Origin of the sequence: Oceanobacillus sp. FSL W8-0428, from assembly GCF_038004405.1 — a bacterium.
GTDB lineage: Bacteria > Bacillota > Bacilli > Bacillales > Amphibacillaceae > Oceanobacillus > Oceanobacillus sojae.
The window spans coordinates 3,400,989-3,458,659 of sequence record NZ_JBBORB010000001.1; the positions used below are offsets into that span (position 1 = coordinate 3,400,989).

A 57,671-nucleotide genomic window follows, 5' to 3' on the forward strand; every position below is an offset into this window, starting at 1 on the left:
TTCTGAATATATTAAGGAATTGATTAGAGATAGATATGTAGAATCATTTAGATAAAGCCTTTAGGTTTATGCCTAAGGGTTTTATTTTTTTATAAAGATTATTATACTATAAAAGTAGAGCCACTTCTACGAGGTGGTTATATATGAAAAAAAGAGTAAGAACATTGTATAGGGTGTCGAGAAAATCACAACTTAAAGAAGATGATATTCCTATGCAAAGGAGTGCTTGTAGAGCATTTCTTAAAACAAAAACTGATTGGTGGTATGATGAAGAAAATTCTTATTTGGAAAAAGGCATATCTGGCTTTTTGAAATCGTCATCTGATAGGGATGTTATTCAAACAATTTTAGAGGATGCAAAAAATAAGGAATTTGATGTATTATTGGTTTTTTTATTTGACCGTATAGGAAGAAAAGAATATGACACACCTTTGATAGTAAAAACATTAAGTCAATTGGGTATTGAAATTTGGTCAGTAAAAGAAGGCGAACAGCAGTTTAAAGACCATAGTGATGATTTGATTAATTATATTAGATTTTGGCAAGCAAGTGGGGAATCTAAAAAAACATCCATACGTGTTAAAGAAGGACAAAGGAGACAGGCTTTAAAAGGCGAATATCATGGTGGTGAACCTTCTTATGGCTTTAAAGTAGTATCAAGTAATATTTTGAATAAAGATGGGAAACCAAAAGGTATGCTTGTCATTAATCATAGTGAGGCAGAGGTTATTGAAGTAATGTTCTCTTTAGCAATTAAAAGACAATATGGATCAAGTAGAATTGCTAAACATATAAACAAACTTGGTTATAGAAATAGAAAAGGCAAAGAATGGACTATGGAAGCTGTGCATAAAGTGTTAATCAATCCTCTTGTTAAAGGTGTTGTTGTATCTGGTAAGACTACTACTGATGAAGAAGGTAAAAAAGTAAAACAACCAGAAAGTGAGTGGATTATTAATACAGACCATAAGGATAGATTGCAAATAATTAGTGATGAAGATTATGATTATGTTCAAGAATTAATGCAATCTCGTAAAACGAAAAGAAGAACAAAAGATGAAGATGTTAATTATACGATTCTTACTAAAGGAGAATTTTTATTTAGCGGAATAGCTAGATGCGGTTATTGTGGTAATAAATTATATACTGATAAAAGGTTTAAAACCGTTAAGAATAAAACAATGAAAGACCGTCGTTATATGACTTCATATTATCGTTGTAGACATAAAGATTATAATAAAGATAGCAAGTGTAAACGTACCTATGCAAAAACCAAAATGGAAAAATTGATATTGGAAGATGTGCATAGATATATTAAAGGTTTTGAAGATGAAAATTTAATTAACAGAGTGAAAAAATCTATATATGATTTAGATAATAGTTATAAAAAATCTTATGAAGAAAATAATATAAATTTAAAAAAACTGGAAAATGAATTAAAATCTTTGAAGGATGAAGTTGTGAAGTCATTGATGGGGGATAGCAAGTTTTCTTCTGATTTATTAGGAAATTTGATTGCTGAAAAAGAAGAAGAAGTTACGAAATTAAAATATAAATTATTGGAAGATGAAAAACAGTATAAGAAAGAGAAAAAAGAATTTGATGATTTATATTCTACAAGTAAGTTTATTCCCAATTGGAATGAGGAATTTGAAAAATTGGATGATGAAGAAAAAAAGGTTGCCTTATCAAAAATTGTTAAAGAAGTTGTTTTTTATAGAGACAAAATAGAAGTAGAATTTAAATTAGGATTGAAAGAATTTATTGAACATGTTTTCAAGGAAGTTATTAATTAATTTAGGTTGTGTTACTATGTAGCCAGCAGGCGCCGGAATTATGATGCCGCTGATGCAAACCATTTTAATTTTGATTTATCCAAAAGAAAAACGGGGCAGCGCAATGGGGATGTTTGGTTTAGTTATTTCCTTCGCACCGGCCATTGGACCGACGCTGTCTGGTTATATAGTAGAGCATTTCCCTTGGAGGACTTTATTCTTCATGGTACTGCCAATTGCTATTTTAAACATAATTATCGCTTACTTTTTACTTAAAAATGTGACGAAACGAACCTTCCCTGAATTGGATAAGTTATCTATTCTATTATCTACACTAGGTTTCGGTGGTATTCTCTATGGGTTTAGTACTGCTGGAAATGCAGGCTGGATAAGTTATCAGGTCATTGGTTCCTTAGTCATTGGCGGAGTTATGCTGGCTTGGTTTATTATCAGACAGATGCATTTAAAATCGCCAATACTTGAATTCCGTGTATTTAAGTATCAAATATTTACAGTTACTACAGTATTAGGTATGGTTACATTTATGACGATGATCGGAGCTGCTGTTATCCTGCCGCTTTATATGCAGCAGATGCTGGGATTCAATGCTTTCCATTCCGGACTGGCATTGCTGGGAGGAGCCATCATCCAAGGGATAATGAACCCGATTACCGGAAGGCTTTTTGACCGTTATGGAGCAAGATATTTAGCAATGATTGGTTTGGTACTGATTGTCGGGACCACATTTATGCTGAGTACATTGACGCCAGAAACAAGTTTTGCCTTTATTGCAACAATCCATGCATTAAGAATGCTTGGGGTGGCCATGGCGATGATGCCTGTAACAACAGCAGGATTAAATGCATTGCCAGAAAAATATATTTCTCATGGTACAGCAGTAAATAATACTTTGAGACAGGTTGCAGGAGCAATTGGAACGGCATTGCCTATCACAATTATGTCTACGGCATCTATTCCTGAACAGGGTATTGAAGGTATGGTGCATGGTGTCAATGTTTCCTTCCTTGTCACAGGAATTATTTCTATTATTGCGCTGATATTGACATTCTTTATCCATGACCGGGATAGATAATAAAAAAGACCTTAGAACGCTTGTTCTAAGGTCTTTTTTATTATACGCTGAATACTTCTACTTTCTTACTGTCCGTTTTGTTGTAAGCACCGTGCATAACAGGTCCAACATATTCATTTAATTTCCAGCCGTTTGCAATAGCTGCAGCAACAAAGGTTTTAGCTGCTTTAACAGCATCATGAACATCTACTCCATGGGCTAAATTTGCCGTGATTGCCGCAGCAAATGTACAGCCTGCTCCATGATTATAAGTAGTGTCAATTTTTTCACTTTCCAATAGGTCAAAGTTTGCTCCATCATAGAATAAATCGACAGCTTTATCATGCTCCAGCTGTTTTCCGCCTTTAACGACAACATTTTTTGCACCTAATGCATGAATTTTTTTAGCCGCTTCTTTCATTTGGTTAATGGTTTTTATTGGAGCCATCTGCGCTAATTGTGCTGCTTCAAACAGATTAGGAGTAACCACTAAAGAACGGGGAAGTAATTCTTCTCGCATTGCATCTGTATTTTCCGGCTGAAGCACCTCATCTTCACCTTTACATACCATGACAGGATCCAGAACATATTTCTCAATGTTGTATTCATCAATTTTTCTTGCTCCTAAATTAATGATATCTACAGAACCGAGCATTCCGGATTTCATTGCATCTACGCCGACAGAAAGAATGGTATTAAGCTGTTTTTCTACTACGTCTACGTCGATTGGTGTGACATGGTGGCTCCAGCCTTGCGGATCCATTGTCACGATGGACGTTAAAGCTGTCATACCATACACATTATGCTCCTGAAAGGTTTTTAAATCGGCTGCAATTCCTGCTCCACCGCTAGAATCAGAACCAGCAAGGGTTAATGTTTTTTTCATTATCATCTGTTTGTCCTCCTCATAGATAGCCAGTTGGTGTCAAAAACCATAGGTTGCTGGCTGCTTGTATTAACTTTTCCTTTGTAGATAGAATAATCCTTTCTAACTCAATTGTAAAGCCATTGAAATGATTGCAGCAAATGGCTCCTACGTGTTAATAAATGTATCTGTAGCATTGATAAGCCCTTTTATCTTTGTTGCATGTAATTTATTACCCTGCAGCCATTTTTTAAAGGAGAAAATAAATGGCTGACGATTGCCTCCCAATGCAATCCATGCAGAAAGTGCTTTCGGTAAATAAAGAGCTGTATGCAATGTTCCTGCCCATGCTCCGTATTTTTCAGAAAAGATTCCGTGTTCGATATCATTTAACATGCGAAACGCTTCATAAGGTGTATGAGCATCCTTCTGTTTTGTTATTATTCTCTCCAGTCTTTCCATTGATTCATCTGAACGGTACCGGTTTTCTTCTGTTAATGCATTGAAATGGTTGGTACAGCTATTGTCTTCCCGGACAAAGAAAGAGCGGGGAGATACTTCGACGACAAGTGATTTTCCGGATGTATCTAATAACACATAGTTGAAGGTATTACGGTGAGGTACATCACGTAATAATTGAACGGCTTCTTCCACTGTGGCACAGTTTTCTAAAATCAGCCTGCCAATCATATTACAGACAAAGCCGTCACCAGATTTTTTACGGTTGACGAAATTATAGCCCATGGTCAGTCCTTTTTCATTTATCCCATCAGTGCGTCCGGTAATTTGCATGGAAGGGCCTGCACTGGCATATCCCGTATCAGATGGTGCGTATAATACATAACGCCCTTCATAGGAATTAGGGGCGTTATCATAATTCCGTACCAGAAAATCCTGCTTTGTATTGATAGAACAGCCACTGCGGCCGTATTCATAATAGTAGCCGCCAAATTCCCGAACAGCGTCATTCCAGGGAATACCTAATCCGTCGCTTAATCCTTGCAGCTCTTCCCAAATAGCTGGAGAAAATGTTTTGAATACAGCTTCCACTTCTTCTTCATCGACAAGAAAGTTTCTCCATCGTTTACTAAGCAATATTTTCCTGGATTCAAGTATAGGAGAGTTTTTTAGTTTATCCGCTTGAAAAAGTCCGAATTGATAATGGCTTCCCCGGAATTGTATAATATCAGTGTGAACAGATTTCATAGTTGTTCTCCATTTCTTTCGTAAATGTATTGTAATTGTATCTCGCTCAGGCTGATTAGAAAAGAAATCAGCTTTACAAGACTATCACATTATAGATATAGAGGAGTTTTAGATGATTGAAAAAATAAGTTATACGGAATTGTATCGTAAATTATTTCATTACTATGGTCCCCAAGGGTGGTGGCCGGCCGCTTCGGATTTTCAAATGCTGATTAGTGCTATTTTAGTTCAACGGACTAATTGGAAAAATGTCGAGTTAGCTTTAGGGAATCTAGGGGGAAATATAACTGCCGGAAAAATAATGCAGATGAAGGAAGCAGAGCTTGCCGAAAAAATACGTCCAAGCGGCTTCTACCGAATGAAGGCAAAGAAGGTTAAAGCTTGGCTGCAATGGTTTCAAAAATATGATTTTCAGATAGAAGAAGTCCAAAAGGTTGATCCGGCTGTTCTCCGTAAAGAATTATTAGCTGTTCATGGTATTGGAGAAGAAACAGCAGATGCAATGATGCTCTATGCTTTTAAGAAACCCGGGTTTATTGCGGACAACTATGCGGTCAGATTATTTCAGCGACTCGGCTATCCTCTTCCTAAAACATACCATGCTTTTAAAATAGAAGTAGAAAAATTATTCCCTCATGACTTAGAAATGCATCAGGAATTTCACGCATTAATTGTGGAGCATGGAAAACAATATTGTAAGAAGACGCCTTTATGTGAAAACTGTCTGCTGCTTTCGAATTGCAGGATGGGAAGAGAAAAAAAGATGGAATAAAAAAATAAGCAAAACTATATTAAATAGGCAGATCAAGGACAGAGTTTGGCGATTCACTGCCCTTGATTCTCCAGCCGATCTATTTTTTGCTGCAGCAGCGCAATCTGTTGCTGCATTTCAACAAGTTGCCGGTTCGTAACAGGTGCGTTTTCTTCGAACGCAGTTTCTTCTATATCTTCGTTGTATAAAATTGTTGAGCCGACGAGGGACATAATACTTCCCAATGTAGTAACTACTCCGCCATAATAAAGTAATTTGTCTCCAAGGCCTTTTTCGTTCGTATTGAAATTTGCGGGTGTGTTAAGGAAGAAATTAGACATGGTATGACACTCCTGTAAATCATTTTCTTGTCTCAATAAACATGGGACAGTTGTATATAGGTTAATATATGTGTTTTATGAAAAAACTCTACAATTCTGATGTTCATAGAATGTTCATTTGCTTTGAGTCAGCTGGCTGTGTGATGAGCTATAGGAAGCCTGCTGTTGTATAATGGGATATAAGATGTATTCATATTTATGATGTCAGCTTTGAAGGTGGTGGTCAGTTGTTAAAGGAATTTATGAAAGACTTTCGGAACAGGACGATGTGGATGGGAGCTGCATCAATTTGTATGGCGTTAGCTATTGTAGGGCAGAGCTATCTGGTTGTTACGGTTATTCAGAAGCTGTTTCTGGATAATGCTGCTTTTCCATCTATTCTTCCGGCAGTTTTTATATTGATTGGCATGCTTTTATTACGGACTATTTTTCAGTATATGATAAAAGGATCCGGCATTAAAATGGCGCAGATTGCGAAGGTCTCTATACGGAAAAAGCTGCTCCAACATTTTAACGGTCAGCAAATGACAGATGCGGATAAAGGTCAATCCGGACAGAAGACAAGCTTGTTTATGGATACAGTAGATGAAATAGATGGATACTTTAGTCAATATCTTCCGCAGCTTATTCAATCTGCTGGCATTGTTCTGATTGTATGGATTGTTATTTTTATTCAAAATTGGACAAGCGGATTGATTATCCTTATTTCAGCGCCATTTATCCCAATATTTATGATGATTATTGGTGTGAAAACAAAAGATAAATCAAAGGAACAGCTATCACAATTAGCCGCCTTTTCAGGAACTTTTCTCGATACGTTGCAGGGGCTTCCGACGGTTAAGTTATTTGGTCAATCCGATGGACAGAGAAATAAAATTAATCAGGACAGCACAAGTTTTCGGGATGCAACCATGGGTGTTTTAAAGGTTGCATTTACGAATTCCTTATCACTGGAATTTATTTCCATGCTAAGTATCGGCTTAATTGCACTGGAAATCGCTATTCGGATGATTATCTTCCAAAATCTCAGCTTTTTTAGCGGTTTTTTTGTATTACTTCTTGCACCAGAGCTGTTCAGCCAATTGAAGCAGCTGGGCTCTGCGTTTCATTCCGGGCGTGCAAGTATGGGGGCAGTATCGCGAGTTGAGGATGTACTCAAAGAAGAGACCAAGCCAGTTTCTTGGGGCACTGTACCATTAAAATCAGATAAAGCTCCAGAAATAATACTTGAACAAGCTTCATTCCATTATGAGCAGGGGAGATTTCGGTTAGAACCAGCTTCTATGACGATTTCACCTTATGAGCAGGTTGCAATTATCGGGAAAACAGGTGCAGGAAAGTCCACACTACTCGGTTTGCTCGCCGGTTTCCTGCCTGCTGAAGATGGAAAATTTCTGATTGACGGTATTCCACAGGAGAAGGTACAAAAAGCAGATTGGTTTCAAAGAATCAGCTACCTTACACAGCAGCCATATGTTTTTTCTGGAACTGTACGGGAAAATATATTGCTCGGCTCTCTGGAAAAGCAAAGTGATCAGGAGATTCGGGAGGTTGCAGACCGTGCCGGGATATGGGATTGGATATCGGACTTGCCGTTTGGATTAGATACAATTATTGGAGAAGGAGGCAGAGGTTTATCAGGAGGGGAGAAGCAGCGGATTGCGATTGCGAGAACACTTTTGAAAAAGCCACAGATTCTTTTCTTTGATGAACCGACAACAGGCTTAGATATTCAAACAGAGCATATTTTACAAAGATCATTGGATTCTTTAAAAAATCAAGCCACAATGGTTACGGTTGCCCATCGTCTTCATACTGTCCGGAATGCTGATAAAATTTTTCTCCTGGATCATGGGAAAATAGCTGGTGAAGGAACACATAACGAACTTTATAAAAATAATAAAATGTATCAGCAAATGATAAATACACAGCAAGGGGGGAGAGAAGCATGAAGGATATCAGTCTGGTATTGAAAATGATGCTGAAAGAAAAAAAGGATATTCTTTTCTCAGTCTTCTTTGGATTTCTAGCAGGTATTACTGCGGTCTCCCTGTTTGCAGCAAGCGGATATTTAATCTCACAAGCCGCTTTTGCACCGCCAATTTATACTTTGATGATTCTTGTAGCAAGTGTAAAGCTCTTGGGGATTACATCGGCAATAAGCAGGTATGGGGAGCGTTATTTTTCCCATCGTGGAACGTTTACCATTTTAAAAAATATCCGCTTAAAGGTTTATGATCAAATAGAGCCGTTGGCAAGCAGACTTTTACAAAAATACCGAAGTGGAGACATTTTAGCCAGGATTGTAGGGGATGTCGAGTCCTTGCAGCATTTCTTTTTGCGTGTATTCTATCCACCTATTGTATTAGCAGCTGTTTTTATAGCTACTATTTTCTTTACGATGTATATATCTGCTGGAGTGGCACTTACAATGTCAGCCGGTATGATTGTGGTGCTAATTGTTTTTCCGGCAATATTTTATATGATTCAGAAAAAGGCAGCATTGTCTATGCGGGAAAAAAGAGGTGTACTGTCTTCGGAATTTACAGACTATCTATATGGTTTTCGGGAATTAACGATCTTTCAACAAGCTGAAAGAAAAGAGCAGCAGTTGTTTGATGAGATGAATCAATATGAAGAAATGAAGGCAAGCGAGAATCGTCAGCTTGCTATTCGGGAAGCAATTGTTATTTTCTTTTCTTTTTTTATCGCGATAATTATTTTAGTACAGGCCGGATTTTATGTAGCAGAAGGAAATCTTGCCGGAACGCTGTTAGCCATGCTGTTTATGATTGCTATTACTGTATTTGAAGATACACCATCCATGGCTGTACTCCCAGCTCATTTAGAGGAAAGTAAATCCTCCTCTAAACGGCTTATTGAAGTTTGGGAAAATGAGGAACCTTCCAAAGTGGCAGTACAAGAATTGGAACCAGATCTCCCGCTTCATTTTGACTTTAAGGATGTTTTTATTCAATATCCAAATGAAAAGAAACCTGCAGTACAGCATGCCTCCTTGCAAATAAAACCAGGAAAGAATATTGCTATTGTTGGACCCAGCGGTTCTGGGAAATCAACATTGATGCAAGCACTGCTTACCTTTGCACCAGTTAAATCCGGGCATATCTTAGTGAACGGTGAGGATATAAATACCATTGCCCCCGACAGCTTATGGGAGCAAATGAATGTATCGCTTCAGCATAATCACTTTTTCTATGGGAGTATTTATGAAAATTTACGATTTGCTAATAGAAATGCCAGTGCAGAAATATGCCGGGACGCTTTAGAAAAGGTTCAATTGACTCATTTTTCTTTAGAAGATCAGGTGCTGGAAAAGGGAACAAATCTGTCAGGCGGGGAAAAACAGCGTCTTGCCCTTGCCCGTTTGTTTTTAAGGGAAGCTTCTATTTGGCTGCTGGACGAGCCGACGTCATCTCTTGATTCGATTACGGAGCAGCAAATTATGAATGAAATCGAAAAGGTAACAAAATATCAGACTGTTGTGACCATCAGGCATCGTTTAACTGGCCTGGAAAGTATGGACCGGATTATTGTCATGAATCAGGGAGAAATTGTTGAACAAGGCACGTACACGGAGCTGATGGGAAAAGAAAATGGTTATTTTAAGGCGATGAAGGAACTTGAAAGTCAGCAGTTAGCATTTTAAATAGAAACTCCGCGATTCATTCTAAATCAGAATAGATCGCGGAGTTTTCAATTATCTATCCTTTGCCGCAGCGACAAATGCAAAAGCAATTGCTGCAATCAGGACAATGAAAGGGGCGATGAAAATCAGAAATTGATTTAACATTTGATCACTTCTTTCCTTTAATATAGTTTTTATCAAACAGGAACAGCTTTAACAATAGATAAAGTGATGGAATCAAGAGTGCCATACCTAAGATAAAGACAACGATAAGCGAGATTGCCATTGCCGGATTTGTAAACCCTTCATGGATACTGATATGAGGGTACAAAAGATATGGATAATGAGCAATTCCGTAACCGAAGAATGCAAAAGCAAATTGCCCGGTAAGAAGCCAGAAAGCAGTTCCGTAGTTTCGGCGCTTCCAAATTAGAACAACGGTTAATATCCACAGAACAAAGGAAACAGCGAACATCCACCAGAGACTCAAAAGATTTTCAAAATGAGTTTCATTATGAAAATAAAGTTCCACAATGATTCCGGAAGCGGCAATAATCAAAGGAACAGACCAGCTTAGTGCGTACTTTCTCATTAAATTCGTTGCATCTTTATCACCGGTTTCATTTGCGTACCAGGTTAAGAAGACTGCAGATATATAAAGAACAGCTGCAATGCTCAAAACAACAATTGACCAGGTTAATGGGCTATAGAACAAAGCACCGTAATCTAAAACTGGATTTCCGTCTTCCATAAATACAAAGCCGCCCTCAGAGATGGTCAAAACAATCGACAGAGAAGCAGGAATAAGTAAACCGGATAAACCGTACATAATGGCATAGCCCTTATGCCCCTGCTTTCCATAGGATTCAAATGCATAGTAAGAGCCGCGGATTGCTAATAAAATCAATGCTAAGCTTCCCGGAATCAGTAAAATGGTTCCGAAGTAGTAAGCAGATTGCGGGAAGAAGCCGACAATCCCGACAAAAAAGAAGACAAAGAATACATTGGTTACCTCCCATACTGGTGACAGATAACGCTGAATGATTTTAGAGAGAATATGCTGTCTCCCTGTAACAATACTATAGGCATTAAAAAAACCTGCACCGTAATCGATTGATCCAACAATGATATAACCGAATAAGAATAACCAGAGGACGGAAATACCGACAATTTCTAATATCATGACGACTCACCACCTTGCATGCGCTCCAAATCCTTTTCTACAGGATTTTTTCGGAACATGTAACTTAATACAACAACTGTGCCGACCCCGAGAATAAAGTAAAGAACTGCAAATAACACAAACATCCAGCCGACATAGTCACTTGTTGTAGCGGCTTCTTCAATCGTCATCAGCCCCCTCAGAATCCAAGGCTGACGGCCGACTTCAGCCATCCACCAGCCTGCTTCAATAGCTAAGAAGGAAAGCGGGCCGCCTGCAACAATCAGCCAGCGATACCATGTTTTTTCAACGAAAGCCCATTTTCTCCGCATTCCAAACCAATAAAGCAAGGATAAGGCAATCATAAACATTCCGATTGTTACCATCGTATCAAAGAAATAATGGATAACAAGTGGAGGCCGTTCATCAGCCGGAAACTCCTCCAGTCCAATTACTTCTGAATTAGGCAGCCCATGTGCAAGAATACTTAATGCATAAGGAACATGCAGAGCATATTTGGCTTCATTATCTTCTCCAAGCACTCCCCACATCACCAGTGGCGCTTCAGTTGTTGTTTCAAAATGCCATTCAGCAGCAGCCAGCTTCTCAGGCTGATATGCGGCTAAGTATTTACCGGATAAATCACCAATTAAAGCTGTTGCAACCGCAAAGATTAAACCAATCTTCATGGCCATATGCAAGGATTTTTTGTGATATTCCTGGTTTTTCTTCTGAAGCAGCCGGAATGCCGCGATAGCAGCAAACATAAAGGCAATGGTCATATAGGCTGTAGACAGCACGTGAGCAACCTTGGTCGGCATGGATACAGTAAACATGGCAAGCAGCGGATTTGCATTGACAAGCTCTCCGCCAATGATATCAAATCCAGCAGGACTGTTCATAAATGAGTTCACCACAGTAATAAAGTAAGCTGACATTCCGCCGCCGACAGCTACCGGAATTAACAAAAGCAAATGCTTTTTCGGATTATCAAAGCGATCCCAGGTATATAAATAAATTCCTAAGAAAATGGCTTCAAAGAAAAAGGCGAATACTTCCATAAATAATGGCATGGCAATAATATTTCCTGCTAGTTCCATAAAGCTTGGCCAAAGCAGGGATAACTGAAGGCCAATGATGGTCCCTGTCACTACCCCGACAGCAACGGTAACAACAAATCCTTTCGCCCAGCGTCTTGCCATCAACAGATAATGATTATCGTTGTTTTTAATTCCGATCCACTGAGCAATCATAATCATCAGGGGAACACCGACACCGATTGTGGCATAAATAATATGAAATGATAATGTCAACAGTGTCAGCATTCTGCTGGCATATGCCGGATCTTCAAATAAGGTCATGGATAAACCTCCTTTATGTAATTTTTTATTTAACCTATATTTTTTAACATTCCCTGTGTACGAAGATTTAATCAGGTTGAATCAAAAATTCATACTGCTGAAATATATCCTCCTTATCATACGTTTTTTCAATAAAAGTTACATGTTTGTGGTGATCAATCAGTAAAATAGTAGATGCTCTGGTACCATAGCCAGGTGTTTCGATAAAGATAGAGGATAATGCTTTTTCTAAATCTTTTCGAATCCCTGTCTGGGGCAGAAATATATCCTCAGCCTGTGTGTTGTTTTTCAAACTGTGCAATAAATCTTCTGTTTGTACTACTGTATGGGACTGTATATAATCCGACAGCTCACTTTTTGAACGTTCGACTTTCGGCCAGGGTGTATTAAGTGTATCGTTACTTAACCCATAAACACCTGCTTTTATTTCAGAGCCCTGATTATACACATTATTATAGTGATACAATTTGTCCTTGTCACCGAAAAGAATGTTATATCCAGCATAGTTATGACGATTTTTTGAAAGCTGGTCTAAAAACATTTTCCCGTCAATATTCTGTAACAAAAAATCCACCGGAAGTTCACCGCGGGAAAATGTCTTAGCTTCTGGAAGTTCAGGGTCCCTGTAGTTTGTGACTGCTGCGAATTTTCCCTGCTTTGAAACCGCCAGCCAAGTCCCAAGCTGCAGCAAATCTCTTCCACCAAGAATGTCAGGCTTGTCCTTCCAAAACCTTGCGGGAAGTGTTGGCCTATTATAAAATTCATCCCGGTTACTGAGCAAAATTAATTTGTATTTTGGATGGGCGTGATAAGCAAAGGTAATTAAGCACATGGGGTATAAACCCCTCCCTCTATAATAAATTTAAATGACATTATTGTATTTAGTATACTTTTCTGATATTTTAGAATCAATGTTATCGTATTCAAAGAAATAAGTTGTATTTTTCTATTGACAAGAAGCAAAATTCTGCTAATAATTAATATCAATACATTGAACGTTATGGAAGGATCAGTAAGTAAGCCATCACAATGTCAGAGATGGAGTCGGAGGATAAGTTATTTGTTTTTATCCGATGCTGCGAGATTCCTCATTGCTGATTTACCGAACCTGCCTTCATCAGTCTTATGCAAACATAAGCGTTCCCCAGACGTTATCATGGGATAAGTGGAATACAATTCTTAGTAAGGATGTTCAAAAGTCACCAGTTTTATTGAACACGCATTTATAGTATTGTATTTAAGTTGTGGTGGTACCGCGGAAGTAAACTCTTTCGTCCCTTCGTTTTTACTGGGGATGGGGGAGTTTTTTCATTTCCTGTGGAATGTTTTTAGACAGTGAAAGGTGGAATAACAATGGCAGCAAAACGTATTGTCGTTAAAATAGGCAGCAGTTCATTAACTAATGTAAATGGAGAAATTGATATGCAGCAGCTGGAGGATCATGTCCATGCGCTGGCACTGCTTCATAAGAGTAATATGGAAGTGATATTAGTATCCTCTGGAGCAATAGCTGCCGGTTTTAAACAATTAGGCTATTCTTCAAGACCGGTTACACAAAAAGGGAAACAGGCAGCAGCGGCCGTTGGTCAAGGGCTGCTTATTCAAACATACATGGAAAAATTAAAAGAATATGGTATTACCGCTGCTCAAATACTCCTAACAAGAAGTGACTTTTCAGATCAGGGGCGATACAGGAATGCTTATGCAACGATGGAAGAATTGCTGGAGCGCCGGGTAATGCCGATTATTAATGAAAATGATACGATTGCCGTTGATGAACTGACGTTTGGAGACAATGATATGCTTTCTGCTTTAGTGAGCGGTTTAATTCATGCAGATCATTTAATTATTTTAACGGACATCAATGGAATATATGACAAAAATCCAAATAAACATCCAGATGCAACACGATATGACCATTTAATGAAGCTTAGTACCGAACTAATTAAGCAGACGGATGCAACAGGATCCAAAGTTGGTACAGGCGGTATGAAATCGAAGCTGATGGCAGCTAAAATGGCTTCTTCCGTAGGAATTCCAGTATTTATTGGACGCGGGCACGGGAAAGAGAAGCTGGCAGAGATGTTAAAAGGGGAGGGGGACGGCACCTATATTGATAGTGAAAGAAAAGCACATTTACCGGCAAATAAACAATGGATTTCACTGCATTCGCATCTTGATGGCAGGTTAGTAGTAGATGAAGGAGCAGAAAAAGCCTTAATGCATCATGGCAGCAGTCTGCTTTCTCCTGGCATTACAGCAGTAGAAGGCTATTTTGCAAAAGGGGATGTTGTCGAGGTTTATGGGACGTCTGCCTTATTAGGAAGAGGGCAGGTAAAATGCTCCTCAGAAGAATTAGAAGCTGTTATGAAATTGCGCGAATCAACCTATATTCACGCGGTACCGACCATTGAAGTTATCCACCGTGACAAATGGGTATCATTTGAGACAATGAAAGGAGAATTGACATGAGTGAAGTTATTGAAAAAGGAAGGCTTGCAAAAAAAGCCAGTTATCAAATTGGAATATGTACAACAGAGGAAAAGAATAATGCATTATTAAAAATTGCTGATGGATTGAGAACTAATGAGAAAGCGATTCTTGCTGCAAATCATCTGGATATTCAAGCCGGGAAAGAGAAAGGCTTATCCGAATCACTCCTTGACCGTGTCGAGTTAAGTAAAGAGCGAATTAACGATATTGCAGATGCTATCCTGCAAATTATCGATTTGACGGATCCTATTGGTGAAGTGCTTGAAACGATTGAGAAGGATAACGGCTTAAAAATAGTCAATACACGAGTTCCTATTGGTGTTGTGGGTATGATATATGAAGCGAGACCTAATGTTACTGTTGATGCCGCAACGCTTGCAATAAAGACAGGAAATGCCATCATTTTACGGGGCAGCTCCTCTGCTATTCATTCCAATTTAGCAATTGTTAAAGTAATTCATGAAGCGCTGGCAGACAGTGCGGTTATTCCCGACGCAGTTCAATTAATTGAAGATACAAGCAGAGAAACAGCGAGTGAGCTTTTCCGTTTAAATGATTATCTTGATGTACTTATTCCGCGCGGAGGAAAAAATCTAATTGACACAGTTGTTAGAGAATCCCGTGTGCCAGTTATTGAAACTGGAGCTGGAAATTGCCATATCTTTATTGATGACACTGCAAACCTTAAGATGGCAAAAGAAATCACTTTAAATGCTAAGCTGCAGCGCCCTTCTGTTTGTAACTCTATTGAGTCCTTGCTTATTCAGTCGGATTGGTTTGACAGTAATGGAAATGATTTGATTTCATCTCTGATTGAGAACGGCATCACTGTACATGGAGATGAACGGGTTGTAGAAGAAATTCCTTTTGTTCAGCCGGCAACAGAAGCGGATTGGGAAACAGAATATCTTGGTCTGGAGATTAGTGTGAAAACGGTGAAGGATGTTTATGAGGCTATCGACCATATTAATACCTATGGTACAAAACATTCTGAAGCCATTATTACAGAGAACGAAAACCATGCGGAAGCTTTTAAACAAAAAGTAGATGCCACAACGGTATATCATAATGCTTCTACACGTTTTACGGATGGTTTTGAATTTGGTTTTGGGGCAGAGATTGGCATCAGTACGCAAAAACTGCATGCCAGAGGTCCGATGGGGTTAAAAGCTTTAACATCTAATAAATTTATTGTTTCCGGAAACGGACAGATTCGTGAATAAGATAATAGGAAGGGAGTGACAGGTTTCACTTCCTTCTTTTTTGATTAATAATAGCGAGATATATGAAAGTTGATTTTACTAGATAGAAAGGTTGGATGCCCAATCATTATCAGCATTCAGCCTCTTTCATTTTGCAAAATCAGTAAATCACGGTAGAATAACTATATAAAAAGGTTGTGAAAAGAGAGGTTGACATGCTGGAGCAAATAACAGATGACATTTACCGTCTTGTTGTCCGCTTTAAAGGGGCAATGGGAGAAGTGAATAGTTATTTAATTAAAGGCGATTATGGCTATACCGTGATTGATACAGGAATTTATGCATCAGAAACAAAAGAATTATGGGAACGCGTTTTCAAAAACTATAAAATAGAGAAGCTTGTACTGACGCATACACATGAGGACCATATCGGCTTAGCTCGGTGGTTTCAGGAAATATATAAAATTCCTGTGTATGTTTCTAAGCGCGGCTATGAAGAAATGTGTAAGGGCAGAGATACAAAAGCCCGTAAAAGCCGGATAAAAGAGTTAATCAAAAAGCATGGAGCACCGCCGATTCCATTAAAAATAAAGGACGAATCTTCTATTTATAAATTTGAGCCGGATGGATTTTTTTGCGATAATGATGAGATAACACTTGGCAATCGTTCTTACCAGGCAATATGGACACCAGGCCATGCTCCTGATCATTATTGCTTCTATCAGCCGGACACAGAGATAATGATCATCGGTGATCATGTATTAAATCATCTGTCTCCTGTAATTGGGCTTTGGATGGGAGAAGAACTGAACCCAATGGAGGATTATTTCTATGCATTGGATGTATTGAAGAAATATCCTGTACGCCTGGCGTTACCTGGTCATGGTGATATGATTAAGCATCTGGATGAGCGAGTAACAGATATTTCAAATCGCCATGAAAAAAGAATGGAACAACTAATAGAGATTATGGAACATGAGGAAATGACAGCTTTTAAATTAACGTCAAAAGCATATGGACCGATGAAAAGTCTTGCCTTTGCCAGTCAATTTATGGCAACCCTGACCCGGCTAATCTATTTAGAAAAACAATCAAAAATTAAAGTGAAAACAAAAAAAGGGAAGAGTTACTATGGCCTTCCTGCAAAAGCATTTATAAGTGATTAGGAGCTGATAACCGATGAAGTTTGCAGCAATAGATTTTGAAACAGCAAATGAAAAAAGAAACAGCGCCTGTTCCATAGGAGTTGTCCGTTTTGATGAGAATGAAATCTTCGATGAATATTATTCGCTGATAAATCCGTTAAGTGATTTTCGCAGTATGAATATTCGTATTCATGGAATTAAGAAAGATGATGTGGAGGATTCTCCAAGCTTTAAAGAACTATGGCCGACCTTGCATGAAAAGCTGGATGGACATATTATTGTCGCACATAATGCCAGCTTTGATATGAGCGTATTGCGTCAATCTTTATTAAAATATGATTTGGCACATCCGGCTTACGCTTCATTATGTACTGTGAAAATTTCGCAGCGTGTGTGGCCACATCTGGAAAATCACCGTTTGCATACCGTCGCTGCATATCATGATATTCCATTGATTCACCACCATGCATTGGAAGATGCGAAGGCTTCTGCATCCATTTTGATGAAGGCATTGGAAGCCCAGCAGGATGGAGATGCCGAACACTTTTTGGAAAGATGGCTCTCGTCAAAAGCAAATGCACGCCGCGGTTATCCGAAGACAGGCGCTAAAAGAAAGTCAGGCCGTGAATCAACAAAGCTGTTTTTATCCTGATAAGGGGCTCCAGGGCAATCTATATAAGAAAATATCACGTCAATATTATTTCCGGTTAATTTATCTGGAAATGAGAGAATGGGAATAGTGCTTCTTAATTTTTTAACAAGAAAAAATTAGGCTATCCTTATCATTGCGTATTTCAGAAAAAAGGCGTATTATATTAACTACAAGCTACATTGTTCGTATCAATAAAAGTTTTAACCTCTAATGTTGGAATAGGGAGTTTTACATCGAAATTGAAATGTCGAGCCGTCATAAAGGAATGGAAGACAGGAAGGTTTCTGCGGACACCCACTTTGCGAAGTGGTGGTTTAAAACTTTTTATTGCATGGTACGGCAAATGTGGCCTGTATACATAATTTAATCTCAATCCCGATAGCGTTAACCGCTATCGGGATTTTAATGTTTGAAGCATGTTAATGAGTATTCTTTTTCTAAGTTGGGAAGAATACTGCATAATGAATTTTAGCTGAAGAACAGAAGGGAAGTAATGGAAATGGCAAACCGATTTGATGAAAAAATAGTGATTGTAACTGGAGCTGCAAGCGGTATTGGAGAGGCGACTGCTGTAAAATTTGCTGAACAGGGGGCCAGGGTAGTTCTCTCTGATATGTCAGAGAATGGGGAAAATCTGTCAGAAAAACTAAATCAAAAAGGATTTGAAACTACCTTTATCAGAACTGATGTGACAAACGAAGAGGACGTCAAAAAATTAGTGCATGAAACAGTCTCTAAATATGGGCGGTTAGATGTAGTATTTGCAAATGCCGGAATCGGAAATAGTACAATTCTGCATGAATTATCCCTGGAAGCCTGGCAAAAAGTGATTGATGTGAATTTAACAGGTGTATTTTTAACGAACAAATATGCAATTGAACAAATGCTAAAACAGAAAAGTGGCGGAGCAATTGTAAATAATGACTCCATTCACGGTTTTGTCGGCAAAGCAGGTGTAAGTGCCTATGCAGCTGCAAAGGGCGGTGTAAAGCTGTTAACGCAAACAGCGACAGCGGAATATGCAGCTAAAGGAATACGTGTTAATAATGTAAACCCGGGCTATATTGATACACCGTTACTAAAGAATGCTCCGGATGAAGCAAAACAGGAGCTGATAAATCTCCACCCGATTGGCCGGCTTGGAAAACCAGAGGAAGTGGCAAATGCTGTTTTATTCTTAGCAAGTGATGAGGCTTCCTTTATTACAGGCTCAAGCTTGCTGGTTGATGGCGGCTATACCAGTATATAATGCAGTGAAAAGTCTCCTGATACCGGGAGACTTTTATTTATAAGAAACTCAACTTTCGCACCTAAAAATAACTTGCTTATCATAGTGATAGGTGCTGATTGTTCCTTCATCTATCTCTTGACAAAACATAAACTCTATCTAGAAAGAAGGTAACGTATAAGGCACCGCTGCGGCGGACCGTTTTGCTTTCCTAGGGGCATGCTCTTCAGCTAACTTTTGCCAAGAAGAGCACTTGGCAAAAGTGGATCTTCAGATGATACTATTCCCTCAGGAGTCAAAACGGTCCGTCTTCGCTAGAAGGGGGTTCTATACTGTTTAATACAACGGAGCCAATAGAAATTAGATCAGTAAAGAACATATTTTTCGTGGTGCATATAAAAATGTCCCGTCACGATTACTTTCTGTTCATAAAAGCTATTCCCGATATTTACTATTCATGCTGTATCATCATTTAAATTGCCAAATCAACCATTTGAAACACTAAAATGGTCTTTTCATCAAACAAAAAGCGATTATTTCATCCAATCCCATCTGGATATGATTCCTTTCATTCGCTGTAGAAGCCTAACTGAGCGCAGACCAACCACGTAGACTCCTATGGGAACAGGGCGAGCTGAAGCCGTCCCCATGGAAAGCGTAGTGGTTGGTTGCAGGAGCTATGCACAATTTCCATTTTCATAGAAGGATGATTTAACAAAATACAAGCGGAATAATGATCATGGAATAGTTAAGGTATAGATGTTTATTCTCAGGTGCGAAAGTTGAGTTAATCATAATAAAAATGATTAAATTTTAATTTAATTTATATAGGTCTCTTTTTAGTTGCTGTTTCAGTTATAACTAAAACAAATTGAAACAGATAATAAAATACGATTTTTCCTTCTTCCTGATCCCTGCTATGCTTATTATATGAATACTGTTTCAGGGAGGAGAAGTAATATGACATTTCAATTAGAAAGAATAGACCATGTTCAGCTATCTGCACCAAAAGATTCTGAAGAGACAGCAATCAGGTTTTACAGAGATATCTTAGGCTTTAAGGAAGAAGAAAAACCGGAGACGTTAAAACCGAATGGGGGTGTCTGGTTCAGGAATGGTGAAATAGCCCTCCATATAGGAATTGAGGAGCCGTTTACTCCTTTGAAAAAAGCACACCCGGCATTTGAGGTATCAGGAATCAATGCATTGCAAACATATTTAGAAGGTGCAGGTATTTCGACAAAATGGGATAATAAACTTCCCAATGCTAAAAGATTCTATATAAATGATCCATTTGGTAACAGGATTGAATTTCTGGAATGGAAAAATAAAATAAAGAACTAAAAAATTTTATCGAAATTATTTGAAAGATTTTAATTTTTTCCTAATCCTTGTTTTTGTGAATGTACGTGCTATACTAAAAGCATTCTTTAATTTTTAATTCAACCCAAAACGAATATTTTTCATATAATCGCGGGGATAAGGCCTGCAAGTTTCTACCGGTTTACCGTAAATAGACCGACTATGGAAAAGTATAAAAAAGCTTGTGTTTTGTCACTAGACAATACTTGCTTTCTTGATCATTCGACAAGACGCTCGAAAATCTACTTTTCCCATTAGTAGATTTTTGGGCTTTTTTACATTTTAGGAGGAATCATTCATGGAATTACTGAAGGAAAAAATTATAGCAGAAGGAAAAGTCTTATCAGATGCGGTATTAAAAGTGGATGCTTTTTTAAACCATCAGATAGACCCTGTATTAATGCAAGAAATTGGGAAGGAATTCGCGAATCGATTCCGGGATAAAAAAATAACAAAAATTCTTACGTTAGAATCATCAGGAATTGCTCCTGCGACAATGGCAGGCCTGGAGCTGGGGGTTCCTGTGATTTTTGCAAGAAAACGGCAATCATTGACTTTAACAGATAATCTTCTGACCGCAGAGGTTTATTCCTTTACAAAGCAGACAACGAGCAAGGTTTCTGTTTCTCATGACTTTATTAAAGAAGGCGATAACCTGCTGGTTATTGATGATTTCTTAGCCAATGGACAGGCAGCTCTTGGATTATTGGATATTGCTGAGCAGGCAAAAGCAACTGTTGCCGGTATCGGAATTGTTATAGAAAAAGGATTTCAGGAAGGCGGACAAGCTCTTCGCGAAAAAGGAATTACTGTAGAGTCATTGGCTATTATCGAGTCATTGGAAAATAAGCAAGTGGCTTTTAAAGAGGAGGCTCATCAGTAATGAAAATGGCAGCATTGGGTTTACAGCACCTATTAGCGATGTATGCCGGAGCGATTTTAGTACCGCTTATTGTCGGAGCTGAGTTAGGGCTGACTACCGAGCAATTAACGTATCTGGTAGCTATTGATATTTTAATGTGCGGAATAGCCACGCTTCTTCAGGTTATGAACAGCAAGTATATTGGTATTGGATTGCCGGTTGTATTAGGATGTACCTTTACCGCTGTTGCACCAATGATTGCTATCGGAGGACAGTACGGTATCTCCGCTATCTATGGCGCAATTATTGTATCTGGATTATTTGTATTCTTAATAAGCGGATTCTTTGGTAAGCTTGTCCGCTTCTTCCCGCCGGTAGTGACGGGATCTGTTGTAACGATTATTGGAATTACTCTGATTCCTGTAGCAATTAATAATTTAGGCGGCGGAGAAGGAGCAGCGGATTTTGGTTCATTTGCTAATATCGCACTTGGATTTGGAACATTATTATTTATCATTTTAATGTATCGATTTACAACTGGATTTGTGAAATCTATCTCTATATTAATTGGTTTAGGTGCTGGAACGATTGCTGCCGGGTTTATGGGAAGAGTTGATTTTTCAGCCGTTGCAGAAGCTTCTTATTTCCATATGGTGCACCCTTTCTACTTTGGAACACCGACATTTGAATGGTCAGCGATTATTACAATGATTTTAGTAGCAATGGTATCTCTCGTAGAATCAACAGGTGTTTATTTTGCCTTGGGTGATATTACGAAGAAAAAATTAACAGAAAAAGATTTATCCAAAGGATATCGTGCAGAGGGCTTAGCAATTTTACTCGGAGGAATATTCAATGCATTTCAATATACTGCTTTTTCTCAAAACGTTGGTCTTATGCAGATGACCGGTGTAAAAAAACGCAGTGTTATTGTTATCACTGGTTCTATGCTGGTTGTATTAGGATTCATCCCTAAAATTGCTGCTGTTACAACAATTATTCCGACTTCGGTATTAGGCGGAGCGATGCTGGCAATGTTTGGGATGGTCGTAGCACAGGGGATTAAAATGCTTGGTGCAGTCATTTCAGAGTCGACGGAAAATTCGATGATTATTGCATGTTCAGTTGGCATGGGACTCGGTGTTACAGTTGTACCGGAATTGTTTGATATACTGCCATCTTCGTTACAAATTTTAACGAGTAACGGTATTGTAGCGGGAAGTGTTACAGCAATTGTTTTAAATATTATATTTAACAGGACTCCACGACGTAAAACGGAAACTGGAGAACTGGCAAAAGAAGTATAATAAAAAAGTACAAACGATAAGAAAAACTACTGATTTCTTCAATGAATCAGTAGTTTTTTAATTTACTGGCGTAATCCTTCCGATACACGTTTACCCAGCTCAGGGGAAGCAAGAGATAGATATTCAATCACCTTCGTTTGTAAGTCTCTGCGTACTCCTGTCAGTGCGGCGACAAGGTTCGAGACAAGATGAGATTTTCCTGTTGGCGATAACGATTGATAGAACTCTCCAGCTTGAGAAAAATCATCCTGTTTTGCTTTTGGTATATCTGAACGCACGAGTCTCCCTTCTACAAATTCTCCTTCTCCACTTGTCTGCAAATCATCTGGCTGCCAATGCTTCTGATCATTTATTGGCACTTTACGGAATTGCGGTCCAATCCGATAACGTTGGGAATCCCAATATATATTCGACCGCCCTTGTAATATCTTATCAAATGACAACTCCGCTCCATCTAATAAATTTGAAGGTGAAAAGGCAATCTTTTCTACTTGTTCCATGTAATTGTCAGGATTGCGGTTGAGTACCATCTTGCCGACAGGGTGGAAAGGTAATAATTCCTCATCCCACACTTTTGTATCATCAAGCGGATCAAATGGCAGTTTTTCTGCATCCTCGGGGTCTAAAATTTGAACGTACAAACCGTATTCTACGGATTCTCCTCCGGCAATTGTCTGGAAGAGATCTTCAGCGGCATAGTCCGGATTCATCGCTGCAAGCTTCTCTGCCTCTTCATTTGTAATATATTCCACACCATCAAATGGAACCCAGAGGTATTTAATGTAGTGGCGCTTTCCCTGTGCATTTCGCCATACGTACGTACTGACACTGTGGCCAGGAATCCGCCGCAGACTTTTGATTGTACCATGATCAGAATAAAGCTGGACGAAAAAATTAATGGACTCTGGAGTGGTGGCGACAAATTCCCAAACCCGGTTCGGATCCATTAAATTGTTCTTTGGTGAGGGCGACATTACTTCCACGCTTTCTGCAAAACGTCTAGGATCGCGTAACGAAAAGATAGGGATATGGTTGCAAATAAGGTCAAAGATTCCATCGTCTGTATAGAATTTCGTTGAAAATCCACGAACGTTTCGTAACGTGTCTGGGGTGCCTTTATTGCTCGCTCCGAGCGAAAAACGGACTGCGACAGGAACGGTTGTACCAGCCTGCTGCAGAAAGGGAAGCTTGGTATATTCGCTCATACTATTCAATGTTTCGAAATAACCGAAAGCCCCTGTCCCTTTCACATGTAAAGGCCGCTCCACAATCTTCGAGTGAACAAGTGTTTCCAGCGATTCATGCAAAATACTATCTTGCTCAAGTACCGGGCCTTCCTTACCAACCGTCTGTGAATATAATAATTCAGGATTATCCGGCTGCTTAGGTTGACGAACAGGCTGCTTGTTTCCTGTTGATACTGCTGTTTTTCGCACAGGTATGCGTCTTTTTTGTTGAGGATTTTGATTATTATCGGTCATTATTTCCTCCTTGTAAAAAATGATCTACTTTATATTGTTATGAATGGGACTTGTATCAATATGCATTATTAACGGGAAATAATCGGATTGATTAGAAAAGTAAATGGTGAGAAATAGATACGGAAGGTTGAAAAGGAGCACCTAATAAACTGCAGCTTTAAAATTTTTAAGGAGGATAAGCAGGTAGTTCATTTGATTGCTAGCATTTGAGAGCAACCTGAGCTAAAATCAAAGTATATCTTTTTTATGTAAACTAATGAAGGAGGAAGTGCAGGAATGACTGATTTGTCAAATGGTACACTATTTATCTATGGACTTATAATATTAACAGCATTGCTGATTGGTATCATTCAATGGGTGAGAAGGCGTTATGAAGTGTTAGCGGTTTTAGCTATTATTTTATCTCTTTTATTGCCGCTTGTGAGCTTTTTATATAGTATTAATCGACCAGAAGGTATGAATGAAATAGCTTATATATGGCAGCAGGCCAGAGGAAGAAGCGGTATTGGTGTTTTTCTTTTATTAGGATATCTGTATATCCTTTTTTGGATATTCTTTGGTCCTGAATTAAAAAAACTATATACATTTATTTCCGATAAAATAAAAAGGATAATTCGCTGGTGGAAAAATCGCGAGCAGAGACAAAATAAGAATAAGATGAAAGAGGAGATATAATGTCAATAGAAAAAGAGAAAATGAAAGCAGGAGAATTATATGATCCGGCAGACAGCGAACTTGTAAAAGATCGGCTTCATGTCCGGAAAATGATGCGTTATTATAATGCGCTCACAGAGGATGACACTGTCAGACGCACAAGCTGTCTGAAAGAAATATTTGGATCAACAGGAGAATCCCTTTTTATTGAGCCTGATTTTCACTGTGATTATGGCTATAATATTCATGTTGGAGAGAATTTTTACGCAAATTTTAATTGTGTCATGTTAGATATCTGTCCGATTCGTATTGGTGATAATTGTATGCTTGCACCAGGGGTACATATTTATACAGCCACTCATCCAATTCACCCTGAGGAACGCAATTCTGGAATAGAATTTGGAAAAGCAGTGACTATAGGCAATAATGTGTGGGTCGGCGGCGGAGCAATAATTAATCCCGGTGTAACAATTGGAGATAACACAATAATTGCCTCTGGTTCAGTCGTGACAAAGGATGTACCTGCAAATGTTATTTATGGTGGAAACCCGGCTAAGTTTATTAAAAGTGTAGAGCTGTAGAAGCAGTTCTGCAAAATTCCAGGTTTATTCTTTTGTAGTCAAAGATTAGTGAGGAGGGTCATTATGGCTAAGCTTCAATCGTTTGCGCCTGTTATCGGCAATAAGCCGAGAGTTCTTATTGTCGGTTCCATGCCAAGCATAAAATCGCTGGAGGAGCAGGAGTACTACGGAAATCCCAGAAACCATTTCTGGCCAATAATGTATCGTATTTTAGAGGATAAGCCAGCTGAAACTTATGCTGAAAAAATACACTTGATTAAGAAAAATCACATAGCATTATGGGATACAATTGGGTATTGTTACCGGCAGGGAAGCCTGGATATACATATTGAAGAAGAAGAGCCTAATGATATTGCGGGTCTTTTAGAAGAATATCCAACCATACAGCTTATTGCCTGCAATGGAACGAAGGCCTATCAAATGTATAAGAAGTTTATCTCTCCACTATTGCAGCAGGAAATCGATGTTATCAAGCTCCCTTCCACAAGTCCTGTTCCAGGGAAGTATAATAAAACGTTCGAAGAAAAAATAGAATCCTGGAGTGTCATTACAAATTACTTAGATGTTATAAAGTCTTACGAAGAGGAGATATAATGAAACTATTCTGGCTGCAATTTGTGCTTTTTTCAATATTATGGATTGGTTTACTCCTATTCAGCAGTAAGTTCATCCCTTATCATTTCTTTTTATTTGCGCTGAGCCTGGCTTCGTTTTTCCTGCTGTCATTCCGTACAAAACGGCTGTATCTATTACTCGGAAATATTATTATTATATTATGTGCTGGATTCTTTTTCTCTGAAAATGTTTTATTTTCTACTGGTTTAGTATGGTTACTTTTGTTATTAGCCGCCAGACAGCTACATACAAATGCATACTATATCCTTTTATCGGGGGCCGTTATTACCTGTCTGTTATTTTCATTTATTCCATCCATCTCCTATGCACTGTTTCTGGGAAGTGTTTTTGTTTTTGCGTTAAGCTTTCTCCTGCATAAACAATGGAGCAAAGATCAATATTATAAAAATTTATATGATAAGTTAAGTGATTCCTATCGGCAATTGAAGCGGCTTCATCTTACAGCTGAAGAAAATGCTAAGATAGAAGAAAGAACACGTATTGCCAGAGATATGCATGATTCTGTCGGACATCATTTAACCGCATTAATCATGCAAATAGAGATGCTGTCTATTAAGTACCCAGATTTAGAATTAGGACAAATGAAGGGGTTAGCGAATAGAAGCTTACAGGAAACAAGAGACGCTGTAAAAGCATTAAAAGAGGAAGAAACGGAAGGAATAGCAACCGTAGTCTATCTAATTCGAAAATTAGAAAGTGAAAGTCATTTGAATGTACATTTCACAATGAAAAATGGTGTATTATCTGTGCCAATATCGAATGTCAAAAGTGTACTTCTTTACAGAGTTATTCAAGAGGGGATTACCAATGCCATGCGTCACGCAAACAGTCGTGAAGTCCATGTGACATTAAGCAAATCTGCAGATGGAGCAATTCAATTTGAAATAACGAATGCAATTTATGAGGTGAAGGCTTTTGAACCGGGATTTGGTCTGACAAATATGCGGAGCCGTATTGAAGAACAAGATGGTAAATTAGAGATCATTCAATTGCCGGATAAATTTGTTTTATCAGGCAGGATTCCCGGATAACATACAGTAATAGGAGATGATAATGGATGTTTCACGTTATGCTTGTAGAAGATCAGGAGATTGTACGGCAAGGATTGCGAATGATTCTCGAACAGGATAACGAAATCCGTGTGAGCTGTGAAGCAAGTAATGGATTAGAGGCTATAGAGAAGATGGCAGCTCATCGAGTTGACGTTATTTTTATGGATATCCGTATGCCGGATATGAATGGAATTGAAGCAACGAGAAAAATAAAAGATCAGTGGCCAGAAACAGCTATTTTAATCTTAACCACCTTTAACGATGATGAATATGCACTGGAAGCGCTTAACGAAGGAGCGAGCGGTTTCTTATTGAAAACCTCTGACGGAAAAAAGCTTATTGAAGCTGTTTACAGTGTGATGAAGGGCGGCGTAGTGCTGCATGACGAAGTAACAGCAAAAGTAATGCCGAGATTATTGAAGCAATCTAAAAAAGCAGCTGCCGCCCCGCATGTTGATCTTACGGAAAGAGAGCGGGCGATTACGAAACGGATTGGACAGGGAAAAACGAATAAAGAAATCGCTGCGGAACTGTATCTATCCATAGGAACTGTTAAAAATCATATTTCTGTTATTCTTCAAAAGACAGGTCAGAGAGATCGGACACAGCTTGCTATTTATGCAGTAACGCATGACATTTCCTGAAAGAGAATGTCAAGAAATTGTACGTTTTTCTACGGATGTCAGGTGTTGCATATTTTATAATGAAACAAGGAACATCAGTGTTGAGGGTACAGCGGGTTTCGCCTCATCCATCTGTATTAGCGAACAAGATGGCCGGGTGTTTTGCCAATGATTGTTTTGCGGCGGTTCGTCCCGGTCTTAAGCTCTGATGAGAATGAAGTTGACTTATATTGTCATCGGAAATTTGAAACACTTTGAGATTTTAATAACGAGTAGTTCAAGGTTGAAGTAATCTTAATTGAAGTTTGGTGAAGGATTTATGATTGAAATATTTTTAGATGAATTTCATTTTTCTACACTGTGGAACGGCGGAATCTTCTTATTTTGTGCATTTATTATTATTTGTTACTTTTTTATGATTCCTTCCAAGGGGAAAGTCAAGGCGATACATACAATCTCTTTCCTATTGGGTATGACTGTTCTATTTTTAGCTGCAGGAAGTCCGCTGAATATTATTGGCAGACTGACACTGCAGGCGCATATGTATCAAATTGTCGGCTTGCTGTTTGTGGCAGCACCGCTGCTGGTTATTGGCTGGAGACCGAAATCGTGGATCAGCCAAAAAATAAGCTGGATGCAGAGAATGCTTGATTATCTCAGAAAACCGGCAGCAGCTATTATAATACTGACTGTCTTTTTTTACAGCTATCATATGCCATTTATGTTTGACATTGCCCGTATGGAGTTATATTGGAATCATTTCTTTATGCTGGGTTTATTTATAGCAGCTTTAAATTTCTGGTCTGCATTTTTCTATTATTGGCTGGATAATCGTGTCAGATGGTATGCAATGGCGATACAAATTTCTGCTTTTCTGCCATATTGTTTTTATGGATTATTAGCAAGTACAGGTATTTATCAAACTTACAATGATCCTGCTGTATTTCTGGAATCATTAAAAGTCTGTATTCCAGTTGACCTGCAGATGCCCGATGAATTTTATATAGGCTTTTTACCGTTCGACCCGGTTTATGAGCAGCAAATGGGGATTTTAATTTTTCTATTCAGTATTGCACTGGTATCTGTTATTACTTTGGTTTGGTCACAGCGGCAATTTAAGAATGAAAAAGCATTATAAACTTTAAAACAGCAGAACTGATTTTTCAGCTCTGCTGTTTTTCTATTCTATTATCTCAAAAAAATGACTGGAGTCACTTTTTTTCAGAGTGATTAGTGACGAGAGGTAGTGTTTCTTTGTTTCAAAAGACTATAAAATATAAGTAGATTCTCGTGAGGAGGGAATATCGTGCTGGAATTAGTTGATATTTCAAAGCGTTTTAAAAAAATAGAAGCAGTAAAGTCATTAAATATGTTTATCGAACAAGGGGAGATTGTTGGGTTGCTCGGGCCGAATGGAGCTGGAAAGTCAACGGCGATCTCTATACTTTCTACGTTAATTGAACCAACACAGGGAGACGTGCGTTTTTTAAAAGAGTCTGTTATCCAAAAGCCTGCTCCGTTACGGAAAGCCATCGGGGTTGTTCCCCAGGAAATTGCGCTATACCCGCAGCTGTCAGCGGAGGAAAATCTGCTTTTCTTTGGAAGAATCTATCGATTGAAAGGATCAAAATTAAAACAGCGTGTCAATGAAATTTTAGAGCTGATTGGTTTAACAGAGAAAAGAAAAGCACTTGTGGGTTCTTTTTCAGGTGGAATGAAAAGACGCTTGAACATTGGAGTTGCGATGCTTCATAATCCCCAAATCCTGATTATGGATGAACCGACTGTGGGAATTGATCCGCAATCAAGAAGCTATATTTTAGAGACGGTAAAGCGTTTGAACAAGGAGCACCAAATGACGGTCGTCTATACAAGTCATTACATGGAAGAAGTCGATTATCTGTGTGATCGTATTTACATTATGGACCAGGGGAATTTAATTGCTTCTGGTACCAAAGAGGAAATTAAGCAGATTCTTTCCTCAGAAAATACAATTTCCATTCAGGCTGATCGTTGGAACAGTATGTTTATTGCACAGTTAAAGGGACATGAATCCATTACGAAGGTTCATGTTGAGGAAGATGAGATTACATTAATTACACCAAAGGAAGTCAATCTGTTTTCCGAAATTATTTCCATGACGGAAGAATACGGGATTGCTTTACGCTCACTGCATGTAAAGTCCCCGACATTAGAAGATGTGTTCCTGCACTTAACTGGAAGAGCATTACGCGATTAAAGGAGGGGTTTCTATGTTATTTCAATTAATTAAAAAACAATTGCTCCTGCTATGGCGTAATCCAGTCCAAATTTTTTTACTTTTGGGATTACCGATTATACTCATTCTTATTTTAAGTATTGCATTGGCTGGCTTTATGGAAAGTGGCAGTCCAAAACTTGAATTAAAAGTAGCCTGGCTGGAGCATGAGGATGAATCGAAACAGATAGAGCGATTTATTAATGAAATGGATGCGCTTGGTGTACCGGCAGAGACTTTTGGTAACAGTGAAGATATGCAAATGATTACGATGCTTAGAGAGGATATTTTTCAAGGGGAAGATTTGCAGGAAATGATCGAATTAAATGTTATTCATAAAGATGAAAAAGCAGATGTGCTTGCAGATGATTCCTATTCAGGTCTAATCGAGGTTCCGGAAAACTTCACCTATGATATGTTGCAGAGTATCTCTGAACAAGGCGGTGAAAGACCTGAAATAACGTTGCATGTCAATCAGGAGGATGGCATTTATTCATCTGTCTTATCGCAAATTTTAGAACAATTTGATGAGAATCTGACAACACAGACCTTCCTTCAGCAGAATGGTCTTGATGTAGACATGGAAGAAATGCAGGCGGCAGCAAGTGTCGGGGAGCAAACACAAATTGATCAAATGGAGCCGATTTCTTCGCGCGATTATTATACCATAGCAATGGCTGTCTTTACCGGATTATATGTTGCTTCCACAATTGGATTCTTTGCAACCAGAGAAAGACAGGATCAGGTATTTGATCGTATTATTGTCGGCGATATGTCAAGGTGGCTGTATTTCCTTAGTATTTTAATTTCGGGTACGATTATTGCCTTTATTCAATTATTATTTCTCTTTTGTTTTTCGTATTTTGTATTCCAGGTTAGTTTCAATGACATTCTGACATTTTTGATTACTACCATCTCTTATGCTATTGCTGTAGGGGGAATTACTGTTTTATTGACGGCTATCAGCTACCGTTTTAAATCAGATGCGATCATCGGATTTTTTTCAGGAGTAGTAACCTCTATCTTAGCATTTATCGGAGGAAGCTTTTTCCCAATTGGAGAATTATCGGAAACCATAGCGCGCTTAGGTAATTTGACGCCGAACGGATCTGGATTGAGTGCTTATATCCAAATACTCCGTGGGAGCGGCTTGGAGGATGTTGCCAATTATCTTATCTATATGATCAGCTTTGGTGTTGTAACGATTATTGTGGCTGCAATGAGCTTTCCAAAAAGGGGGTCAACACGATGAAAGGGATACTCTTAGCGCGGGTACGTGAATTTATTCGTAATCCATTTACTTTCCTCCTTTTTACAGGAATGTCTATTGTATTTGCCTGGGTGATTTCATCTATGAACGTTGGTGGCGGGGGAGGAGGTCTTCCGGTACCGGTATATGTAGAAGAAGGAGCTGACGGCTATCAGAGTTTTCTTGAACAACAGGAGGCTTTTCAATTTTATCCAGTAGATAAAGAAACGTTAGAAGAAGAGCTCAGGGAAGGCGAAGCAGATACGGGTGTCATTTTATCTAAAAATCGGTTTGATATTTTAGTAGGTGTAGAATCACCGAATGCTGGTCTGATTCAACAAACGGTTCAGGAGGTATATACAACAGATATTCAGGAAACGTTAATCGGAGATACAGCTGATGCAGCGGGGATGGAGGCAGATCAAGCTGTTTCAGCCTACAAAGAAACATTATCTGATGGAACATTCGATTTGGCTGTAAACAGCTTTTCAGGGGAAGAGTCGTGGAAATACGATGATAATGTTCATCGTATCGGCGGCTTTGCATTATTTTTCGCAATTTATACCATTGCATATGGAGTAGTGAAAATTTTGACAGAGAAGCGGATGGGTGTCTGGGACCGAATAATTTTATCGCCGGTAAAAAAATCAGAAATGTATATTGCTAATCTGCTATACAGCTTTATCGAGGGATATCTGCAAATTTTAATTATTTTCAGTGTCTTCTATTTCTGGCGAGGGATTACCTTCAATGATCAGATGATTGAAATCTTACTGATGTTAATTCCATATGCTTTAGCAATTGTTGCTATGTCAATTTTAATTACAGCGCTTGTTAAAAATGTGGAGCAATTTAATGCAGCAATCAGCATTATTACAGTAAGTTTAGCGATGATTGGCGGGGCATTTTGGCCGCTGGAAATTGTCAGTAATCCTGTTTTACTGTTTTTAGCCAAGCTGAATCCAATTAAATATGGATTGGATATTATCCAAGGAGCGGCAGTATATGGATACTCTTTTACGGAGCTTCTGCAGCCGATCAGTATATTGACATTGATGGCTGTTTTATTTACCGGAATCGGCATTCATTTAATGGAAAAACGTCATATTTAATTAAGTAAGTCGATAAAACGTAGAAGAATTTGTATTCATACAGGTTCTTCTACGTTTTTATGTATCTAAGGGTATGAAAAATCAGGAGAATTTAAGAGATGAATGACTTAAGAAATGCCTATCTATTCTATAAAAATGTCATAATATCTCCCATAACTTGGATTATATACATAAGTGAATTTCTTGTATAATGAAATAGAAAGATAGACAGATAGAAAAGAGGGTCATGGTGTGAAGAAAAAGAAAAAATGGATTTGGATTATTTCAGGGATAGTTGTCATATTCCTTATTATAAATTTTGCAGCTGCCGTTTTCTTTTATAATCTCGCCGTTGAGCGTAATGTAAAGGATTTTTTGAACGGAAATACTGATTTAGAGGTTGAGGCAGAGACTTTGGATATATTACTGGAGGGAGATTGGCGTGACTGGTCGGATGAACAGCCATTTGAAACATGGCATCAGACTTCCTTTGACGGACTTGACTTGCAGGGATACTACCTGGAGGCAAAACAGCCGACGAAGAAAGTAGTTATTTTCGCTCATGGCTACTTAGGGCGCGGAAAGGATATGTCTTTATTTGGTCAGCATTATTATGAGGACCTGGGATATAATGTTTTTACTGCAGACATGCGCGGGCATGGAGAAAGTGAAGGAGATTATATTGGTTTTGGCTGGCATGACCGTCTGGACTTAATCAACTGGATTGATCAGGTTATTGAAAGGGTTGGTGATGACGCGGAAATTGTACTTCACGGCGTTTCTATGGGGGGATCCACTGTTTTAATGGCGAGTGGAGAAGAGCTTCCTGCTAATGTGAAAGCAATTGTAGCAGATGCATCTTATACAGATGCCAATGATCTATTCGCTTATCATCTTGACCGGATGTTCCATCTGCCAGCGTTCCCGTTTATTCCGTCTACCAGTCTGGTAACACAGATTCGGGCCGGCTATGATTTGAAGGAAGCCTCTGCACTGGATCAGGTCGAAAAGGCAAAAGTCCCGATTTTATTTATTCATGGAAAAAAGGATGTCTTTGTGCCGACAGAAATGACAGAGGAGCTTTATGAAAACACAAAAACTGAGAAAGAACTTTTACTTGTGGATGGTGCAAGCCATGGAGAATCCTTTGTGAAGGACGAAACACTATATAAGAAAACTTTGGATGAATTTTTAGAGCGTTTTGTAAAGGAAGACTAGCAAAGACGCGGCAGATGGTTACCTATAAATCTGTCAAAGGTGAGCACGGAAGAACAGGATTTCATCGGGAAGTCTTGCTAAGATGTCATTAAGGGGTGAATCACTTGATGTGGGTGAAATCAATACAAACAGCTTTGAATTATATGGAAGAAAAAATGTTGGAGGAGCTATCCATTGAAGAAATTGCAAAGCAGGCGAATTTTTCCGTGTTTCATTTTCAAAGAACATTTAATATAATGACAGGAATCACAATTGCAGAGTATATTCGACGGCGTCGCCTGACCTTAGCAGCCAATGAGTTAAGAAAATCAGATGAAAGGATTATAGATATTGCCCACAAATATGGGTATGAAACCCCGGAAGCTTTCTCGAAAGCATTTCGTAAACAGCATGGAATTACACCAAGAGAGGCGCGGAAGTATTCAGGAAACTTCACATCATATAACCGCCTGGTTATTCAGGTGAATTTAAAAGGGGAGAATCCTATGAACTACAAGATTGTTGACCATGAGGCATTTAAGGTGATTGGAGTAAGAAAAGAATTTTCATTAATTAACGAGCAAAATCTGACTGGAATTTCTGAGATGTGGCAGCTGGCGCATACAGATGGTACAGATGAATTATTAAGCAGTCTGAATAATGGACCAGTACAAGGTGTTATAGGTGTATGTGATGATAAAAATGATAAATCCATTGACTATTGGATTGGAACAGCTTATCAGAATGAAACACCAGAAAGGTTTGAAGCCACGGAGATTCCGGCATCTAAGTGGGCGATATTTGAAGTTCATGGAGCAATGCCTAATGCTATTCAAAAAGTGTGGAAGCAAATATTTTCAGAATGGTTTCCGTCCAGTAATTATGAGCATGCAGGTACACCAGAATTAGAAGTGTATTCAGATGGTGATGCTTCTGAAGAGAACTATTATTCAGAAATTTGGATTCCGGTTAAATAGGCAGGCATTATATTAGAATGAAATAAAAAAAGACATTGATCAGCTGGTCGATGTCTTTTTTTTTTTTTATATACATTTTTTATACGTGTTAACTTGTTATTTAAAGAAAATTTATTAATATTTATAAATTCTCTTGCATAAACATACATAAAAATTTATAATGATTAATAATTAATTTTTCAGATAAGGGAGAGAAGGTTATTGAAAAAAGCAGCAATTATTGGAGGAACTGGTTACGGGGCAATTGAGCTTATAAGACTCCTCCAATCGCATAAAGAAATCCAGCTTACTAAAATTATCTCGCAATCACAAGCAGGGGAGGATTTATCATCTACTTATCCTCATTTATCGGTAATTATTACTAAAAAGATGGAATCACTAGATTTAGAGGAACTGAAAAAAGAGATTGATATTTTATTCTTAGCAACTCCAGCGGGTGTCGCTAAGAATATTATCCCTTCTTTCCAGGACACTTCCGTTCAATGTATTGATTTATCAGGGGATTTCCGGCTGACAGGGGAGGAATACAGTGAATGGTACGGAAAAGAGCCTGCCTCGGCGGAGGTCTTGGAAAAAGCGGTGTTTGGTCTTAGTGATATTTTTACAGAGGATATAAAAACAGCTTCTATTATTTCTAATCCAGGCTGTTTCCCAACTGCTGCTTTGTCAGCGTTAATCCCTCTTATCGATGGGGATAAGATTCAGACGAAAGGGATTCGCATTGATGCAAAAACAGGAATATCCGGAGCGGGAAAAGGGCTGAGTGAAAAAACACATTTCTCTACAACAAATGAAAATGTTATTCCATATAAAATTGGGCAGCATCAGCATATTCCGGAAATTGAACGTTATGCTTCAAAGTTTGCTGGAAAAGACTTAAAAGTATCTTTTACAACGCATTTAGTTCCAATGACAAGAGGCCTGATGTGTACGATATATGCGGATATAAAACAGCGGGAAACAACGGCTTCTATTTTAAATTATCTTGAGGAATATTATCAGGAAAAATCCTTTGTCCGGATTTTACCGGAGGGAATATTCCCGACAACGAAAGGGGTAGCGGGCAGCAACTTCTGTGATATTGGGGCATATGTGGATGAGAGGACAAATAGCCTTGTGGTTGTATCAGCGATTGATAATTTGGTAAAGGGAGCTGCCGGCCAGGCAATCCAAAATGCCAATATTATGAACGGATGGGAAGAGACTATGGGACTGGAATTTATACCGGTATTTCCGTAAATAGGAGGATATTCAAAAAGTTCAATAAAGATGACACGGCGATAAGAGGATCTTCTACTAAGAACGCCCGCGTCGTGTGGGCAACGTAGAAGCCACCGCAACACGTGAGAAGTGCGTTGACGAGCTTTTTCCGATGGGACTGGGACTGCGATTACTCGTCCCACCAAGAGCGTTACTCACGCATTTAAAAGCATAGAGGAACTTCTGTTAAGACAGTCCGCTTCCTGTGGATAACACAGAAGTCATCACATGCTGTGAAAGTCCGTTCGTAAAAAGCTCGTCGCCTTGAACTTATTGGTTCTATTTATCGGACTTTTTGAACACGCACTCGATAGGAGGAGAATAAATGGAACAGACTTTATTAAAGCCATTTAAGATTATAGAAAATGCACATATCGATCAGCCCAAGGGGTTTACAGCAGGAGGTGTTCATGCCGGATTGCGCAGATCAAAGCTTGATTTTGGGTGGATTAATTCGAAAGTTCCAGCAACTGCTGCAGGTGTTTATACACAGAATACTTTTCAAGCTGCTCCGCTTCAGATTACACAGGAAGCATTAAAGCAATCTGATCAGCTGCAGACAATTATTGTGAATTCAGCGAATGCCAATTCCTATACAGGTGAGCAGGGCTATCAGGATGCTGTTCAAATGCAGCAGCTGGCTGCAAAAAAAACAGGTGTTGATCCCTCTCTGGTAGCTGTAGCTTCAACAGGTGTTATTGGTGAGATGCTGCCGATGAATTTGATAAAAGAAGCAATAGCACGAATTGATGAAAATAAAGATGCAGATGCTTTTGAGCATGCTATTTTAACAACGGATACGAAAACCAAGCATATAGCGGTAGAGGTTGAAATAGATGGAAAGCCGATAACGATTGCAGGTGCTGCCAAAGGCTCCGGCATGATTCACCCGAATATGGCGACAATGCTTTCCTTTATTACGACTGACGCCAAGGTGGAAGCAGAGAGCCTCCAGCACGGATTAAAGCAATCTACTAATCAGACGTTTAATCGTATTACCGTGGATGGTGACTGCAGTACAAACGATATGGTGCTGATATTAGCTAATGGAATGCAGAATAACGAAACACTTCATCAGAAGCATCCAGAATGGAACAGATTTATGGAGGCATGGCAATTTGTCAGCCGGGAGCTTGCCAAAATGATTGCCAAGGATGGAGAAGGGGCAACGAAGCTTGTGGAGGTCACAGTTGAAGGCACTGAGACAGAGGAGCAGGCTGCGCAGATGGCTAAGGCTGTGATTGCATCAAGTCTTGTTAAAACAGCAATTTACGGAGAGGACGCCAATTGGGGAAGAATTGTCAGTGCGCTTGGGGCAAGCGGTGTGCCTTTTAATAAGAACAGTCTATCCATTGCCATCGGCTCTGAACGTATTATTGAGGATGGTCAATTATTGTCCTTCCATGAACCAAACTGTGTGGAAGAGCTGGTTAAGGATACGGTTCAGCTTTTTATTGGCTTAAAGGATGGTTCGGAAAAAGCTACAGCGTGGGGCTGTGATTTAACCTATGATTACGTAAAAATCAATGCATCCTATCGGACATGAGGTGTTTTAATGACAAAAGCAGTATTTAAAATAGGCGGAAGTATATTACAGGAGCTGCCGAAATCCTTTTATCAGCTGCTGATTGATTTGAAGGAAAAAGGGATTTGTGATCCTGTGATTGTTCACGGCGGCGGGCCGGAAATCAATCAGGCGCTAAAACAAATGAATATTGAAAGTACTTTTGTTGACGGGCTTCGTGTTACTACAGAAGAAGTATTGGAAGTAGCACAGATGGTTATGAGCGGAACAATCAATAAACGGATTGTCGGTTTATTTCAGGGACAGAATGGAAAAGCAATCGGATTAAGCGGCGTAGACGGCAGGCTGCTGCAGGCTAAACCTATTCATAATGGAAAGCTGGGATTAGTGGGAGAAATCACAAAAGTGGAAACAGCCTGGATTGACATGATACTGAAAGAGGGGGGCATCCCCGTTATTTCTCCGATTGCAGCAGGTGAAGGGGAAAGCCGTTTAAATATTAATGGTGACACAGCAGCCGGAGCTGTAGCAGAGGCATTAGGCTGCAAGCTTGTTCTAATCAGCAATATCCCCGGAGTAATGGAAACAATCAACCAGAAAGAAATTATTTATCATCATTTAACAAAGAATGATGTGGAAGCAATGATAGCTTCGGGAGTAATTTATGGCGGCATGATACCCAAAGTGCGCTCTGCACTGGCAAGTTTAAAGGGGGGCGTAGAAGAATCTGTGATTTTAAACGGCCTGGAGCCTGATAATATTTTAAAATATTTAGATGGTGAAAAGGTAGGAACTATTTTAAGAGAAAAGGAGATTGCAGAACATGTCTAGTACAATGACAACATCAGCATTAATGAAAAACTATCAGCGCCTGCCAATTACTATTTTAAAAGGTAAGGGAAGCTATGTATGGGATGATCAGGGTGTGAAATATCTTGATTATACATCAGGGATTGCTACATGCAGTCTGGGACATGTACCAGATTATGTGCAGGAAAAAATATCAGAGCAATTAGAGAATTTATGGCATGTTTCTAATTTATACCGGATTCCTCAGCAGGAAGCATTGGCTGAGAAATTAGCTTCTTTAAGCTGCTTCGACCAGGCATTCTTTTGTAACAGTGGCGCAGAAGCGAATGAAGCGGCTATCAAATTAGCTAAAAAGTATGCAAAAGACCATCAGAAGCCGGAAAGAACAGAAATCGTTACCTTTTTAAATTCCTTTCATGGAAGAACTGGTTCGACAATGGCGGCAACTGCACAGACGAAAATTCATAACGGCTTTACGCCATTAACGCCCGGGTTTACTTATTTACCGTTTAATCAGCAGGAGGCAATTGAGCAAATAGATGCCGATAAAACAGCAGGTGTTTTATTGGAGCTTGTGCAGGGAGAAGGCGGGGTTCATCCGGCAGATGTGCAGTGGGTAAAAACTCTATATGCGTATTGCAAGGAAGCGGATATTTTGTTTATGGTTGATGAAATCCAGACAGGAATCGGCAGAACGGGATCTCTTTTTGCATACGAGCAATATGAAATAGAACCGGATGCGATTACTTTGGCTAAAGGCTTAGGCTCTGGTTTTCCTATTGGAGCATTATTAGCAAAAAACAAAGCGGCAGAGAGTTTTTCTCCCGGAACGCATGGCAGTACCTTTGGCGGAAATCCTTTGGCAGCAACAGCAGGGCTGGCTACATTGGAGCAAATTACAGATACTAATTTTTTAGAAGGGTTACAGGAGAAAAGCCTGCTGTTAACAGAAGCGTTAACGAAGCTGGCAGAAACTAATTCACTCATTAAAGCGGTTAGAGGAAAAGGATTTTTAATCGGATTGGAAGTTGAAAATAAAGCTGGTGTCTGGGTCGAAAAATTAAGAGAAAAACAAATTCTTGTTTTAACAGCAGGGGAGAATGTTGTGCGTATTTTACCTCCATTAACAACAGAGAAAGAAGAGTTATTCACTTTTATCGGAGTGATAACGGCTATTGCAGCAGATTTAGAGGAGAAGGGAGAATAATATATGCCTATACATCCAGGGATTAAGAAAGTGCTTGTTTTAGGTTCGGGACCAATTGTTATCGGGCAGGCAGCAGAGTTTGATTATGCAGGAACACAGGCTTGTCTTGCTTTAAAAGAAGAGGGGCTGGAAGTAGTTCTTATCAATAACAATCCCGCGACTATTATGACAGATGAAGCTATCACAGACCAGGTCTACTTAGAACCATTAGAGGTAGAGGTGGTCGAAAAAATCATTGAAAAAGAAAAACCGGATGGTTTAATTGGAACCTTGGGTGGGCAAACAGGATTGAATTTATCCATGGAGCTTCATGATAAAGGAATTTTGGAAAAATATAATGTAGAATTACTGGGAACATCTATTGCTTCTATTCAAAAAGGAGAAGACAGAGAAAAGTTCAGAGATTTAATGATTGCCATCCAGGAACCTATTTCTGAATCACAAATTGTGACGAATATAGAGGATGGTCTGTCTTTCGCTGAGCAGATTGGTTACCCGGTTATTCTCCGTCCAGCCTATACATTAGGCGGGGAAGGCGGGGGATTTGCGAATAACAAGGAAGAATTCTGTGACTTATTAGCAAAAGGCCTCCATTTAAGTCCTATACACCAGGTGCTTGTAGAACGCAGTATCAAAGGCTGGAAAGAGATTGAATATGAAGTAATGCGTGATGAAAGTGATGCCTGTCAAATTATTTGTGATATGGAAAATGTTGATCCGGTCGGGGTTCATACCGGTGATTCAATCGTTGTTGCTCCGGCTCAGACATTAACACCAGAACAAAGCAGAATCTTGCGTGACGCATCTATAAAAATTATTCGGGCATTGGAAGTAGTCGGCGGCTGTAATATTCAATTTGCCCTGCATCCGGAAATGAATGAATACTGTATTATCGAGGTAAATCCCCGTGTCAGCCGTTCTTCAGCATTAGCATCTAAAGCAACAGGCTATCCTATTGCAAGAGTAGCAGCAAAATGTGCAGTCGGCTATCATCTGGATGAATTAGTGGATCCAGTCAGCGGAGCAACCTACCTTCATTTTACACCTGATTTAGATTATACGGTTGTGAAAATTCCACGTTTTCCATTTGACAAGTTCTCAGAAGCAGATCGCAGTCTGGGGACACAGATGAAAGCAACGGGGGAGGTTATGTCTTTGGATAAAACCTTCGAAGGTGCATTAAATAAAGCAGTCCGTTCGCTGGAAATGAATGTTCAATCATTGCACTGGCCGGTTTTTGCAGAAAAATCGGAGGAAGAATTAATGGCGCTGCTTGAAGAACCAAATGATTTACGCCTCTTTGCAATTGCAGAGGCCTTCCAGCGTCAAATTTCTATTGCAAGGGTATCTGAACTGACTTTAATTCAGCCCTATTTCTTAGAAAAGATTGCAGCAATGATAGAGCTGGAAAAAAATTTAGCAGCAACTGGGTGGGGGAATATAACAGAAGAATTAATATTACAGGCAAAGCAATATAATATTAGTGATGTACGCCTGGCTCAGCTATTTGATATCCAGCCTGCAGGTTTACGTCAATATTATAAAAATCACGGTCTTTCGCCTAATTACCGTTTTGTCGATACATGTCCAGGTACTTCGGGTAAAAATTCCACTTATTTTTATTCAACCTGGTCAGATTTTAATCAAGTGCTTCCCGTGTCTGATAAGAAGAAAGTACTTGTTATCGGCTCTGGACCAATCCGTATCGGGCAGGGAGTTGAATTTGATTATTGCTCTGTTCATGCTGTGCAGGCTCTGCAGAAGGCCGGCTATGAAGCGGTAATGATCAATAATAACCCGGAAACAGTCAGTACAGACTATACAGTGGCAGACCGTCTCTATTTTGAACCGCTGACTCTTGAAGATGTGTTAAATGTGATGGAAATAGAGCAGATTGAAGGAGTCCTTATTCAGTTTGGCGGACAGACGGCCATCAATTTAATGGAGCAGTTAAAAGAAGCAGGTGTTTCTGTTTTAGGTACTACTCCTGAAAACATGGATAAAATGGAAGACCGGGAACAATTCTATGCTTTTTTAGAGCAATTAAATATTGCGCATATACACGGAGAAATTGTGCATAGTGCTGAACAGGCGAAAACAGCAGCTTATCAGCTTGGTTATCCTGTTTTAATCCGTCCTTCTTATGTTATTGGCGGCCAGTCAATGTTTGTCTGCTACAACAAGGAGGAGTTAATCAGTAACGTAGAGAGAGTGCAGGTAGATACCTATGACCAGTGCTGGCCATTATTGATGGATTCGTATTTGCCAGGATTAGAATGTGAAGTAGATGTAGTGAGTGACGGGGAAAATGTGATTATTCCGGGGATTTTTGAGCATATTGAAAAAGCAGGAGTTCATTCGGGGGACAGTACGAGCGTATTCCCGTCGATCACATTAACAAATCAGCAAAAGGAACAAATTTATCACATCTCGAAAAAAATTGCCACAGAGCTGCCGATTGTCGGAATGATGAATATCCAGTTTGTCATTTATCAGGAAGAAGTATATGTCCTTGAAGTAAACCCGAGATCTTCCCGCACTGTGCCGGTAGTAAGCAAGGTAACAGGAATTCCGCTGATTGCTTTAGCAGTAAATGCGCAAATAGGTGAGTCCCTGCAAGTCTTTATGAAGGAATTCTCTGCTTATAAAGAACCGGATTATTATACAGTTAAAGCACCTGTCTTTTCTAAAAATAAATTAAAAGGTGTCGATCATATTTTGGGACCGGAAATGAAATCAACCGGGGAAACAATCGGTATGGACGTTACTTTGGAAAAGGCAATTAGAAAAGCGGTCATACTTTCTCAGCATAAGTTGAATAACACAAAAAAGTGGTTTGTATCAGTTAGCAATCACCATAAGGAAGAAAGCATACCGTTTATTCAGGAAATTGCCGAAAAAACAGAAATCATTGCTACTCAGGGAACAAGCACATATCTGGAAAACAATCAAATTCCTTCTATAACTGCGGATCGTGAAATAGCTGATCTCAAAAAGCTGTTTTTGCATGATCCACCGGGGTATGTGATTAATATTCCAAGTATCGGAAGAGATAAAGAACGATTCGGCTTTCAGCTTAGAGAGCTTTGTATTCAATTGAATATTCCTTACTTTACCAGTCTGGAAACGGCAAAGCTTGTATGGAAATACCAGCATCTAGAGCAGAAGGATATTCAATCTTTACAAGAATATTTAAAAACAATGAATAAAGTTGACAGTGTTACCTTGTAAATAAACAGAAAAAACTGCCTGCACGCAGGGATAATTCCTAATGATATCAGCATCATTATCTGGTGTAATCCTATTTAACCAATAAAAGTGTGAGGCTTGATAACAATTACCGGAAAGAAAGCATTATGTATCTAAAACCATAAAAATAGAGGCTGACAGGAGCTGTCGCCTCTATTTTTTCGAGTTCATTATTAGAGATACTTTTCAAACCAGCGGCATATATTATCTAACCGGGCTACCCGAAGTGTAGGATTGCCGCTTCGACTCAATTCATGGTTAGCATTCGGGAACCGGATAAATTCCACTTCCTTATTTAAATGTTTTAAGGTAATAAATAATTGTTCGCCCTGCTCAATTGGACAGCGGTAGTCTTTTTCACCATGCAGAATAAGCAGTGGTGTCTCCACGTTTTCTGCATATTTCAACGGAGATATATCCCAAAGCTCTGTCGGATCCTCCATTAAGTTCACACCATGCTCCCATTTTGTAAAGAAGAAGCCGATATCACTTACACCATAAAAGCTTAACCAATTGGAAATGGACCTTTGTGTAACAGCTGCTTTAAAGCGATTTGTATGACCGACAATCCAGTTTGTCATAAACCCGCCATAGCTGCCTCCTGTCACACCTAAGCGATTTTCATCAATAAAGGAATACTGTTCCAGACAATAATCAACAGCCTCCATCAGATCGTGGTAATCCCCTTTACCATAGTTCTCACGCACACCATTGACAAACTCCTGTCCATAACCATGGCTGCCGCGGGGATTTGTATAAAGTACAACATATCCTTTAGCTGCCAGAAGCTGCAGCTCATGGAAGAAGGTTTGTCCATACATGGCATGCGGACCGCCGTGAATCTCCAATACAAAAGGATATTTTTTACCTTCCTGGAAACCGTATGGACGAAGCAGCCAGCCCTGTATTTCTAAACCGTCACTTGAAGTAAAAGTAATCTCCTCCGGACTGCTTAAAGCTATCTCACTGATAAATGTTTTATTTACATCTGTCAGCTGCTCTAATGTACCGTCTGCTGACAGTTTGTAAAAATTACAAGGATCTGTCGGAAGGCTGATTCCTAATATAAAGCTTTTAGTATCCGGGTTATAAGAAAAGCCGAATAGATGATTATTATCACTGTAGCGTATTTTTAAATTACCCTCTAAATCTGTTTCATATAAAGAAACGGCTCCATTATCTGACCCGACAAAGTAAATAGATTCGTTGTCCTCAGACCAGACAGGACCAGCTTCCGAGCTGCCAAGACGTGTATCTCCGACCATTGTATCTCCGGGCTGGATGCTCCAATCTCTGGACAGGAGCATTCTTTCCTTACTCTCTACGTCGTATATGAACAGCTTTGTCAATGTAGCACCAGCATATTCAAATCCGTGACCGTAAGCAACAATTTTTTTACTGTCTGTCGAGAAGGATGCCCCGTGATAGCTTCCTTTACTGTCTGTTAATTTGGTTATTTCTTTCGATTGCAATTCAAGTAAATACAGATCAGAAACCAGTGAAGAATCAGCATCTTCCTCCAAATTAGCAGCAAAGATAAGCGTTTTGTTATCAGGAGCAACATCCACCAAGTGGTGATCAGCCTCTTTATCCGTCAGCTGATGAAAAGTACCTGATGTTAGATCATATTGAATAATTTGAACTTTGGAATTATCATGGAATCCTCGTGCATCTGATTTATATCTTAGGCGGTCCACAACCAGCGGCTTTGTCTGCGCTTCTTTTTGCTTTGCCTTTTTTTCTTCTTTATTTAATTCTTTTAAAGCAGAAATATCATCATCTTTTTCAAGGTAGGAGCAGAATAAAATAGATTTTCCATCCTCTGACCAGACAGGTGAGAAAGCACCATTTGGAAATGTAGTAACTTGTTTTGCTTCCCCGCCATCCATATCTGTCAGCCAAATTTGTGAAGCACCGCTGCGATTGGAAAGGAAGAAGGCTTTTTCCTTGTTTGGAGAAACGCAAAACGTATGATTTCGATGACTTCCTGAAGTCCACTGTTTATGTGAATCATCGATAAGATTATGTACATAAACCTGTGATTCATATTCTTTATCTTCATTAACAAATGTGGTGACATAACTATACCTGTCTTCTGAAATAAATTGCGGCTCGCTAAGAACCTTAATATTCTGAAAATCTGTTGCGGTAATAGCTCTTTTCTTTGTCGATGCAGTCATAATACCCCTCCTGAATTTAAAAAATGTATTTCATTCTATCTGTATTTCAGTTTAAACTATTTCGGGTTGCGAATCAATAATTTTTAGCTGTATACTTGTGATTTGCCATAGAGCATTTATTAATACAAAAACAGCCATCTTGAAAAAAAGACGGCTGTTTCTAATTACAAGTTTGTAATTAATTTATCAGTAATTTTAGCATCCTGTTCATACGCTCTTTGAAGTATACGAGTAATTTTGCCAGGTTCACCATTACCAACGACAACATTATCAAGTTGGATTACAGGCAATACTTCGGATGTACTGCTGGATAAAAACATTTCATTAGCATGTTGAATATCTTCAATATGAAAGGCTTCTTCAATCAGCGGAATGTTCTCTGCTTTTAAGAAGCGTTCTACTGCCATTCGTACACAACCATGTAAGATATTATTGGTAGCCGGGTGTGTATATACTTTCCCATCTTTTACTAAGTAGATATTGGAAGAACTGCATTCCGTTACAACACCATCACGATGGAGAATAGCTTCATAGCAGTTATTTTCTTTTGCTGTCTGTTTTGCCAAAACATTCGGCAGCAGATTTAAACTTTTGATGTAACAGTTTTCCCATCGGACATCACGCTGGGAAATTGTCTTCACACCGTTTTCCAATATCTTTTCATTTCTTGGTAAGTCCTGAAGATATGCATAGATATTAGGTGTGACTTCGTGTGGGAAGATATGATCTCGCGGAGCTGAACCACGTGTGATTTGCATATATACCTTTCCATCATTTTTCATATTATTTTTTTCCATTAATTGATGTAATAGTTCCGTCATCTTTTCTTTATTATATGGGATTTTAATTTTTATGGCCTCGGCAGAACGATACAGACGATCGACATGTTCTGTCAGGAGATAGTATTCACCTTTATAAATACGAATCACCTCATAAATTCCGTCGCCAAACTGTAATCCTCTTTCTTCAAATGGGTAGCTTAGACTATCCTTATCAACAAACTCTGATTGGGTAAGAATAGTTGAATATACTGACATTTTAAAATTCTCCTCTCCGTGAAGCATAACAATAGTTTATTACGCGACCAGATGATTGTAAATAGATAACAAGATAAACTTCAGCATTTTAGAAGTGTATGCGCTGGAATTTTATATTATTCTTGAAGTCCATTATTTCTAAATATTACTTTTGATTAACTTTTTATGAAAAAAATAAATTTATTGTTGATTTTTAGCGAATACGTTGCTATAATAAATTTTGTCGTTGAAAAACAATTGAAAATCATGCGGGTGTAGTTTAGTGGTAAAACCTCAGCCTTCCAAGCTGATGATGAGGGTTCGATTCCCTTCACCCGCTCCATACATATGTGATAACGCAGTGTTTCGTACTTAGTCTACGAAGTGTTGCGTTTTTATTTTGTACTAGAATATATTAGATTGAACGAATGCAGGTTTTTCCTAATAAAATATTTGTTTAACTTCTTTAAAACAATAGTAACCTGTCTATAAAAGAGGGTATAGTAAAAATCATAACAGATAGGAGAAGCTATTATGAATCGTCTTAAAAACAGTTTATTACAAATTGACCGGAAAAGTTACAAGTCGTATAAGCAAATTGCAGGAAGCTATACGTATCCTCGTTACACGCTCCATATTGACTATGTACAAGGTGATCCATTTGCAAGCCCTTCGAGAATAAGAGTGGTAATTCCTGAGAAAGAGCGTCACGTGGCAGCTGAATGGCTGGAAACGAAAGCCCGCCGGATTGCTGTGGAGGATGCTTTTGCAAGAGTAGTTGGTAAAGCAGTGAATCAAAATAAGATTTTCATTAAAGGTTCGGGTAAAAGCGGCATAGTTGCTTTTGACGGCCCTGGTCAGGAAATATTAGAACGGACAGCTGTAAGTGTTACCCAAAAGGAAATTACTGTTTGTTTATCGGCAGGGTTACCTGCTAATGGGCGTTCCATTAACGGAAAAGAAGCAGTGAAATTATTCAATCAGGCTATTCCTGGTTTATTGGAGGATTCAGTCTTCCAAATCTTAGATAGAGATATTGAGAAAACTGTTCAGCTGGCGGATCAGCAAGAAGCGATATGGAAAGCAATGAAAGTAAATAATTGGGTGAGTTTTATTGCCAATGGCTCTATTTTACCAAGAAAAAGCGGTGTAAGTGATTTGCCGGCTAAAGGTGCGGTAGCCTTTAAAAGTCCTGAAGAAGATGAGGTGGAATTAGAGCTTCCTCATGATAAAATAGTAAAAGGAATGGCAGTTAAAAAGGGAGTCACATTAATCACCGGAGGAGGTTATCATGGGAAAAGTACACTGCTCCAGGCAATCGAACGTGGTGTTTACCCTCATTGCGAAGGGGACGGACGTGAATTTATCTGTACTGACCCGAGTGCAGTTAAAATTAGAGCAGAGGATGGAAGGGAAATATCGTCTGTAAATATCTCTCCTTTTATTTCTAACCTGCCCCATGGAAAAGGTACAACTTCTTTTTCAACAAGTAATGCCAGCGGTAGTACGTCACAGGCTGCCAATGTAATGGAGGCACTGGAAGTAGGAGCGGAAACATTGCTTATTGATGAAGATACAAGTGCAACAAATTTTATGATTCGTGACAGTCGCATGCAAAAGCTGATTGACCAAAAAAATGAACCGATAACACCTTTCATACATCGAATTAGGCAGCTGGTGGATGAAGCAGGCAAATCGGTGATTTTAGTAACGGGCGGATCTGGAGATTATTTTTCCGTAGCGGATACAGTTATTCTTATGGAGGAATATAAGCCAAAGAATGTAACACTAAGAGCAAAGCAAATCATAAAGGAAGAACCTATTGCGCATAGTAATGTGGAACCCGCAGATTTTACAAGTTTGAAGAATCGGCAGTTATCAGCCTCTACATTTTCCAAACAGACAGATAAAAGATTTAAAATCCAGGCAAAGGGGCAATTTCAAATTTTATTTGGAAAAGAACCAATCACCTTTGCTTATACAGAGCAGCTGACAGACTCTTCGCAAACAAGAATGATTGCAGAAATCATTCAATATCTTTACAGGAATGCAGGAAAGAATTTTTCTTCGTTTGAAGCATTAATAGAGCATATAGATGATAAAATGGATCAAGGCTTGGAAAAGCTGACTAAAAGTAACGGAAAACATCCGGGAGATTTAGCAAGACCAAGAAAAAATGAAATTGCAGCGGTATTAAACAGAATGCGCTCAGGAGTGTTTTTAACGGAATAAGTTTTCATAACCTCAATATTTAAAGTGGATTGACAGAAATTAAAAGTAGATAGAAGGGGGGCGGTAAGGTGAGAGTGGACGAACTGAAAAAAGATATTCAAGCATATGCAAAAACTATTGGAATAGACAAAATCGGCTTTACAACAGCGGATATTTTCACAGAAATGAAGGAGCGTCTAAAACGTCAGCAGGAGTTAAAATATCAATCCGGCTTTGAAAAGGGAAGCATTGAAGAAAGAACAGAGCCCAAAAGGCTGCTCCCGGAAGCACAGTCTATTATTTCCATTGCCGTCGCCTATCCATCGCGTTTGGAGAAAACACCGCGAGGAACAAAAGGAGACAGACGAGGTATTTTCGCACGCGCTTCCTGGGGAATTGACTATCACATAGCTTTACGGGAACGGTTGGATAAGCTGGGGGAATATATTAAAGCAAGAGTACCTGATGCTATCATCAAGTCTATGGTAGATACAGGAGAATTAAGTGACCGGGCCGTTGCTGAACGGGCTGGTGTGGGCTTTAGCGGCAAAAATACGTCGATTATTACAAAGGAGCATGGTTCCTTTGTTTATCTGGGAGAAATGCTGACCAATATTCCATTTATTCCTGATGAAAAGATAGAGGATGGCTGTGGAGATTGCACCATTTGCTTAGATGCCTGCCCTACAGGTGCTATTGTACAGGGCGGACAGCTGAATGCCCAGCGCTGTATAGCTTTCTTAACACAGACAAAAGATTTTCTGCCGGAGGAATTCCGGACCAAAATAGGAAATCGATTATACGGTTGTGATACATGTCAGCAGGTTTGTCCCTGGAACCGGGATAAGGATTCTCATTTTCATAAAGAACTGGAGCCGGATCCAGAATTGGTTAAACCTAAGCTTAAACCAATGCTGCATTTGTCGAATCGGGAGTTTAAAGAGAAGTTTGGGCATATGTCAGGATCCTGGAGAGGAAAAAAGCCGATTCAGCGTAATGTTATTTTAGCATTGGGTCACTATAAAGAAGCATCTGCTGAAAATGATTTGATTGCTTTGATGAAGAATGATCCCAGGCCGGTTATCCGTGGCACTGCTGCCTGGTCATTAGGGAAAATAGGAACAGATGCAGCAAAAGAAGCACTCTCTAAAGCGCTGGAAAAAGAAGATAATGAACAAGTACAATATGAAATGCAAAATGCACTGTCTGCAATGAATATAAAGTAAAGTCTATGTTCAAATAGACTTTGTCGCAGCCAGACAGGCTGTTTTTTTGACCTAATTCGCCTCCTCTATGCATAAGCTTTGACGAGGAGGCGATTTTTAATGGGAGATATCACTACCTATTGGCAGCATTTTTTCAGGGAGAATAAAGAAAGCCAGGATTGGTGGCATAAAAAGAAGGCTCTTTGCAAGAAAAGGAAGGCACAAATTGTAAAGATAAAAGGAAAAGGAATTGTTTTAAGCAGACAATCCTACGATACAATCAGAAATACGGGGTATGCAGTTCATCTGGTATATTTAATGAAGCAGGGCGATTTTTTTTACACAGAAGAACAGATTATCCCTTATCAGCTTACGGAAAAATCGAACGGAGAAGTCAAACACCAATATATTGAAAAGCCTCCAGCAGAAAATACCAGTAATCAGCTTCCCGTATTAAAACAGGAAAATATGAAGCAAAGTAAGCGTCAAATAGAATATAACCGGCTGGAAGCAGTAAAATATGCTGAACGCTGGTGGAACAGTTTCAATCCCGAATATCGCCGCTTTGAAGATGACTGTACGAATTATATCTCGCAATGTCTGCGGGCAGGTGGAGGTCCGATGTGGGGAGAACCGGTCCGTGAGCGCGGCTGGTGGTATGGAAGGGATTCATGGAGCTTCAGCTGGTCTGTGGCGCATTCTTTCAGGTGGTATTTAAGCGGATCTGAACGCGGTATTAGAGGAATAGAAGTTGAGCAGCCGGAAGAGCTTAATCCAGGTGATGTGATCTGCTATGATTTTGATGGTGATGGCGCCTGGAATCATACGACTATTGTAGTGGCAAAAGATGCTGATAATATGCCGCTTGTCAATGCACATACAAATAATAGCCGCAACCGTTATTGGTCTTATGAGGATTCTGCAGCCTGGACGCCGGAAATTCAATATAAATTTTTTCGGATTGAGATAAGTTAGTGTATAATTAATTTTTGAATAGAGATAGAAGGCAAAATACTAATCTCTTAGAATTTGTAACTGAAGGAGAATGAATGGTGAGTTTGCACGTTGTATTATTTGAACCGGAAATCCCGGCTAATACAGGGAATATCGGCAGAACATGTTTAGCAACTGGAACGACTTTACATCTTATCCGTCCACTCGGTTTTTCAACAGATAGTAAAATGGTCCGCCGTGCTGGTCTGGATTACTGGGAGCATGTCGATGTAAAAGAATATGATTCCATAGAAGATTTGTATAAAACCTATCCAGAAGGAAGTTTTTACTATATAGAAAACTTTGGAACAAAATATTACACAGATTTTGATTTTTCACCTGTAGACATGGATCAATTTTTTGTGTTTGGAAAAGAGTCCACAGGAATCCCGCGTGAACTGCTGACGGATAAAGAAGATAAATGCCTGCGGATTCATATGAATGATAAGGTTCGTTCATTAAACCTTTCAAACACTGCCTCCATTATTATTTATGAAGCATTAAGACAGCAGGGATTTCCAAATTTACATTAAAAAAAGATGTCTCCAATTTTGTGGAGACATCTTTTTTAACATCTAAACGTTTTTGAAAAAGTATTATATTGGTTCTCAAGTGCGCTGGTCTTCTTTTGGTACTCCTGGTTTTGATTCGTAGCCGGCTGTGAAGCAGGAGACGAGGAATGTAACAATAACACCCATAAGTAATGCTAATTTCATAATGTGGTTCCTCCTTTTATGTAGTAATGGTACCCAATTTTACATCAAAAAGAAAAGCAGTATATTATATTTGGAAATATGGATACACTTTTTCTCACCCTGCAGAATCAATGATTATCTGACAGAATGAAGTTTTATTTAATAATTTGTCCTTATTATAACGGAAAAATCACATATTGTGAACTATTCCTATGTTTATTTATACAGAGAAGAAATTCAATCATAGATGTCATTAATTTTGTTTAAAAAAGCAATGATTTATCCAACAGGTAATTCAAATGATTAACTATCGGAATAGTTCGATAATTAATTGATTAGAGTGTATTTTTATTGATTCTTGAAAAATGTCGAATTATCCCAATAAATCCGTTCCGATTCCTTGTAACCTCACTAAAAATCATGTATATTAGTTGATGTAAAGAAATCAATCTTATCACAAATAATTTGAACCGTTTTCATGAACGGATTAGTTAATTCAATGGGGGTATCAGTCGTGCCAGGAAATGAAGAGTCTGCAGAAAAATTTTGGGGACAGTTTCACGGACAAAATGCGGGGTATTTGGAACAGCAATATGAATTGTATAAAGAAGATCCGGAGCTAGTCGAATCTTCTATAAAATCATTATTTGATACACATGGAGCACCTGCTTGGATGACAGGAGAAGAAGTAATCAGTCCTATCAGTGAACAACCGGCTTCTAATCTAAATGTATCAGAAAATTTTGATGTGACTAAACTAACCTCAGCAATCAAACTTGTTGAGGCTATTCGGCGTTACGGTCATACAGATGCTGATATCTATTCAGTTGGCGGATATAAGAGTGCTCCGTCACAAATGCTGAGCTTAAAACATTATGATTTAACAGAAGCTGATTTAAGAAAAATCCCGGCATCTTGGATCTGGGAACGTGAAAAAGAAGGAGTCGAAACAGGTTTAGATGTTATTAACCTGATGAAGAAATATTATACAGGTACCATTACATTTGAATATGATCATGTAAATAATGATGACGAACGTACCTGGCTCTTTGATTTAATTGAAGAAGGTAATGCAAGGTTTGATCCTGATCAGGAAGAGAGAAAAGATATTCTGAAACGTTTATCAGAAGTAGAGGGTTTTGAAAAATTCCTTCATAAAACATTTGTCGGTCAAAAGCGCTTTTCTATCGAAGGCCTTGAATCTATGATTCCGATGATTGATTTTCTCGTAAAATATGCAAATGAGGATAACATCGAACATGTGATGATGGGGATGGCACACCGCGGTCGTTTAGCTGTACTTGCGAATGTATTGAAAAAGCCATATGATAAGATTTTTTCCGAGTTTAATTATACAAGAGACAAGGAATTAATGCCGTCAGAAGGTTCAAAAGCGATTAATTATGGCTGGACCGGAGATGTGAAGTATCATTTTGGTGCAGAAAAAGAAGTTATACATGGAAGTAAAGTAAATACTAAAATAACACTTGCACATAATCCGTCACATCTTGAATTTGTAAATCCGGTCGTAGAAGGATTTGCACGGGCAGCACAGGATGAACGTGATGTAAGCGGTTATCCTGAAAGGGATATTAATAAAGCAATGCCGCTCGTAATTCATGGAGATGCAGCTTTTATCGGAGAAGGTGTAGTTGCTGAAACGCTTAATCTCAGCGGTTTACCGGGGTATACAACAGGTGGAACGGTGCACCTTATCGCAAATAACCAGCTTGGTTATACAACAGACCGTGTAGACGGACGCTCAACACGTTATGCGAGTGACCTGGCAAAAGGTTTCGAGATTCCTGTTATTCGTGTGAGTGCAGATGATCCAATTTCCTGTATTTCTGCTATTAAAATAGCTTGTGAGTATCGTAAAAAATTCCATAAAGACATTTTAATTGATTTAGTAGGTTATCGCCGTTATGGACATAATGAAATGGATGAACCAAGAACGACACAGCCGCAACTATACAGCGAAATTGATAATCATCCATCGGTATCAACATTATTTGCTCGTGCGATGGAAGAAAGAAATCTATTAGAATCTGGGGAATTCGACGAAATTAAAAATGAGATTGAAACAAGGCTTTCTGATATTTATAAAGGAATGACAGAAAGTGAGATTGGAGAACCTCAGCCAAAATCAATGCCGGAAGTACTGTCTAATAGATTAGATCAATTTGAAACGGCAGTAGATTTAGAAACTTTACAGAAAATAAACGAAGAGTTGCTGGAACGTCCAGAAGGTTTTAAAGGCTTTAAAAAGACCGAAAGAATCCTGCAGCGCAGAAAAGATGCGCTGAAAGAAGGCAATAAAGCTGACTGGGGCACGGGAGAAGCTTTAGCATTTGCATCTATCTTAAAAGATGGTACACCAATTCGTTTGACAGGTCAGGATACAGAGCGAGGGACCTTTGCCCACCGTCATGTTGTTCTTCATGATGTGGAAACAGGTGAAAAATATAGCCCGATGCATGGATTATCGGATGTAAAGGCATCCTTTGACGTTCGGAACAGCCCGTTATCAGAGGCTGCGGTGTTAGGCTTTGAATATGGTTATAGTGTTTATTCGCCAAACACTCTAGTTATCTGGGAAGCACAATTTGGTGACTTTGCCAACGCCGGTCAGGTTATTATTGATCAATTTATTGCATCAGCAAGAGCTAAATGGAATGAAAAATCAAATATGGTGTTATTGCTTCCTCATGGCTATGAGGGGCAGGGCCCAGAGCATTCGAGTGCCCGTCTAGAACGTTACTTGCAGATGGCTGCAGAAAATAACTGGATTGTAGCTAATGTTACTTCATCTGCTCAATTATTCCATCTTCTTCGCCGTCAGGCAGTGATGCGTTCCCGTCCAGAGGCGCGTCCATTGATTCTGATGACACCAAAGAGCAGTTTGATTAGAGATTATAAAATGGCTTCAAGTGCAGAAGAATTTACGAGCGGCGGATTTAAAACATTACGTGAGCAGCCATATTTTGATACTGATCCTGAGAAAGCAACACGACTTTTATTAGGCAGCGGAAAAATTATGCTTGATATTGAAGGGGAAATGGAAGAAGCGGAAGAAGCCTGTGATTGGATTCGCGCTCTGCGTGTAGAACAAATCTACCCATTCCCTAAAAAAGCAATTCAGGAAGAAATCAAAAAGCTTCCTAATTTAAAAGAAATTGTGTGGGTACAGGAAGAACCGAAAAATATGGGTTCATGGGATTTTGTAGACGACTATTTAAGAGATCTTCTTGAAGAAAACCAAGAATTACATGTTATCAGCAGACCGAAGCGTGCAGCACCAGCTGGAGGTATTCCTACTGTGCATAAAACAGCTCATAAATATATTATTGACCAAGCATTAAGCGAATTTGAAGGAGGAAAATCAAGTGCAGGAAATTAAGATACCTGAATTAGCGGAATCCATCACAGAAGGAACAATAGCAGAATGGCTTGTAAAAGAAGGCGATAAAGTAGAAAAGGGCGATGCTATTGTAGAGTTAGAGACTGATAAAGTAAATGTGGAAGTAAACTCAGAATTTACAGGTGTTATTACGGAAATTATCAGCACAGAAGGGGAAGATGTTTCTGTAGGTGATATAATTGGCAAACTGGATGAAAATGGAGAAGCCGGGGCATCTTCTGGTGATGAAGAAAGTAAAAAAGAGGAGGAAGCTCCTAAAGAAGAGCCTAAGAAAGAGCCTGCTGTAGAAAATAAGCAGGAAACTGCATCTGAGCAAAATAATGGCAATGTCATTGCTTCACCGGCAGCTAGAAAACGTGCTCGTGAATTAGGTATCGATTTAAGTGAAGTACAGACACGTGATCCTCTAGGCAGAGTTCGCCCGGATGATGTGAATGCACATAATAATGCACCTAAAAATGAGTCTGCACCATCAAAGCCGGCTCCTAAAGAAGAGCCTAAATCAGAGAAAACAGAGTTTGATAAGCCGGTAGAACGTGTTAAAATGACACGCCGCCGTCAAACGATCGCTAAAAATCTTGTAGAGGTACAGCATAACACTGCAATGTTAACTACATTTAATGAAGTAGATATGACTTCAGTGATGGAGCTTCGCAAGCAGCGGAAGGATAAATTTTTGGAAAAAAATGGTGTGAAACTTGGGTTTATGTCCTTCTTTGCAAAAGCTGTGGTAGGAGCACTTAAGGAATTCCCGCTTCTTAACGCAGAAATTCAAGGTAATGAATTAGTCATTAAGAAATTCTATGATATTGGTATTGCTGTTTCCACAGACGATGGTCTTGTTGTTCCAGTTGTTCGTGACGCAGATCGTAAAGACTTCGCAGGAATTGAACAGGATATCGTTGATTTGGGTAAAAAAGCACGTGATAATAAATTATCCTTAAACGATTTGCAAGGCGGGTCCTTTACAATTACAAATGGCGGTACATTCGGCTCTATGATGTCTACGCCAATTTTAAATGCGCCGCAGGTTGGTATTTTAGGAATGCACAACATCATCAAGCGTCCGATCGCTATGCCGGATGATTCCATTGAAGTACGCCCGATGATGTATATTGCGTTATCATATGACCACCGTATTGTTGACGGTAAAGAAGCTGTCCAATTCCTAGTTCGAATTAAGCAGATGCTTGAAGATCCATACGATTTATTGCTGGAAGGTTAAAAGATAAACAAAGTCTTGATATAGAGGTATCTATCCTGAGAGTCAGTACGAAAACGGGCTTTCAGGGATAGGTATTGAAGTATCAAGGCTTTTTTTATTGAAATAAAGATACAACATAAATATGAGGATTATTTTATTAAAATCGGGTAAATAGATTATATAAAAAATAACTGGAATAAATGGTTATTAAATACGAACAATAATAAGTAGTACATTTTTAAAACCACAATCATTTTATTTACTAATTTGGGAATTATTTTAATAATTAATTCTTTTTGAGAGCATTGAAATTTTTTTTCATTACGAATATGATAGTATTTGTACGGACAACTTGTATAGGCAAGGAAACGAATGTTGTTATAAATGATTATATGTATCAGATATTTATTTTCTGCAGATAGGTTTGTACATTAAATAAAGCGCTTTTATAAAAAGGAGGAACTAGCTTGGACATTCTCTTAGGCATCCTGGCAATTATCATCACATTTGGGTTAGCATTTTTAATGTCAAATGATAAGAAGAGAATCAATTTTAAAGGCATTGGTATTATGCTGGTCTTACAGCTGTTGATTACCTGGTTTATGTTTTCAACAACTATTGGTACAAAAATTATTACTGGAATATCAAATGTTTTTAATAAATTAATTGAATTTGGACAAGAAGGTATAAGTTTTGTCGTGGGAGGATTTATCTTAGATGAGAATGGCGTATTCTTTTTTAACGTCCTTCTATTAATTATCTTTTTCGCCACATTGCTGTCTGTTTTAACTTATCTAAAAATCCTACCGTTAATTATTAAATATATCGGGGCTGCTATTTCAAAAATTACCGGTCTGCCAAGAATTGAATCATTTAATGGAGTAAACAGTATTTTCTTTGGCCAATCCGAAGCTTTGATTGCAATCCGTTCACAATTTCATCATTTATCGGAGAACAGGCTTTATATTATCTGTGCTTCTGCAATGAGCTCTGTTTCTGCATCGATCGTAGGCTCGTATATTCTTATGCTGCCTCCCAAATATATTTTAGTGGCTCTTCCATTAAATATGTTCAGCGGATTAATGATTGCTTCTATTATTGCACCGGTGAATGTTCCGAAAGAGGAAGACAAAGTGGATATAAAAGATGTCAGTAACGATAAAAGTATTTTTGAAGCAATGGGAAATGGTGCCTTAGAAGGCGGGAAGATTGCACTGATTGTTGCAACGATGCTAATTGCATTTATTGCATCATTAGAATTGGTAAACTGGATTATCCAGGCTGTATTTGGAGGAATTACACTGGAAGAAATTCTAGGGTATGTTTTTTATCCTATTGGAATCCTTATGGGAATCACACCTGGAGAGGTATTGCAGGCCGGAAGTATTATGGGTACGAAAATTGTTACAAATGAATTTGTCGCAATGCTGCAGTTAGAGCCTCTATTAAACCAATTATCTGAGAAAACGATTGGTATTGTAACGGTATTCTTAACAAGCTTTGCCAACTTCTCCTCAATCGGTATTATCGCGGGTACTGTAAAAGGAATTGACAGTGCAAAAGCAGTTATTGTTTCTAAATTTGGAATGAAGCTGCTGGCAGGATCGATTTTAGTATCCATTCTTTCAGCATCGATTGTCGGACTGTTCCTATAGAAGAACGTAAAAGCACGATGCATCTTAAAAAAAGATGCATCGTGCTTTTAATCATATTTATAAAATCATTTTTAGCTTCGTTTCATCTGATAATTCTGTTTTACCTTAACCTTACGCTGGATATATAACAAACGGAAAAGCAGAGCTGCCGCACCTGCGCTTAAACCGACAATAATTCCAATCCAGTAGCCAAAGGCATCAAAGTCTGTATAATTTGCAAATAAATATCCAACAGGCAATCCGATGAGCCAATAAGAAATTAATGCGAGAACAAGTGTTACATTAACATCCTTATATCCTCTTAAAGCACCTTGAATCGGAGCCCCAATTGCATCTGCAAGCTGATAAAAAATCGCAAAAAGAATAAATTGCTTTGTCAATGTAATGACCTCTGGATTTGTATGATATAACCGTGCAACAGCCCCGTCAAATACAAATAGAATAATACCGGTAAATACAGCTATGAGTATCCCTCCTGTAATTCCTAAATATGTGTAAGAACGGGCATCCTTGAAGCGTTTTGCTCCTATTTCAAATCCGACAGCAATTGTGAGAGCCATGCCGACACTTAATGGCAGCATATATAATAATCCGGCAAAGTTCATGGCTGCCTGATGTGCTGCAATGGTATTCGTATCATAGACACTCATCATAATGGTTACTGCAGAAAAAATACTTGTTTCAAAAAACATGGCAAGTCCGATGGGCAAGCCAATTTTTAATTGACTGAGCCAATAAGAAATCTGTGGTTTAAAACGAACCTGAAAGATTTGATAAGACGTAAAAGGAGCCACTCTATGTATCATATATAA

Annotated in this window: 47 protein-coding genes, 1 tRNA gene, 1 other RNA gene, 1 pseudogene and 1 riboswitch (2 of these 51 cut by a window edge); of the genes and pseudogenes, 39 read left to right on the forward strand and 11 right to left on the reverse strand. The window is 38.8% G+C overall.

What is annotated here, in order from left to right; all coding sequences use genetic code 11:
• From MKY30_RS16295 to MKY30_RS16305, 3 genes and pseudogenes are all read left to right on the forward strand, one after another.
• A protein-coding gene (locus tag MKY30_RS16295) for a hypothetical protein (protein WP_341084813.1) crosses the window boundary here: on the forward strand, positions 1-55 show its 3' end. It extends 116 nt beyond the left edge of the window; only the last 55 of its 171 coding nucleotides appear in the window; its start codon lies off the left edge, out of view; the stop codon is at positions 53-55.
• A gap of 88 nt (positions 56-143) precedes the next feature.
• Positions 144-1,796 carry a recombinase family protein gene (locus tag MKY30_RS16300; RefSeq protein WP_341084815.1) on the forward strand — a complete coding sequence of 551 codons (1,653 nt, stop codon included), beginning with the start codon at positions 144-146 and terminating at the stop codon, positions 1,794-1,796.
• Positions 1,797-1,821: 25 nt separating this feature from the next.
• Positions 1,822-2,868, forward strand: a pseudogene (locus tag MKY30_RS16305) (DHA2 family efflux MFS transporter permease subunit); the annotation flags it as partial.
• A gap of 40 nt (positions 2,869-2,908) precedes the next feature.
• On the opposite strand, the gene pdxK reads toward MKY30_RS16305, so the two are convergent.
• The gene (pdxK, locus tag MKY30_RS16310; protein WP_339285867.1) at positions 2,909-3,739 is read right to left on the reverse strand and encodes a pyridoxine/pyridoxal/pyridoxamine kinase; all 831 of its coding nucleotides are present in this window, start codon (positions 3,737-3,739) and stop codon (positions 2,909-2,911) included.
• Between the two features lie 141 nt (positions 3,740-3,880).
• Complete coding sequence (locus MKY30_RS16315) at positions 3,881-4,918, reverse strand: C45 family autoproteolytic acyltransferase/hydolase (protein ID WP_147208295.1); 1,038 nt, start codon at positions 4,916-4,918, stop codon at positions 3,881-3,883.
• A gap of 112 nt (positions 4,919-5,030) precedes the next feature.
• Here MKY30_RS16315 and MKY30_RS16320 point away from each other — a divergent pair, with 112 nt between their 5' ends.
• Positions 5,031-5,690 (forward strand): endonuclease III domain-containing protein, encoded by a 660-nt coding sequence (locus MKY30_RS16320; protein WP_147208294.1) that lies wholly within the window; start codon positions 5,031-5,033, stop codon positions 5,688-5,690.
• A 53-nt stretch (positions 5,691-5,743) separates the two neighbouring features.
• Here MKY30_RS16320 and MKY30_RS16325 read toward each other — a convergent pair whose 3' ends face one another.
• Positions 5,744-6,010: a hypothetical protein gene (locus MKY30_RS16325; RefSeq protein ID WP_147208292.1), complete on the reverse strand. Its 267-nt coding sequence runs from the start codon at positions 6,008-6,010 to the stop codon at positions 5,744-5,746.
• A 227-nt stretch (positions 6,011-6,237) separates the two neighbouring features.
• On the opposite strand from MKY30_RS16325, the gene cydD reads away from it, so the two are divergent.
• Positions 6,238-7,962, forward strand: coding sequence for a thiol reductant ABC exporter subunit CydD (cydD, locus tag MKY30_RS16330; protein ID WP_339285869.1), 1,725 nt, complete (start codon positions 6,238-6,240; stop codon positions 7,960-7,962).
• Positions 7,959-9,677: a thiol reductant ABC exporter subunit CydC gene (gene cydC, locus MKY30_RS16335; protein ID WP_147208288.1), complete on the forward strand. Its 1,719-nt coding sequence runs from the start codon at positions 7,959-7,961 to the stop codon at positions 9,675-9,677. Before cydD ends, cydC begins: the two co-directional genes overlap by 4 nt.
• Positions 9,678-9,728: 51 nt before the next feature.
• Here the strand turns inward: cydC and cydS are convergent, their stop codons facing one another.
• The 4 genes from cydS to MKY30_RS16350 form a co-directional block, all read right to left on the reverse strand.
• Positions 9,729-9,821, reverse strand: coding sequence for a cytochrome bd oxidase small subunit CydS (gene cydS, locus MKY30_RS24180; RefSeq protein WP_371863279.1), 93 nt, complete (start codon positions 9,819-9,821; stop codon positions 9,729-9,731).
• Between the two features lie 4 nt (positions 9,822-9,825).
• Positions 9,826-10,839: a cytochrome d ubiquinol oxidase subunit II gene (locus MKY30_RS16340; protein ID WP_147208286.1), complete on the reverse strand. Its 1,014-nt coding sequence runs from the start codon at positions 10,837-10,839 to the stop codon at positions 9,826-9,828.
• Positions 10,836-12,179: a cytochrome ubiquinol oxidase subunit I gene (locus tag MKY30_RS16345; RefSeq protein WP_147208284.1), complete on the reverse strand. Its 1,344-nt coding sequence runs from the start codon at positions 12,177-12,179 to the stop codon at positions 10,836-10,838. The genes MKY30_RS16340 and MKY30_RS16345 overlap by 4 nt, the downstream gene beginning before the upstream one ends.
• Positions 12,180-12,246: 67 nt before the next feature.
• A complete protein-coding gene (locus MKY30_RS16350) occupies positions 12,247-13,011 on the reverse strand; it encodes an NRDE family protein (RefSeq protein WP_147208282.1) in 765 nt (254 codons plus the stop codon).
• A gap of 521 nt (positions 13,012-13,532) precedes the next feature.
• Between MKY30_RS16350 and proB the strand changes: the two genes are divergently transcribed.
• From proB to MKY30_RS16395, 9 genes are all read left to right on the forward strand, one after another.
• The gene (proB, locus tag MKY30_RS16355) at positions 13,533-14,651 is read left to right on the forward strand and encodes a glutamate 5-kinase (protein ID WP_339285870.1); all 1,119 of its coding nucleotides are present in this window, start codon (positions 13,533-13,535) and stop codon (positions 14,649-14,651) included.
• Positions 14,648-15,895: a glutamate-5-semialdehyde dehydrogenase gene (locus MKY30_RS16360; RefSeq protein WP_147208278.1), complete on the forward strand. Its 1,248-nt coding sequence runs from the start codon at positions 14,648-14,650 to the stop codon at positions 15,893-15,895. Before proB ends, MKY30_RS16360 begins: the two co-directional genes overlap by 4 nt.
• 194 nt (positions 15,896-16,089) lie before the next feature.
• Complete coding sequence (locus MKY30_RS16365; RefSeq protein ID WP_341084825.1) at positions 16,090-17,040, forward strand: MBL fold metallo-hydrolase; 951 nt, start codon at positions 16,090-16,092, stop codon at positions 17,038-17,040.
• Positions 17,041-17,053: 13 nt separating this feature from the next.
• The gene (locus tag MKY30_RS16370) at positions 17,054-17,671 is read left to right on the forward strand and encodes a 3'-5' exonuclease (protein WP_147208274.1); all 618 of its coding nucleotides are present in this window, start codon (positions 17,054-17,056) and stop codon (positions 17,669-17,671) included.
• A 168-nt stretch (positions 17,672-17,839) separates the two neighbouring features.
• Positions 17,840-18,027: non-coding RNA, 6S RNA (ssrS, locus tag MKY30_RS16375), on the forward strand.
• Positions 18,028-18,170: 143 nt separating this feature from the next.
• Positions 18,171-18,920, forward strand: coding sequence for an SDR family NAD(P)-dependent oxidoreductase (locus tag MKY30_RS16380; protein WP_147208272.1), 750 nt, complete (start codon positions 18,171-18,173; stop codon positions 18,918-18,920).
• Between the two features lie 939 nt (positions 18,921-19,859).
• A complete protein-coding gene (locus MKY30_RS16385; protein ID WP_341084828.1) occupies positions 19,860-20,243 on the forward strand; it encodes a VOC family protein in 384 nt (127 codons plus the stop codon).
• 99 nt (positions 20,244-20,342) lie between these two features.
• Positions 20,343-20,444, forward strand: a riboswitch (purine riboswitch).
• Between the two features lie 115 nt (positions 20,445-20,559).
• Positions 20,560-21,144 (forward strand): xanthine phosphoribosyltransferase, encoded by a 585-nt coding sequence (locus MKY30_RS16390; protein WP_147208268.1) that lies wholly within the window; start codon positions 20,560-20,562, stop codon positions 21,142-21,144.
• Positions 21,144-22,430: a nucleobase:cation symporter-2 family protein gene (locus MKY30_RS16395; protein WP_341084829.1), complete on the forward strand. Its 1,287-nt coding sequence runs from the start codon at positions 21,144-21,146 to the stop codon at positions 22,428-22,430. Before MKY30_RS16390 ends, MKY30_RS16395 begins: the two co-directional genes overlap by 1 nt.
• Before the next feature lie 62 nt (positions 22,431-22,492).
• Here the strand turns inward: MKY30_RS16395 and MKY30_RS16400 are convergent, their stop codons facing one another.
• The gene (locus MKY30_RS16400; protein WP_147208264.1) at positions 22,493-23,911 is read right to left on the reverse strand and encodes a catalase; all 1,419 of its coding nucleotides are present in this window, start codon (positions 23,909-23,911) and stop codon (positions 22,493-22,495) included.
• Positions 23,912-24,187: 276 nt separating this feature from the next.
• On the opposite strand from MKY30_RS16400, the gene MKY30_RS16405 reads away from it, so the two are divergent.
• From MKY30_RS16405 to carB, 16 genes are all read left to right on the forward strand, one after another.
• A complete protein-coding gene (locus MKY30_RS16405) occupies positions 24,188-24,586 on the forward strand; it encodes a hypothetical protein (protein WP_147208263.1) in 399 nt (132 codons plus the stop codon).
• The gene (locus MKY30_RS16410) at positions 24,586-25,146 is read left to right on the forward strand and encodes a maltose acetyltransferase domain-containing protein (protein ID WP_147208261.1); all 561 of its coding nucleotides are present in this window, start codon (positions 24,586-24,588) and stop codon (positions 25,144-25,146) included. The genes MKY30_RS16405 and MKY30_RS16410 overlap by 1 nt, the downstream gene beginning before the upstream one ends.
• 63 nt (positions 25,147-25,209) lie before the next feature.
• Positions 25,210-25,740, forward strand: coding sequence for a DNA-deoxyinosine glycosylase (locus MKY30_RS16415; protein WP_186813521.1), 531 nt, complete (start codon positions 25,210-25,212; stop codon positions 25,738-25,740).
• On the forward strand, positions 25,740-26,813 hold the full coding sequence (locus MKY30_RS16420) for a sensor histidine kinase (RefSeq protein WP_147208259.1): 1,074 nt from the start codon (positions 25,740-25,742) through the stop codon (positions 26,811-26,813). Before MKY30_RS16415 ends, MKY30_RS16420 begins: the two co-directional genes overlap by 1 nt.
• A gap of 26 nt (positions 26,814-26,839) precedes the next feature.
• Positions 26,840-27,478 carry a response regulator transcription factor gene (locus MKY30_RS16425; RefSeq protein ID WP_147208257.1) on the forward strand — a complete coding sequence of 213 codons (639 nt, stop codon included), beginning with the start codon at positions 26,840-26,842 and terminating at the stop codon, positions 27,476-27,478.
• A gap of 298 nt (positions 27,479-27,776) precedes the next feature.
• On the forward strand, positions 27,777-28,595 hold the full coding sequence (locus tag MKY30_RS16430) for a cytochrome c oxidase assembly protein (protein ID WP_147208255.1): 819 nt from the start codon (positions 27,777-27,779) through the stop codon (positions 28,593-28,595).
• A 168-nt stretch (positions 28,596-28,763) separates the two neighbouring features.
• A complete protein-coding gene (locus MKY30_RS16435) occupies positions 28,764-29,696 on the forward strand; it encodes an ABC transporter ATP-binding protein (RefSeq protein ID WP_341084831.1) in 933 nt (310 codons plus the stop codon).
• Between the two features lie 13 nt (positions 29,697-29,709).
• On the forward strand, positions 29,710-30,966 hold the full coding sequence (locus tag MKY30_RS16440; RefSeq protein ID WP_147208251.1) for an ABC transporter permease: 1,257 nt from the start codon (positions 29,710-29,712) through the stop codon (positions 30,964-30,966).
• Positions 30,963-32,075 (forward strand): ABC transporter permease, encoded by a 1,113-nt coding sequence (locus MKY30_RS16445; RefSeq protein WP_147208249.1) that lies wholly within the window; start codon positions 30,963-30,965, stop codon positions 32,073-32,075. The genes MKY30_RS16440 and MKY30_RS16445 overlap by 4 nt, the downstream gene beginning before the upstream one ends.
• Positions 32,076-32,306: 231 nt before the next feature.
• Entirely contained in the window at positions 32,307-33,272 is a 966-nt protein-coding gene (locus MKY30_RS16450) for an alpha/beta hydrolase (protein WP_341084833.1), read from the forward strand.
• A gap of 104 nt (positions 33,273-33,376) precedes the next feature.
• The gene (locus MKY30_RS16455; protein WP_147208245.1) at positions 33,377-34,228 is read left to right on the forward strand and encodes an AraC family transcriptional regulator; all 852 of its coding nucleotides are present in this window, start codon (positions 33,377-33,379) and stop codon (positions 34,226-34,228) included.
• A 201-nt stretch (positions 34,229-34,429) separates the two neighbouring features.
• A complete protein-coding gene (gene argC / locus MKY30_RS16460) occupies positions 34,430-35,467 on the forward strand; it encodes an N-acetyl-gamma-glutamyl-phosphate reductase (RefSeq protein WP_156985468.1) in 1,038 nt (345 codons plus the stop codon).
• A gap of 346 nt (positions 35,468-35,813) precedes the next feature.
• On the forward strand, positions 35,814-37,034 hold the full coding sequence (gene argJ, locus MKY30_RS16465; protein ID WP_147208241.1) for a bifunctional ornithine acetyltransferase/N-acetylglutamate synthase: 1,221 nt from the start codon (positions 35,814-35,816) through the stop codon (positions 37,032-37,034).
• 9 nt (positions 37,035-37,043) lie between these two features.
• Entirely contained in the window at positions 37,044-37,844 is an 801-nt protein-coding gene (gene argB, locus MKY30_RS16470) for an acetylglutamate kinase (RefSeq protein ID WP_147208239.1), read from the forward strand.
• On the forward strand, positions 37,837-39,030 hold the full coding sequence (locus MKY30_RS16475; RefSeq protein WP_341084837.1) for an aspartate aminotransferase family protein: 1,194 nt from the start codon (positions 37,837-37,839) through the stop codon (positions 39,028-39,030). Before argB ends, MKY30_RS16475 begins: the two co-directional genes overlap by 8 nt.
• A gap of 3 nt (positions 39,031-39,033) precedes the next feature.
• Positions 39,034-42,261 (forward strand): carbamoyl-phosphate synthase (glutamine-hydrolyzing) large subunit, encoded by a 3,228-nt coding sequence (carB, locus tag MKY30_RS16480; protein ID WP_341084839.1) that lies wholly within the window; start codon positions 39,034-39,036, stop codon positions 42,259-42,261.
• 191 nt (positions 42,262-42,452) lie between these two features.
• Here carB and MKY30_RS16485 read toward each other — a convergent pair whose 3' ends face one another.
• Entirely contained in the window at positions 42,453-44,459 is a 2,007-nt protein-coding gene (locus MKY30_RS16485) for a S9 family peptidase (protein WP_341084840.1), read from the reverse strand.
• 164 nt (positions 44,460-44,623) lie between these two features.
• Positions 44,624-45,496, reverse strand: coding sequence for a D-amino-acid transaminase (gene dat, locus MKY30_RS16490; protein WP_341084841.1), 873 nt, complete (start codon positions 45,494-45,496; stop codon positions 44,624-44,626).
• A gap of 248 nt (positions 45,497-45,744) precedes the next feature.
• Here dat and MKY30_RS16495 point away from each other — a divergent pair.
• The 8 genes from MKY30_RS16495 (at position 45,745) to MKY30_RS16530 (ending at position 56,859) form a co-directional block, all read left to right on the forward strand.
• Positions 45,745-45,818 (forward strand) — tRNA-Gly (locus MKY30_RS16495).
• A 191-nt stretch (positions 45,819-46,009) separates the two neighbouring features.
• Positions 46,010-47,707, forward strand: coding sequence for a P-loop domain-containing protein (locus tag MKY30_RS16500; RefSeq protein ID WP_156985464.1), 1,698 nt, complete (start codon positions 46,010-46,012; stop codon positions 47,705-47,707).
• A 68-nt stretch (positions 47,708-47,775) separates the two neighbouring features.
• Positions 47,776-48,912, forward strand: a complete 1,137-nt coding sequence (gene queG / locus MKY30_RS16505; RefSeq protein WP_156985463.1) for a tRNA epoxyqueuosine(34) reductase QueG — start codon at positions 47,776-47,778, stop codon at positions 48,910-48,912.
• 99 nt (positions 48,913-49,011) lie between these two features.
• On the forward strand, positions 49,012-49,866 hold the full coding sequence (locus tag MKY30_RS16510; RefSeq protein WP_156985462.1) for an amidase domain-containing protein: 855 nt from the start codon (positions 49,012-49,014) through the stop codon (positions 49,864-49,866).
• 77 nt (positions 49,867-49,943) lie between these two features.
• Positions 49,944-50,417: a tRNA (cytidine(34)-2'-O)-methyltransferase gene (locus MKY30_RS16515; RefSeq protein WP_147208798.1), complete on the forward strand. Its 474-nt coding sequence runs from the start codon at positions 49,944-49,946 to the stop codon at positions 50,415-50,417.
• 676 nt (positions 50,418-51,093) lie between these two features.
• Entirely contained in the window at positions 51,094-53,979 is a 2,886-nt protein-coding gene (locus MKY30_RS16520) for a 2-oxoglutarate dehydrogenase E1 component (protein WP_147208223.1), read from the forward strand.
• A complete protein-coding gene (gene odhB / locus MKY30_RS16525) occupies positions 53,966-55,225 on the forward strand; it encodes a 2-oxoglutarate dehydrogenase complex dihydrolipoyllysine-residue succinyltransferase (RefSeq protein WP_147208221.1) in 1,260 nt (419 codons plus the stop codon). The genes MKY30_RS16520 and odhB overlap by 14 nt, the downstream gene beginning before the upstream one ends.
• 446 nt (positions 55,226-55,671) lie before the next feature.
• Positions 55,672-56,859 (forward strand): NupC/NupG family nucleoside CNT transporter, encoded by a 1,188-nt coding sequence (locus MKY30_RS16530; protein ID WP_147208219.1) that lies wholly within the window; start codon positions 55,672-55,674, stop codon positions 56,857-56,859.
• Between the two features lie 71 nt (positions 56,860-56,930).
• Here the strand turns inward: MKY30_RS16530 and MKY30_RS16535 are convergent, their stop codons facing one another.
• On the reverse strand, positions 56,931-57,671 hold the 3' portion of the coding sequence (locus tag MKY30_RS16535; protein ID WP_147208217.1) for an MATE family efflux transporter. 633 nt of this gene lie beyond the right edge of the window; the window shows 741 of its 1,374 coding nt (coding positions 634-1,374); its start codon lies off the right edge, out of view; the stop codon is at positions 56,931-56,933.

Bases quoted from the DNA above. Each gene is read 5' to 3' on its own strand.
- argB (WP_147208239.1), top strand. From the start codon at position 37,044: ATGACAAAAGCAGTATTTAAAATAGGCGGAAGTATATTACAGGAGCTG.
- MKY30_RS16510 (WP_156985462.1), top strand. From the start codon at position 49,012: ATGGGAGATATCACTACCTATTGGCAGCATTTTTTCAGGGAGAATAAA.
- MKY30_RS16370 (WP_147208274.1), top strand. From the start codon at position 17,054: ATGAAGTTTGCAGCAATAGATTTTGAAACAGCAAATGAAAAAAGAAAC.
- MKY30_RS16380 (WP_147208272.1), top strand. From the start codon at position 18,171: ATGGCAAACCGATTTGATGAAAAAATAGTGATTGTAACTGGAGCTGCA.
- MKY30_RS16500 (WP_156985464.1), top strand. From the start codon at position 46,010: ATGAATCGTCTTAAAAACAGTTTATTACAAATTGACCGGAAAAGTTAC.
- MKY30_RS16475 (WP_341084837.1), top strand. From the start codon at position 37,837: ATGTCTAGTACAATGACAACATCAGCATTAATGAAAAACTATCAGCGC.
- MKY30_RS16400 (WP_147208264.1), bottom strand. From the start codon at position 23,911: ATGACCGATAATAATCAAAATCCTCAACAAAAAAGACGCATACCTGTG.
- MKY30_RS16395 (WP_341084829.1), top strand. From the start codon at position 21,144: ATGAAAATGGCAGCATTGGGTTTACAGCACCTATTAGCGATGTATGCC.
- MKY30_RS16325 (WP_147208292.1), bottom strand. From the start codon at position 6,010: ATGTCTAATTTCTTCCTTAACACACCCGCAAATTTCAATACGAACGAA.
- MKY30_RS16445 (WP_147208249.1), top strand. From the start codon at position 30,963: ATGAAAGGGATACTCTTAGCGCGGGTACGTGAATTTATTCGTAATCCA.
- pdxK (WP_339285867.1), bottom strand. From the start codon at position 3,739: ATGATAATGAAAAAAACATTAACCCTTGCTGGTTCTGATTCTAGCGGT.
- MKY30_RS16440 (WP_147208251.1), top strand. From the start codon at position 29,710: ATGTTATTTCAATTAATTAAAAAACAATTGCTCCTGCTATGGCGTAAT.
- MKY30_RS16360 (WP_147208278.1), top strand. From the start codon at position 14,648: ATGAGTGAAGTTATTGAAAAAGGAAGGCTTGCAAAAAAAGCCAGTTAT.
- cydC (WP_147208288.1), top strand. From the start codon at position 7,959: ATGAAGGATATCAGTCTGGTATTGAAAATGATGCTGAAAGAAAAAAAG.
- MKY30_RS16350 (WP_147208282.1), bottom strand. From the start codon at position 13,011: ATGTGCTTAATTACCTTTGCTTATCACGCCCATCCAAAATACAAATTA.
- proB (WP_339285870.1), top strand. From the start codon at position 13,533: ATGGCAGCAAAACGTATTGTCGTTAAAATAGGCAGCAGTTCATTAACT.
- MKY30_RS16420 (WP_147208259.1), top strand. From the start codon at position 25,740: ATGAAACTATTCTGGCTGCAATTTGTGCTTTTTTCAATATTATGGATT.
- cydS (WP_371863279.1), bottom strand. From the start codon at position 9,821: ATGTTAAATCAATTTCTGATTTTCATCGCCCCTTTCATTGTCCTGATT.
- MKY30_RS16405 (WP_147208263.1), top strand. From the start codon at position 24,188: ATGACTGATTTGTCAAATGGTACACTATTTATCTATGGACTTATAATA.
- MKY30_RS16385 (WP_341084828.1), top strand. From the start codon at position 19,860: ATGACATTTCAATTAGAAAGAATAGACCATGTTCAGCTATCTGCACCA.
- MKY30_RS16340 (WP_147208286.1), bottom strand. From the start codon at position 10,839: ATGATATTAGAAATTGTCGGTATTTCCGTCCTCTGGTTATTCTTATTC.
- MKY30_RS16365 (WP_341084825.1), top strand. From the start codon at position 16,090: ATGCTGGAGCAAATAACAGATGACATTTACCGTCTTGTTGTCCGCTTT.
- argJ (WP_147208241.1), top strand. From the start codon at position 35,814: ATGGAACAGACTTTATTAAAGCCATTTAAGATTATAGAAAATGCACAT.
- dat (WP_341084841.1), bottom strand. From the start codon at position 45,496: ATGTCAGTATATTCAACTATTCTTACCCAATCAGAGTTTGTTGATAAG.
- MKY30_RS16485 (WP_341084840.1), bottom strand. From the start codon at position 44,459: ATGACTGCATCGACAAAGAAAAGAGCTATTACCGCAACAGATTTTCAG.
- MKY30_RS16390 (WP_147208268.1), top strand. From the start codon at position 20,560: ATGGAATTACTGAAGGAAAAAATTATAGCAGAAGGAAAAGTCTTATCA.
- MKY30_RS16320 (WP_147208294.1), top strand. From the start codon at position 5,031: ATGATTGAAAAAATAAGTTATACGGAATTGTATCGTAAATTATTTCAT.
- MKY30_RS16315 (WP_147208295.1), bottom strand. From the start codon at position 4,918: ATGAAATCTGTTCACACTGATATTATACAATTCCGGGGAAGCCATTAT.
- MKY30_RS16410 (WP_147208261.1), top strand. From the start codon at position 24,586: ATGTCAATAGAAAAAGAGAAAATGAAAGCAGGAGAATTATATGATCCG.
- MKY30_RS16425 (WP_147208257.1), top strand. From the start codon at position 26,840: ATGTTTCACGTTATGCTTGTAGAAGATCAGGAGATTGTACGGCAAGGA.
- carB (WP_341084839.1), top strand. From the start codon at position 39,034: ATGCCTATACATCCAGGGATTAAGAAAGTGCTTGTTTTAGGTTCGGGA.
- MKY30_RS16430 (WP_147208255.1), top strand. From the start codon at position 27,777: ATGATTGAAATATTTTTAGATGAATTTCATTTTTCTACACTGTGGAAC.
- MKY30_RS16300 (WP_341084815.1), top strand. From the start codon at position 144: ATGAAAAAAAGAGTAAGAACATTGTATAGGGTGTCGAGAAAATCACAA.
- MKY30_RS16345 (WP_147208284.1), bottom strand. From the start codon at position 12,179: ATGACCTTATTTGAAGATCCGGCATATGCCAGCAGAATGCTGACACTG.
- MKY30_RS16415 (WP_186813521.1), top strand. From the start codon at position 25,210: ATGGCTAAGCTTCAATCGTTTGCGCCTGTTATCGGCAATAAGCCGAGA.